42 protein-coding genes and 3 tRNA genes are annotated in these 47,535 nt (G+C 44.4%); 22 read left to right on the top strand and 23 right to left on the bottom strand.

The features are described 5' to 3' along the window. Positions 1-145: 145 nt before the first annotated feature. Both kwaA and acnB read right to left on the bottom strand, forming a co-directional pair. Positions 146-706, bottom strand: a complete 561-nt coding sequence (kwaA, locus tag AAEY83_RS09655; protein WP_198013354.1) for an anti-phage protein KwaA — start codon at positions 704-706, stop codon at positions 146-148. 273 nt (positions 707-979) lie between these two features. Beyond that, the gene (gene acnB, locus AAEY83_RS09650; RefSeq protein ID WP_025646364.1) at positions 980-3,583 is read right to left on the bottom strand and encodes a bifunctional aconitate hydratase 2/2-methylisocitrate dehydratase; all 2,604 of its coding nucleotides are present in this window, start codon (positions 3,581-3,583) and stop codon (positions 980-982) included. Between the two features lie 391 nt (positions 3,584-3,974). Between acnB and AAEY83_RS09645 the strand changes: the two genes are divergently transcribed. The 4 genes from AAEY83_RS09645 to mtnP all read left to right on the top strand — a co-directional run bounded on the left by AAEY83_RS09645 (position 3,975) and on the right by mtnP (position 7,218). Further along, entirely contained in the window at positions 3,975-4,394 is a 420-nt protein-coding gene (locus tag AAEY83_RS09645) for a carboxymuconolactone decarboxylase family protein (protein ID WP_025646365.1), read from the top strand. Positions 4,395-4,511: 117 nt separating this feature from the next. Further along, on the top strand, positions 4,512-5,555 hold the full coding sequence (gene lipA, locus AAEY83_RS09640; protein ID WP_025646366.1) for a lipoyl synthase: 1,044 nt from the start codon (positions 4,512-4,514) through the stop codon (positions 5,553-5,555). A 181-nt stretch (positions 5,556-5,736) separates the two neighbouring features. Further along, a complete protein-coding gene (locus AAEY83_RS09635) occupies positions 5,737-6,210 on the top strand; it encodes a GFA family protein (protein WP_025646367.1) in 474 nt (157 codons plus the stop codon). 111 nt (positions 6,211-6,321) lie between these two features. After that, positions 6,322-7,218: an S-methyl-5'-thioadenosine phosphorylase gene (gene mtnP, locus AAEY83_RS09630; protein WP_025646369.1), complete on the top strand. Its 897-nt coding sequence runs from the start codon at positions 6,322-6,324 to the stop codon at positions 7,216-7,218. 68 nt (positions 7,219-7,286) lie between these two features. On the opposite strand, the gene AAEY83_RS09625 is transcribed toward mtnP, so the two are convergent. The 5 genes from AAEY83_RS09625 to AAEY83_RS09605 all read right to left on the bottom strand — a co-directional run bounded on the left by AAEY83_RS09625 (position 7,287) and on the right by AAEY83_RS09605 (position 12,034). After that, complete coding sequence (locus AAEY83_RS09625; RefSeq protein ID WP_025646370.1) at positions 7,287-7,925, bottom strand: TIGR04282 family arsenosugar biosynthesis glycosyltransferase; 639 nt, start codon at positions 7,923-7,925, stop codon at positions 7,287-7,289. An 84-nt stretch (positions 7,926-8,009) separates the two neighbouring features. Next, positions 8,010-8,720, bottom strand: coding sequence for a TIGR04283 family arsenosugar biosynthesis glycosyltransferase (locus AAEY83_RS09620; RefSeq protein ID WP_025646371.1), 711 nt, complete (start codon positions 8,718-8,720; stop codon positions 8,010-8,012). A gap of 9 nt (positions 8,721-8,729) precedes the next feature. Beyond that, positions 8,730-9,551, bottom strand: a complete 822-nt coding sequence (locus AAEY83_RS09615; protein ID WP_025646372.1) for a DUF547 domain-containing protein — start codon at positions 9,549-9,551, stop codon at positions 8,730-8,732. Positions 9,552-9,608: 57 nt separating this feature from the next. Then, entirely contained in the window at positions 9,609-10,586 is a 978-nt protein-coding gene (gene arsS / locus AAEY83_RS09610) for an arsenosugar biosynthesis radical SAM (seleno)protein ArsS (RefSeq protein ID WP_025646373.1), read from the bottom strand. A 236-nt stretch (positions 10,587-10,822) separates the two neighbouring features. Further along, positions 10,823-12,034, bottom strand: coding sequence for an FAD-dependent oxidoreductase (locus AAEY83_RS09605; protein WP_025646374.1), 1,212 nt, complete (start codon positions 12,032-12,034; stop codon positions 10,823-10,825). 227 nt (positions 12,035-12,261) lie between these two features. On the opposite strand from AAEY83_RS09605, the gene AAEY83_RS09600 reads away from it, so the two are divergent. The 5 genes from AAEY83_RS09600 to AAEY83_RS09580 all read left to right on the top strand — a co-directional run bounded on the left by AAEY83_RS09600 (position 12,262) and on the right by AAEY83_RS09580 (position 17,270). After that, positions 12,262-13,203 (top strand): alpha/beta fold hydrolase, encoded by a 942-nt coding sequence (locus AAEY83_RS09600; RefSeq protein WP_025646375.1) that lies wholly within the window; start codon positions 12,262-12,264, stop codon positions 13,201-13,203. 184 nt (positions 13,204-13,387) lie between these two features. Beyond that, the gene (gene dapD / locus AAEY83_RS09595) at positions 13,388-14,209 is read left to right on the top strand and encodes a 2,3,4,5-tetrahydropyridine-2,6-dicarboxylate N-succinyltransferase (protein ID WP_025646376.1); all 822 of its coding nucleotides are present in this window, start codon (positions 13,388-13,390) and stop codon (positions 14,207-14,209) included. 496 nt (positions 14,210-14,705) lie between these two features. After that, entirely contained in the window at positions 14,706-15,866 is a 1,161-nt protein-coding gene (locus AAEY83_RS09590) for a multidrug resistance efflux transporter family protein (RefSeq protein ID WP_025646377.1), read from the top strand. An 80-nt stretch (positions 15,867-15,946) separates the two neighbouring features. Further along, entirely contained in the window at positions 15,947-16,582 is a 636-nt protein-coding gene (locus AAEY83_RS09585; protein ID WP_025646378.1) for a trimeric intracellular cation channel family protein, read from the top strand. Between the two features lie 25 nt (positions 16,583-16,607). After that, on the top strand, positions 16,608-17,270 hold the full coding sequence (locus AAEY83_RS09580) for a trimeric intracellular cation channel family protein (RefSeq protein WP_025646379.1): 663 nt from the start codon (positions 16,608-16,610) through the stop codon (positions 17,268-17,270). A 4-nt stretch (positions 17,271-17,274) separates the two neighbouring features. Here AAEY83_RS09580 and recJ read toward each other — a convergent pair whose 3' ends face one another. Beyond that, positions 17,275-19,116: a single-stranded-DNA-specific exonuclease RecJ gene (gene recJ, locus AAEY83_RS09575; RefSeq protein WP_025646380.1), complete on the bottom strand. Its 1,842-nt coding sequence runs from the start codon at positions 19,114-19,116 to the stop codon at positions 17,275-17,277. Positions 19,117-19,370: 254 nt separating this feature from the next. Between recJ and AAEY83_RS09570 the strand changes: the two genes are divergently transcribed. The 3 genes from AAEY83_RS09570 (at position 19,371) to AAEY83_RS09560 (ending at position 22,011) form a co-directional block, all read left to right on the top strand. Further along, a complete protein-coding gene (locus AAEY83_RS09570; RefSeq protein ID WP_025646381.1) occupies positions 19,371-19,886 on the top strand; it encodes a hypothetical protein in 516 nt (171 codons plus the stop codon). Positions 19,887-20,047: 161 nt separating this feature from the next. Then, the gene (locus tag AAEY83_RS09565) at positions 20,048-20,434 is read left to right on the top strand and encodes a hypothetical protein (RefSeq protein ID WP_025646382.1); all 387 of its coding nucleotides are present in this window, start codon (positions 20,048-20,050) and stop codon (positions 20,432-20,434) included. Next, the gene (locus AAEY83_RS09560) at positions 20,398-22,011 is read left to right on the top strand and encodes an alkaline phosphatase D family protein (RefSeq protein WP_313781152.1); all 1,614 of its coding nucleotides are present in this window, start codon (positions 20,398-20,400) and stop codon (positions 22,009-22,011) included. The genes AAEY83_RS09565 and AAEY83_RS09560 overlap by 37 nt, the downstream gene beginning before the upstream one ends. A gap of 129 nt (positions 22,012-22,140) precedes the next feature. Here AAEY83_RS09560 and AAEY83_RS09555 read toward each other — a convergent pair whose 3' ends face one another. Both AAEY83_RS09555 and uvrB read right to left on the bottom strand, forming a co-directional pair. Beyond that, positions 22,141-22,521, bottom strand: a complete 381-nt coding sequence (locus AAEY83_RS09555; RefSeq protein ID WP_313781148.1) for a hypothetical protein — start codon at positions 22,519-22,521, stop codon at positions 22,141-22,143. A 222-nt stretch (positions 22,522-22,743) separates the two neighbouring features. After that, complete coding sequence (uvrB, locus tag AAEY83_RS09550) at positions 22,744-24,855, bottom strand: excinuclease ABC subunit UvrB (protein ID WP_025646385.1); 2,112 nt, start codon at positions 24,853-24,855, stop codon at positions 22,744-22,746. Positions 24,856-25,315: 460 nt separating this feature from the next. On the opposite strand from uvrB, the gene dps reads away from it, so the two are divergent. After that, a complete protein-coding gene (dps, locus tag AAEY83_RS09545) occupies positions 25,316-25,798 on the top strand; it encodes a DNA starvation/stationary phase protection protein Dps (RefSeq protein ID WP_025646386.1) in 483 nt (160 codons plus the stop codon). A 103-nt stretch (positions 25,799-25,901) separates the two neighbouring features. On the opposite strand, the gene AAEY83_RS09540 is transcribed toward dps, so the two are convergent. The 8 genes from AAEY83_RS09540 to AAEY83_RS09505 form a co-directional block, all read right to left on the bottom strand. Continuing rightward, entirely contained in the window at positions 25,902-26,408 is a 507-nt protein-coding gene (locus AAEY83_RS09540) for a cation diffusion facilitator family transporter (protein WP_264673185.1), read from the bottom strand. Positions 26,409-26,435: 27 nt separating this feature from the next. After that, positions 26,436-26,969, bottom strand: coding sequence for a cation diffusion facilitator family transporter (locus AAEY83_RS09535; protein ID WP_264673186.1), 534 nt, complete (start codon positions 26,967-26,969; stop codon positions 26,436-26,438). Between the two features lie 149 nt (positions 26,970-27,118). Continuing rightward, the gene (locus AAEY83_RS09530; protein ID WP_025646387.1) at positions 27,119-27,688 is read right to left on the bottom strand and encodes an acyl-CoA thioesterase; all 570 of its coding nucleotides are present in this window, start codon (positions 27,686-27,688) and stop codon (positions 27,119-27,121) included. A gap of 166 nt (positions 27,689-27,854) precedes the next feature. Then, positions 27,855-28,280: a DUF2177 family protein gene (locus AAEY83_RS09525; protein WP_025646388.1), complete on the bottom strand. Its 426-nt coding sequence runs from the start codon at positions 28,278-28,280 to the stop codon at positions 27,855-27,857. A gap of 505 nt (positions 28,281-28,785) precedes the next feature. Beyond that, complete coding sequence (locus AAEY83_RS09520; protein WP_025646389.1) at positions 28,786-30,234, bottom strand: SAM-dependent methyltransferase; 1,449 nt, start codon at positions 30,232-30,234, stop codon at positions 28,786-28,788. A gap of 161 nt (positions 30,235-30,395) precedes the next feature. Further along, on the bottom strand, positions 30,396-31,412 hold the full coding sequence (locus tag AAEY83_RS09515; protein WP_025646390.1) for a DUF1365 domain-containing protein: 1,017 nt from the start codon (positions 31,410-31,412) through the stop codon (positions 30,396-30,398). 11 nt (positions 31,413-31,423) lie between these two features. Beyond that, positions 31,424-33,154 carry an NAD(P)/FAD-dependent oxidoreductase gene (locus AAEY83_RS09510; RefSeq protein WP_025646391.1) on the bottom strand — a complete coding sequence of 577 codons (1,731 nt, stop codon included), beginning with the start codon at positions 33,152-33,154 and terminating at the stop codon, positions 31,424-31,426. A 69-nt stretch (positions 33,155-33,223) separates the two neighbouring features. Then, a complete protein-coding gene (locus tag AAEY83_RS09505; protein WP_037059396.1) occupies positions 33,224-33,964 on the bottom strand; it encodes an SDR family NAD(P)-dependent oxidoreductase in 741 nt (246 codons plus the stop codon). Positions 33,965-34,337: 373 nt separating this feature from the next. On the opposite strand from AAEY83_RS09505, the gene AAEY83_RS09500 reads away from it, so the two are divergent. The 5 genes from AAEY83_RS09500 to AAEY83_RS09480 all read left to right on the top strand — a co-directional run bounded on the left by AAEY83_RS09500 (position 34,338) and on the right by AAEY83_RS09480 (position 38,256). Further along, positions 34,338-35,540, top strand: coding sequence for a pyridoxal phosphate-dependent aminotransferase (locus AAEY83_RS09500; protein ID WP_025646393.1), 1,203 nt, complete (start codon positions 34,338-34,340; stop codon positions 35,538-35,540). A gap of 303 nt (positions 35,541-35,843) precedes the next feature. After that, a tRNA-Asn gene (locus AAEY83_RS09495) sits at positions 35,844-35,919 on the top strand. Positions 35,920-36,241: 322 nt separating this feature from the next. After that, a tRNA-Asn gene (locus AAEY83_RS09490) sits at positions 36,242-36,317 on the top strand. Positions 36,318-36,876: 559 nt separating this feature from the next. Continuing rightward, the gene (locus AAEY83_RS09485; RefSeq protein WP_025646394.1) at positions 36,877-37,209 is read left to right on the top strand and encodes a hypothetical protein; all 333 of its coding nucleotides are present in this window, start codon (positions 36,877-36,879) and stop codon (positions 37,207-37,209) included. Between the two features lie 318 nt (positions 37,210-37,527). Continuing rightward, positions 37,528-38,256: a hypothetical protein gene (locus AAEY83_RS09480; protein WP_025646395.1), complete on the top strand. Its 729-nt coding sequence runs from the start codon at positions 37,528-37,530 to the stop codon at positions 38,254-38,256. A 128-nt stretch (positions 38,257-38,384) separates the two neighbouring features. Here the strand turns inward: AAEY83_RS09480 and AAEY83_RS09475 are convergent. From AAEY83_RS09475 to AAEY83_RS09465, 3 genes are all read right to left on the bottom strand, one after another. Next, positions 38,385-38,475, bottom strand: a tRNA-Ser gene (locus tag AAEY83_RS09475). Positions 38,476-38,537: 62 nt separating this feature from the next. Then, a complete protein-coding gene (locus tag AAEY83_RS09470; protein ID WP_025646396.1) occupies positions 38,538-39,737 on the bottom strand; it encodes a type I glyceraldehyde-3-phosphate dehydrogenase in 1,200 nt (399 codons plus the stop codon). Positions 39,738-39,862: 125 nt separating this feature from the next. After that, the gene (locus AAEY83_RS09465) at positions 39,863-41,806 is read right to left on the bottom strand and encodes a DEAD/DEAH box helicase (protein WP_025646397.1); all 1,944 of its coding nucleotides are present in this window, start codon (positions 41,804-41,806) and stop codon (positions 39,863-39,865) included. A 266-nt stretch (positions 41,807-42,072) separates the two neighbouring features. Between AAEY83_RS09465 and exaC the strand changes: the two genes are divergently transcribed. The 4 genes from exaC (at position 42,073) to AAEY83_RS09445 (ending at position 45,994) form a co-directional block, all read left to right on the top strand. Further along, positions 42,073-43,599, top strand: coding sequence for an acetaldehyde dehydrogenase ExaC (gene exaC, locus AAEY83_RS09460; RefSeq protein ID WP_025646398.1), 1,527 nt, complete (start codon positions 42,073-42,075; stop codon positions 43,597-43,599). 97 nt (positions 43,600-43,696) lie between these two features. Continuing rightward, positions 43,697-44,725 carry an alcohol dehydrogenase AdhP gene (gene adhP, locus AAEY83_RS09455; protein WP_025646399.1) on the top strand — a complete coding sequence of 343 codons (1,029 nt, stop codon included), beginning with the start codon at positions 43,697-43,699 and terminating at the stop codon, positions 44,723-44,725. Positions 44,726-44,907: 182 nt separating this feature from the next. Next, complete coding sequence (locus AAEY83_RS09450) at positions 44,908-45,237, top strand: DUF779 domain-containing protein (protein ID WP_025646400.1); 330 nt, start codon at positions 44,908-44,910, stop codon at positions 45,235-45,237. A 157-nt stretch (positions 45,238-45,394) separates the two neighbouring features. Next, positions 45,395-45,994: a YceI family protein gene (locus tag AAEY83_RS09445; RefSeq protein WP_025646401.1), complete on the top strand. Its 600-nt coding sequence runs from the start codon at positions 45,395-45,397 to the stop codon at positions 45,992-45,994. A 500-nt stretch (positions 45,995-46,494) separates the two neighbouring features. Here AAEY83_RS09445 and AAEY83_RS09440 read toward each other — a convergent pair whose 3' ends face one another. Both AAEY83_RS09440 and AAEY83_RS09435 read right to left on the bottom strand, forming a co-directional pair. Next, positions 46,495-46,815, bottom strand: a complete 321-nt coding sequence (locus tag AAEY83_RS09440; protein ID WP_025646402.1) for a hypothetical protein — start codon at positions 46,813-46,815, stop codon at positions 46,495-46,497. Between the two features lie 519 nt (positions 46,816-47,334). Further along, on the bottom strand, positions 47,335-47,511 hold the full coding sequence (locus AAEY83_RS09435) for a hypothetical protein (protein WP_156923975.1): 177 nt from the start codon (positions 47,509-47,511) through the stop codon (positions 47,335-47,337). Between the last annotated feature and the right edge of the window lie 24 nt (positions 47,512-47,535).

The raw sequence follows: 47,535 nt of genomic DNA, 5'->3' as shown, positions 1-47,535 counted from the left end.
TTTCTTGGTCATGGTAAACTCCGATTAATACGCTTAGTTTACCAAGTTTACCTCTACGGTTTCTTCAGCATAGCTCATTTCATCAGAAAAAATACCATCCAATCTAGTTTGCAAATCCTCTAAAGTGTAGTTATCTTCCATTTAATTATCTCACCTTACCAATATAGACGTTATTACTAATTTTGATATAAGATACCTCATTACCATCAATTATACTATTCTTAGATAGAACAGTTATCGACTTAACATCATTACCTCTAAAACCTGCTTCTATTTTGTAAATAGAATAGCCCAGTATAGCTAACGAAGGATTAGAGAAATACATATCAGTTTTAGCATACATATACCCTATTATGGCTATTAAAGCTACAAAAAGTATTTGGTATCTATAATCATCAAAATCAAACGCAACCAAAGGAATTATATAGGTAACCAAGAAGACCAAGTGTTCATAGCTATCATTGCTTACTGACTTTACACTAAACGGTGTATGGTTATTAGCTCCTAACTTACTTCTCAATTTAAACATCAGTAAAAGAGAATATATGAATAGTAGTAAATTAAATAAGCTAAATAGATAGATAGAAAATAGTTCATTCAATTTGATAGAACTACATTTTTCACCCCAACAAACTGGTACAGTCAAGAAAAACACGAATATAAAAAGCATTGATAGTGAAATTAAATACAACTCATACTTTTTCATTATTCCCTCCACCATGCTATTTTAAATCTATTGTATATAAAAACATCGTTAAAAGGCTGTAAACTTTCAGCGTCAGCGACATCAAATGTCGTATTAAGTGTACTTATATAATATTTTTGTAACAACCTGAAGATCTGAGATCCTTTATTAATTTTTAAGTTTATAAAAACTTAATTATGTTTAACTTTTAAACAATCTTTATCATATAAAAAACCCCGCATCATTTTGATACGGGGTTTCTTTTTATCTTATTAATTAGCTTGAAAGCAAAGATTAAGTCAACTGAGCAACGTTAATTTTATCCGCTTCTTCAGTGTACTCTTCCATACGATCGAAGTTCATGTACTGATACACTTCATCGCCCATGCTGTTGAGCATACCAGCGTACTGCTGATATTCATCATTGGTTGGCAGTTTACCGAGTACTGCAGCGACTGCAGCAAGCTCTGCAGACGCGAGATAAACGTTTGCGCCTTGACCGAGACGGTTCGGGAAGTTACGAGTCGACGTCGAAACGGCAGTAGATTTCGGTGCGATACGCGCTTGGTTACCCATACATAGTGAGCAGCCTGGCATCTCAGTACGAGCGCCGGCTTGTGCGTAGACGTTGTAATAACCTTCTTCCATCAACTGACGGGCATCCATCTTAGTTGGTGGTGCGATCCATAGACGAGTCTTCAGGCTACCCGCTGGGACGTCTTGTAGCAGTTTACCTGCCGCGCGGAAATGACCGATGTTGGTCATGCACGAACCAATAAATACTTCATCAATGGTATCGCCTGCGACGTCAGCCAAAGTCTTGGCATCGTCTGGATCGTTCGGGCAGCATAGGATTGGCTCTTTGATCTCGCTCATGTCGATAGTCATATCGATGGTGTATTCCGCGTCCGCGTCAGCACGCATCAGGCTTGGGTTTGCTAACCAGTCTTGCATTTGCTCGATACGGCGGCTGATGGTACGCGCGTCGCCATAACCTTCTGAGATCATCCATTTAAGCAGCGTGATGTTTGAGTTTAGGTACTCAGTTACCGACTCTTCAGATAAGGTGATAGTACAACCAGCAGCACTACGCTCAGCTGAGGCATCAGATAGCTCAAACGCTTGCTCAGCAGTTAGGTCTTCTAGACCTTCGATCTCAAGAATACGACCGTTGAACTCGTTGATTTTTCCTTTCTTATCGACCGTCAAGTAACCTTCTTTGATGGCTTGGTAAGGAATGGCATGGACGAGGTCACGCAAGGTGATACCAGGCTGACGCTCACCGACGAAGCGCACACGCACAGACTCAGGCATATCAAGTGGCATCACACCAGTCGCGGCTGCGAATGCAACTAGACCAGAACCCGCTGGGAATGAGATGCCCATTGGGAAACGCGTGTGCGAGTCACCACCAGTACCCACAGTATCTGGAAGTAGCATACGGTTCAGCCAGCTGTGAATGATACCATCGCCCGGACGTAAGCTGACGCCGCCGCGGTTCATGATAAAGTCAGGTAGCGTGTGCTGAGTCTCAACGTCGACTGGCTTTGGATAAGCAGCGGTGTGACAGAATGACTGCATGACGAGGTCTGCTTGGAAACCTAGGCACGCCAAGTCTTTTAGCTCATCACGCGTCATCGGACCTGTGGTATCCTGAGAGCCAACGGTAGTCATTTTTGGCTCACAGTACATACCTGGGCGTACGCCTGGTAGACCACACGCTTTGCCGACCATTTTTTGCGCAAGGGTAAAGCCTTTACCCGTATCGGCTGGCTCTTCTGGCTTGGCGAATACGTCTGAATGACCCAGACCCATGTACTCACGAGCACGGTTAGTGAGACCACGACCAACGATCAATGGAATACGGCCACCAGCACGCACTTCGTCAAGTAGCGTTGGCGAGTTTAGTTTGAACTCTGAGATGATCTCGTCTGAGTCATGCTTAGTGATTTTGCCGTCATGTGGGTAGATGTCAAACACATCGCCCATGTTTAGGTTATCGACAGCTACTTTTTCGATTGGCAAGGCGCCAGAATCTTCCATCGTATTAAAGAAGATAGGAGCGATATTGTTACCCAGTACCAGACCGCCGCCGCGTTTGTTTGGTACGTTTGGAATATCTTCGCCCATCAGCCATAGCACTGAGTTGGTCGCAGACTTACGGCTAGAGCCAGTACCGACGACGTCACCAACGTACGCTAGCGGATGGCCTTTTTCTTTTAGCTCATCAATAAGGTTCATTGGACCGCGCACGCCCTCTTCGTCAGCAGTAATGCCGTCACGAGAGTTTTTGTGCATGGCAAGCGAGTGCAGTGGAATATCAGGACGGCTCCACGCGTCTTGCGCAGGAGATAAGTCATCAGTGTTGGTTTCGCCTGTGACTTTAAACGTCGTGTAAGTCGATTTCTTTGGTACCTCGTCACGGTTCAAAAACCACTCAGCGTCAGCCCAAGACTGAATCACTTCTTTTGCGATGTCGTTACCGGCTTCGGCTTTTTCAGTCACGTCATTGAACGCGTCAAATACGAGCAAAGTTTTCTTAAGTGCTTCTGCCGCATCTTGAGCAACTTCTTCATCATCCAATGCTGCCACTAATGGCTGTACGTTGTAGCCGCCTTGCATGGTGCCTAGAATTTCAACCGCTTTTTTCTTATCGATAAGTGGTGAGCTCGCCTCACCTTTAACGATAGCGGCCAAAAATGCAGCTTTTACATAAGCGGCTTGGTCAACGCCAGCTGGAATACGGTTTTCTAGCAGGTTCATTAAGAACGATTCTTCGCCCGCTGGTGGGTTTTTTAGTAGCTCAACCAACTGGGCTACCTGTTTTTCATTTAGTGGAAGCGGTACAGTTCCTAGCTCAGCACGTTCTTCGACATGTTTACGATAAGCTTCTAACACAATAATTGTCCTCGTAGTTGGGCTAGTACATTGCGTGAGTAGTCAGAATGACTGCCTGCGTCGATGCACTATAGGAAATAATTAAGGGAATGTGGTCATTGAAATATTTGTGCTGCAATGATAGCTTAAAACGCTCAAAAAGTTAATGGCTTAGGCTGCAAAAGGCGTAGAATCAAGCCATATTCAATATTTATTATAAAAATAGTAGTAGCTACTAGAGTAAATATTAGACATATAAGTTCAATGCATTGGAAAACTAACGATTCAATATTAACTCATGGTTCGATATTAAACTCATGATTCTATATTAAATAGCATCATGACATTAAATAATATCAAGACCGACTCGGCGAACGGTTCCGATTCAATTTTAAAAGTTAAGGATAGTAAAATGAGCAATAACAATGAGCACTCAAACTATAAAAAAGGGTTAAAAGTGCGCACTGAGGTCATGGGCGAGGCTCACGTTAAGCGCTCACTCGATGCCGCCACAGCCTTTACTCAGCCCTTGCAAGATTGGATCATTGAGCACGCTTGGGGCACCACTTGGCAAGACGATAGCGTCTTACCGCGTAAGTATCGCTCCTTGGTTACCTTAGGATTTTTGATTGCGCAAAAGAGCCCGAATGAGCTAAAAGGTCATATCAGAGGCGCGATTAACAATGGCGCAAGCATTAAGGAGATTCGCGAGGTACTCATGCACAGCCTGCCTTACTGCGGCGCGCCTGCTACCCAAGAGGCTTTTCGCGCGGCTATCGAAGTATTTAATGAAATGGGTATAGATATTGATAACTTAAACAAAAAGCCATAGCACAAAGGGTTGAATAATAAACCCTGAGCGCAATATCTGCTATAATAAAGACACCTATAAAGCATGCTGATAATTCCATAAACCCTTATACTATAAAGGGTTAAGAGATCATTGATTATGACTACTGCCGTACAAACCCATGTTCCTGCGCCAAGAGTAAAACCCAAAAAAGCCATTCAAGGTGAAAAGCTGCGCGGCTACGATAAAGTCGCGCGCATCCCGATTAAAGTAATCCCGACAGTCGAAGCGAAGCAAAAGCCGGATTGGATTCGAGTAAAAATGTCCTCACCTGCTGAGGTGGCGCGTATCAAAGCCAAACTACGCGAACAAAAGCTCTATACTGTTTGTGAAGAAGCCGCTTGCCCGAATCTTGCGCAGTGCTTTGGTGACGGCACCGCCACCTTTATGATTATGGGCGACATCTGTACGCGTCGTTGCCCGTTTTGTGATGTCGGTCATGGTCGCCCAAACGAGCTTGATAAGGATGAGCCGCGTCATACCGCCGAGACTATTCAAGGTCTTGAGCTCAAATATGCAGTGATTACCTCAGTCGATCGCGACGATTTAAAAGATGGCGGCGCGCAGCATTTTGTTGAAGTGCTCAACGAATCACGGGCGCTAAGCCCAAACTGCCTGATCGAAATCTTAGTGCCTGATTTCCGTGGCCGTATGGATATTGCCTTAGACTTACTCACCGAAACAGCTCCTGATGTCTTTAACCATAATATCGAGACGGTTCCGCGCCTGTATAAAGCCTTCCGTCCAGGTTCTGATTATCAGCACTCGCTCGATCTGCTCAAGCTTTATAAAGAGCGTCGCCCTGATATCGCGACCAAATGCGGCTTTATGGTTGGCCTCGGCGAGACCGAAGAAGAGGTATATGCGCTACTTGATGATCTCAAAGCGCATGATGTCGATATGATTACGGTGGGTCAATACTTGCAGCCGAGTAAAAATCACGCCCCTGTCGATCGCTATGTGCATCCGGACGAGTTTCAGCGCTATATGGACTACGGCAAAAAGATTGGCTTCTTTAGCATTTGGGCCGGTCCCATGGTACGCTCAAGCTACTTTGCCGATCGTCAGTATTACGGTGAAGATTGCCCTGCGCCGATTCGTAGTAAAAAGGCGCTTGAGGCGGAAGGTAAGCTTGGCTGTTAAGAATGGATTGATAACAAAAAATGGAGACCCTGCTTGGGTCTCTTTTTTTATGCTAATGATTAGCATAAGTCCTTAGCAACTCTACTTAAAGCCACTACACTGCCGGATACAGAAAATGCTATATTTTGTCTAATGAATTTCATAGATACATACCGCTAATTTTATAAAAAAGGACTACCTTATGAGTGACGACTTCACCCCGCAAGAAGGCTCTTGCTCCTGCTATAGCAATACTTATACCATCAACCATACTCCTATGGCTCGCTTTATTTGTCACTGCACGATTTGTCAGGACTATACCGGTAAAGCCTATAATGATGTGACGGTTTTACTAAAATCAGACCTTAGCGAATTAGAGATTGATAAAACCCGCTTTCGTAGTTGGAAAATGCCGCCTAATATCAGCCGCGGACTGTGTAAGCGTTGTCATAAGCCTAGTATAGAGACGGCGGTAGGCGGCAATCTGGTATTAATCCCTACTGATAATTATCCTGATAAAGCGTCCTTGCCAGAGCCTACTATGCACCTATTTTATAATCGCCGTATCAGAGACGTGGATGATAACTTGCCTAAATACGAAGGCTTTGTACAAAGTCAAAGCATGGTGGTTAAGGAGTTGGCTCAAGGGCTGTATAAAAGAGTTACCAAACGCTAATGGTTATCGTCAACCGCTCGGTTTAGTATTTTAAGCGCTATTTTATCTTAAAAGACAAGCGTTACTGATAATTACAATGACTCGTTTTTAACTCCTCCATCTGGGACTGATATGATTTCAACCTTAGTAGAAGACACCGCTCATTTATCCGCTGACATTGCCATTATCGGCGGTAGCGGCTTATATCAGATGCAAGCGCTAAGCAATAAGCGTCAGGTAAAAATCTCAACGCCTTATGGTAAGCCATCTGATGACATTGTCATGGGTGAGCTAAATGGCGTAACTGTCGCTTTTTTGACCCGCCACGGTCAAGGGCACAGATTTAGCCCGTCAGAAGTTCCCTACCGCGCTAATATTTATGCGCTAAAAACTTTGGGCGTACGCTATGTCATTTCAGTCTCAGCGGTAGGCTCACTACGAGAGCATCTCAAACCTTTAGATATGGTCATTCCAGATCAGATGATCGATATGACCAAACAGCGAGCCAGTACCTTTTTTAGTGAGGGAGCGGTGGCGCATGTAGCAATGGCCGATCCTTTATGTGCGGCGCTTGGTGGGGTGTTAAAGCGCGCTTATAGTCAGGCAAATATTAGCGAAGGCCAATGTCATAGTACCGCGACTTACCTCTGTATCGAAGGGCCGCAATTTTCTACTCGCGCTGAGTCCAATTGGTATCGACAGATGAATGCTGACATCATTGGCATGACCAATATGCCAGAGGCTAAGCTTGCACGTGAAGCGAGCATGGCGTATGCTACGCTTGCGCTAGTGACAGATTTTGATTCATGGCATCCAAGTGAGGAAGATGTCAGCGCTGATTATGCGATTCAAAACCTTATGAAAAACGCCGATAACGCGCAGCAAGTGGTCAAACAAGCCGTGGCTTTACTTGCCAGCGAGCAGCCTGACTCTATTGCTCATACCGCGCTAGCGCAAGCGTTAGTCACCCCTATTGAGGCGATGAGTGAAGAAACGAAGACCAAGCTTAATGCATTATTGCCCAAGTAATATCGACCTCTATCACAAAAAAAAGCCATCAAATAGTTGATGGCTTTTGCATTTGTCATAATCGTAAATTAATAATCCTTAAGCTCATAACCATCAAGCCATCCTGCAGGCAGATATTGTAAATCCTCTGGCTCATCGATATCAGGTAGAGGTTGTAGCGAAGCTAATGACCAATTTAGATCTTTAATACGCTGCTTAGTCACTGCTGCCACATCACTGACGCTCCACGTCATATTGGTAAATAGGTGCGCGTTTATTTGCCTAAAGCCAAGCAGTACGTAACCGCCATCAAAAGCAGGAATCATGACGCTATTTAAGTTGTCTAACTGCTGCGCGGCATCTTGAATCACTGCCGCCGTCAAACTGGGACAATCGCTTCCTATTAACAACACCTTTTTAAACTTTGACAAAGCTTGCGTACTAGCCGTGTACATACGCTCTCCTAAATCACCATCGGCTTGTGCTGACCATGTCAATGACTCTGGTAGATTCAGCGTTTGCCAGCAAGGAGTATTAGGAGGGGGACTGACACATAATTCAACGCTAAAGCCCGTTGCTAACGCTTGCTCTACGCTATGTAGTAATAGCTGCTTTGCCATTTTTGCTGCACCATCACTGCCAAGCGCAGGTTGCAAGCGGGTTTTTGCCATGCCTTTAGCAGGGAATTTAGCGAATAGGATAATGCAGGTATTTTGTTCTTGAGTCATATTAAGAGTTTTCTATATTTAATCCACTATACAACAAACCCAGTGTTAGCATAGCTGTATTATTCTGATTTAGGCTTATCTATATTACTTATAATAACGCGCTTTAATGTTGTCCGCCGAGACGCCGCGCCAATAATCAAAACGCAGCTGCCACATCAGCAGTATCGTGCGGCAAGTGCCATGCTGCTCCCAGCGCCTCGCCGAGGTAATGACTTTAGTCTTTAGACAAGCAGGTTTAGACTTTGCTTTAAGCTGCTTGCATAGTTCAACATCTTCCATCAGCGCTTGCTGAGGATAGCCGCCAACTTGCTCAAAAAGCTTACGGGTAATAAAAATCGCTTGATCACCAGTTGCAATACTCATTAATCGTGAGCGTAAGTTTATCATTTGGCTGACCACCCAAAGCATCGGCTGACGACTATTTAACCTGACATCAAAACGCCCCCACTCTGATTTTTGTATAGCCATTTGGATAACAGAAATAGCTTGAGTTGGCAGCTCAGTATCAGCGTGTAAAAATAGTAGTATGTCGCTTGTTGCTAAGGACGCGCCTTTGTTCATCTGCCGCGCACGACCTGCTTGTGACTTAACCACTTGCCAATTAATAGCTGACTGATTACTGTTATTTAAATCTGCAATAAACTTTTGTGCCCATTCGAAGGAATCATCGTTTGAACCGCCATCAACAAAGATAATTTGCGGCGGTGATGGGTTTAGCCCAGCGATATGAGTAAACAAATGAGGCAGATTATTTGCCTCATTGAGTATAGGAACGATAATAGAAACCGTGGACATGCTATCTCACTACTTCTTGTTCAAATTCCAATTATAATTGGTATAACTGATCTTAGTCTTGCCGCTTTTTAAGTCAGCAATTTGTGATTTATTAAGACCGAGCGGTGAGCTATAACGCGCCAAAAACCCTTCTAAATCTCTGGTGCCGCGCCAATTACTCTCAAAGTCCTCTTTATACCACTTAAATATTGGCGAGATCTCAAGCGTGCTGCCCTTGAGACGGTTACGACTACTATCGGCGAGGAAATTGCGGGTGACTTGCTCTAATTGTTTATCGAGTTTACTGCCTGTGTAAGCATCATCCAACAATGCAGGACAACCAATGCTAGCACAGTTCACCGCAAAGTGAATACGCGGCTCATTATAGCGCCCAGAACCGCGAATCAGGTTGTGCTCGATATCATCAAGCGAGCGCTTTTTACCCAGTACGTTGACAAAGTCTTGTTTCCAAGGCGAGCTAAATATACCGCCGATATCCTTAATCGACTTTATATTAGGGTACTTAGTCAGCACTAAATCCACAGTACCCGCATTATAGACGTTGATTAAAAACGCCAATTGCTCATCTTTGCTCCAGCGGTTAAACTCAGACCGACTGACCGTAGCCGTCGCTGCCAAATAGCCATCAAGCTTGCTTTGGTCCGCTTTCATGCCGTTGTAATTAACGACAGATGCTTTGCCCCCGTTGGTCATAGTGACGTTTTTGTTTAGTAAGCTATCCCAAGTACTGTGGTTAAAATCAGCATAGGCAGCGCTTGATAGCATAAGGCTTGCGGCAATAAGGGCTTTGGTCGTTAAAGCTTTAGAAAATGGAGTTTTAGTTATAAGCATGAGATGAGCTCCGTTAATGCTGATAAGTTTTTTAAATCAAGGTGCTTAGAACTAGCTCTAAGCCACACTTACTTTTTCGTCTTCTAAAGCGCCGCCGCAGCTACTACCTTGCCCTGCTGTGCAGCCGTAACAATGGTCACCGATAGCGATATCGTCACCAGTAGGATTTTGGGTGAGCAGATCGCGCAAATGCTGGCGCGATTTATTGGGTACAGGCATCTCAAGCTGTTGATTAAAGTCACAATCGAACAGCTCGCCGAGCCAATTAACACTAATGGTCGAGCGGCACATCACCTCTTTAAGATTCCCCGCATCATAGTTATCTTTGAGCAAATCCATATAAGGATGGAACTCGTTCTTAGCCAATAGTACCGCACCAAAACGTTGAATCGGCATATTGGTCAACGCAAAAAGCTGATTAAACTCTATATTAAAGTGCTCTTTTAATTCACGTTTATAGTCCGCCTCTAGCATCTGCTGATTGGGTGGTAAGGTCGCGCCTTGTGGGTTATATACTAGATTTAAAGTCAGACCTGTATCTGCACGTCCATAACCCAAAGCATTAAGCTTATGTAGCCCTAAAATACTGTCGTCAAACGCGCCTTTGCCGCGCTGCTTATCGACGTTCTCAAGTGAATAACAAGGCAGTGAGGCGACCACTTCGACGCCATTATCCGCTAAGAACTGCGCCGTATCCTCAAAACCTTCTTCCATCAAGATCGTCAAATTACAGCGATCAATGACTTTAACGCCAAGTTTACGAGCCTCGACGACTAAGTATTTAAAATCGTCATGCATCTCGGGTGCGCCGCCGGTCAAATCAAGTGTATCGATATTTTGCGCTTGCAGTACTTTTAAAATCAGCTCAACCAACTCGCGCGACATCATCTCAGTACGATAAGGGCTTGCTGCCACATGACAATGCACGCAGGACATATTGCACAGGTAACCTAGATTGACTTGCAGCGTGGTTAATTTACGGCGCTTAATAGCAGGAAAATCCGTATGTTCAAGCAATTCAATAGTGGATTTCATAGCGTATGACCTTTGGATGATAATGGTTTTAATCTTTGATATTTACTGAGTATACAAGCAGAATATAGGAAAACTTTAAAGATGAATAGCTTTTTTGAGTGTTAACTCATTTATTATTACACTGTTTAATTATTCTATTGTGACGCGCAGTGGTAGCCAGTGTAACTAAATAATCAATAGTGCTAAGCTATTGTTTTATAAATTAATATCTTTAATGCGGTTCGTGCAGCCTCTACTTATTTTGCGTTGACAAAACGCTTGTCGATATAGCGCTTAAGATACCAAATCCAGCATCCCTGCGCGCTGAAATTGCCCCAACTGCCGATTGCGTACTTGTCACCGCAAGCGAGCAAATACAAAGTGCGGTTTTTGGGTCGATAGCTTTTTAACTTATCTCCTACTAAATAAGCCAGTAAGTTATCCGCTTCCACTTTGCCGCCAAATACTGCATGCACCCCAGAATGTGCCATCTCTCGATCCACGCGTGACGCCACATCGCCTACGGCAAAGACATTATCATGCGAAGTGCTTTGCTGCTTATCATTGACCGCAATAAAGCCCTTATCTACCGTTTCAAGGTTAGTCTGCGCGGCCCACGCCGAACCCATCACCCCAGTAGCCGCAATAGTCGCATCGGCCGCTAGCGTTTGCTTAGAGGTCGCTAATTTACCACCAGCTAAACCTTTGGCGCGCTCGTAGATAATCTCAATATTACGGCGCTGTAATTGCTTGATGACGCGAGAGCGAAAGCCTGCATCAAAGCCTGATAGCAGCTGCTCACCGCAAACCAAATAAGCTTGATGACTAGGATTAATTTGCTGCAAAGCAAACTGCGCGGCCATCACCAGCTCCGTTGCTGCAGCGCCTGCTCCGACTACTGCAACTTTATAATCACTCACTTGCTCAGCTTGCTTAAGGATCTGCTGCCACTGCTCGACGAAATTGAATATGGGCCTTACGGGAATTACGGTATTCTTTAGATTTTTATCTGCCAAATCTTTATCTATTAAGTCTTCATTAACTAGGCCGTCTGTATTAAGCCAAGTCATATCAGTATCTGCGCCTGTATTGAGCGACAGCAGCTCGTAATCAAAACGTTCGTCTTTAGCGTTTTTAGCGTCTTTAGCGTTTTTGACAGTAATAACCGTTTGAGTATCCGCATCGACAGCTATGATAGGTCGCTGTATTAGCGTCACGCCAGCACGTCTGCACAGCGCAGCGATATCGATACTGATCTCACTACGCTTATAATGAGAAGCCATCCAGCCCGGCAACATACCAGAATAAATCGTCTGCGGATGCTCAGTAATCACGCTTACTTCTACCTCCTGAAGATTATCTAAACGCTTACGGGCAAGCCTACGTAGCAAACCTATATGAGCGTGCCCTGCTCCAGCGAGCAGTAGTTTTTTGATAGGGCGCTGTTTTTTAGGGAATAGCTTTTTCATAACTTAGGCTTTTATGGATGATTAGAAAATATCGCTAAGATTAAAACATAAGTTAATATAATTTTAAGTCAGTCTATTGTAGGATGGATAAAATGTTTGGCCATTAATAAGGCCAAACGATATATGATCGCGCTAAGGCCAATGCAAGCGCGCAATAGGCCGTAATATTATAAACAGGCTGTATATTAACTATTCAACTTATCAAGGACCCTTATATGAATACTGCTATGAGCAATACTGAGCAAATTACTTCATCGAATACCAGCCATTATTTGCATCATACTTTCTTTACGCCAAAAGACAGCTCGGTAGATATAACCGCCACCCTACTAATCGTTCATGGCATGGCGGAGCACAGTGGTCGTTATAGCGATTTTGCGCAGTTCTTAGCAGATCACGGTATCGCTGTTGCCACTTATGATCAGCTCGGTCATGGTAAAACGGTCAAGTCAGAGAGTGAGTTTGGCTTCTTTGGTGAAGAGCACCCAGTGCAGTCGTTGCTAAAAGATGTGATTATCATGGCCGATAGCCTAAAAGCGAAGCATCCGGACGTGCCGCACTTTATTATGGGGCATTCAATGGGCTCGTTTATTGTGCGTACGGTGATGAAGCATCATGCGCACAGTTTTGCTGGTGCGATCTTGATGGGTAGCGCTGATACTGATCCTTTAGCCAAGGTTATTTTACCTATCAATAAAGCGCTCGCCAAAATCGCTCCCAAAAAGCCAAATGCCGTGTTTGCTAACATCATGAATAAAATCTTTAATAGTAAGCTGAATAATCGTATTTCTTCTTCACAGTTTGCTTGGCTCACCGAAAACCAAGCCAGTATCGAAGCGTATGAAGCCGATCCTCTAACCGGTTTTGACTTTACTAATAATGGTTACTTAACGCTATTTAACTTAATGGAATCCGGTCTAAACAAAAACTGGGCCGCGACTATTAATAAAGACTTTCCGATGCTGTTTATCAGCGGACAAAATGACCCCGTGGGTAATATGAGCAAAGGCATACGTAAAGTAGTCAACCGCTTAAATGAGCAAAGCTTTAGTGAGGTGGAGGTCAAGCTATATCCGCATATGCGTCACGAGCCACTACACGAACTTGAAAAACAGAGGGTTTATCAAGACATCTTGGACTGGATAAATAGTCATATCAACACTGTATAGCAGCCACTACTCTCAAGCTATAGAGTCACTATGCAATCGAGCGAATCTGTCTGAAGTGTCATTGCCAAATTGAGCTGACTAAAAGCCTGTGATTTGCTAAAACCTATAAAATTGGCGACAATACCAGCAGCAAGTGATAGCTCTGTCTTTATCGTACTTTGAATATTAACTTTTAGGAATTTTTATGTCATTACAACAAACCATCGAACAAGCTTTTGAAAATCGTAACGAGTACAGCCCAGCCAATATGCCACAAGATGTTCGTGAAGCTATCGAGCAAGTGCTTGAGCAATTAGACAATGGCAGCTTGCGCGTTGCGGAAAAAAAGGACGGCGAATGGGTCGTTAATCAGTGGGCGAAAAAGGCCGTCCTACTCTCGTTCCGTCTTAATGACAATTATGTGCAAGCTGCCGGCGAGCATGTGCAGTTCTATGACAAAGTACCGACCAAATTTGCTGATTGGAGTGAGGCGCAGTTTAAAGAAGCAGGCGTACGCGTCGTGCCACCAGCAGTCGCTCGTAAAGGCTCTTATGTCGCAGCAGGCGCGGTACTGATGCCATCATACGTCAACATTGGCGCTTATGTTGATCAAGGCGCGATGGTCGATACGTGGGCGACCGTTGGCTCTTGCGCGCAAATCGGTAAAAACGTCCATCTATCAGGCGGCGTCGGTATCGGCGGTGTGCTTGAGCCGCTACAAGCCAACCCGACTATTATCGAAGACAACTGCTTCATTGGTGCGCGCTCTGAGATCGTCGAAGGCGTTATCGTTGAGGAAGGCGCAGTCATCTCTATGGGCGTCTATATCGGTCAATCTACACGCATTTATGACCGCGAAACGGGCGAGATTCATCGCGGTCGTGTCCCTGCAGGTTCAGTCGTCGTTCCAGGCAGCTTACCTTCTGAAGACGGTACGTACAGTCTATACGCTGCTATCATCGTCAAAAAAGTCGATGCGCAAACGCGTGCAAAAACAGCGGTTAATGAGCTGCTACGCTTAGACTAATCTGCTCGCGTATACGTTGATTTTTGTACCAAACCGTTTTTAGGGCGTGTCCTCAATTCAATCGATAGCCATCTAAATGGGCTAAAAATGGCTAAATCTGGCCAAACGGTGTCAAATAGCTGACTAATATCTCGATATTACTTGCGATATCTTCCTTGTTTGACTGCGATTTATCTCATTTTTATCACCATTTTTAAAATGAGGACACGCCCTAGTAAAATAACTTTATATACAGATGCTGGAGCATGGCTTCAGCATCTTTTTTTATATTTTAATTTTTTATGTATTAGCCGCAGCGTAATATCATTGGTTACGTTATAATTCACCGTGATTTTTTGCGCTATCCTCGCATAAAGCGGCCGCAGCTACGCCCTGACTTTTTGCACAAGCTTATCGCCTCGGCGTTATCATAAACAGCTAAATAGCTGTATCAAGGGCACAAGAAAAACGGTATAAATCGCTCACACGACACGGAAATAAGCATAAGGGCACAAAGATGATCAAGCTAATACTACTGGGCTTATTGGCAGGGGCGTTTTTTAGCTCGACATTTATTTTAAATGAGATGATGAGCGCGGCAGGCGGCCACTGGTTTTGGTCGGCGAGTCTGCGCTATGTCTTTATGTGGCTGATAATCACCGGCATCATCTTGTTTCAGCAAGGGATGGGGCGCCTCAAAGCTTTGACAGCGGTCTTTTGTCAGCACTGGGTTTTTTGGTGCCTCACAGGCAGTATTGGCTTTGGGCTGTTTTATGCAGGTATCTGCTATGCCGCCGATCATGTGGCAGGCTGGGTGGTCGCGGCGACCTTTATGTTTACCGTCGTTACCAGCTTATTGGTGCTGATGGTCTTTGGCCAGCGTTTTGATAAAAAATTCATCCTTTATGCCCTTTTGGTGTTTGTTGGCGTGGTGATGGTCAATGTCAGTGAGGGCTTGCACGCCGCTGCACTTGCCGACACTGATATTGCCCATGCCGTCCCTATAGCACAGATGCTGCTCTATGGCGCACTGCCCGCCCTTATTGCCGCCTTTAGCTATCCGATTGGCAATCAGTTGGTCTGGCAAGTCACTCATAACTCCCGCACGCCAGCGTTACCTGCCGACTTGGCAGATCAGTCGCACGCCGTATCTGGCATTGCCGACACCCTTGACGAGCCACTCACCTCTGAAGCTTATGATCTGCCGCCTACTTTATATGACACTAATACCATCAGCACCGCTCTAAATGCTCTGCCTGCCGCCGCACCTGCGCCGTCACTACTGCAAACTCTGATCCATCGTATCCCCTCGATTGAGACTACCTTACTACACAATGCCTTTAACAAAGTTTGGCTAATGACTCTGGGGAGTTTGCCATTTTGGCTACTTTTGGGCATGATAGTGCGACCCGAGCTGGCCGATAGCACACAAATGTTCAATACATTGCTGGTGGCTTTGTTGGCCGGGGTGGCGGCTACTACTATATTTTTGTACGCGCGCGGTCAGGCGATGACCTCAAGCGAAGTGGCTGGCGTCGATGCCACCCAAGCCAGTGAGGTGATTTTTGCCCTTATCGGTGGGATATTATTACTGGGTAACTCGGTACCTTCAGCGATGGGTTTGCTCGGTATTGGTTTGATCATTATCGGGCTGATATTTTTTGCTAAAGACGGTTAAACACAAAGCAAGCTTTTATTTATTATTGAATATAATTAACTATCTACCATAAAGAGCCGTCAGCATGGAAAAACATAACAATGGTTAATGACTTGATTTTTCCTGATATTTTATTGTATCTGCTAGATATGGTTGGGGTGATTGCTTGCGCTATCGCCGGCACCTTGCTGGCTCAGCATAAAGGCTTTGATATCGCCGGTTGTATCTTAGTCTCTATGGTGAATGCGATTGGCGGCGGAACTTTGCGCGATATGGCTTTGGATCGCCACCCGCTATTTTGGATGACCGATCTCAATTATGTCATCGTCATCACCGCAACCTCCCTTACCCTACAAGTGTTTTTTCATCTGTATCATAAAATCGACAATGCGCTGAGGTTCTTTGATGCAATAGGGCTTGCCGCCTTTAGCGTCATTGGCTTTAAGGTCGCTCTTCATCAAGATATGTCGCCTCTGATTGCCATTATGATGGGCGTTTGGACGGCTATTATTGGCGGCTTACTACGCGATATTATCTGCAATGAGATACCGCTTGTGCTGCAAAGAGAGATCTATATCACCGCGAGTATCGCAGGTTCCGTGACTTATCTATTGCTCGACTATTTAGGCCTAAACCCTGGGCTTAACGAGTTTATTATGCTCGGTGTTATCTTTGCCGTACGTATGTTAGCAGTAAAGTTTGACTGGCATCTGCCTTCCATTCGTCTCGTTGATTGATACTAATAACCACTTAGCCGCGCTTATGTTAAACATTGCTTTAGATACAACCTTAATCACTACTTTTAACCCGCGTTCGTTATTATATTTATTCGATATGATAGGTATCGTTGCGTGCAGTGTTTCTGGAACGATTTTGGCCAAGCACAAAAACTTCGATGTATTTGGCTGTTTATTGGTCTCAATTGTCACAGCGATTGGCGGTGGTACCGTGCGAGATGTGATCTTAGATAGGCATCCACTATTTTGGATGATGGATATGAGCTATCTGACAGTCATTACCATAGCTTCTATAACGACGCAGATATTTTTTCATCCCAACTCAAGGCGGGTTGATAAGTTTTTAAAACTCACTGATACCATTGGGCTATCAGCTTTTACGCTAATCGGTATCAAAGTTGCCGATAGCATGGGCGCTAATGTGCCCGTAGCCTTGCTATTAGGTGTTATTACGATCATTGTCGGTGGCATCATTCGCGATATGATCTGTAATGAGATTCCGCTGGTACTACAACAAGAGATCTATATCAGTGCCGCTTTAGCTGGCGGTATTTTGTACTTCGCTTTGTACAATTTGGGGGTAGCAGTTTGGGTTGCAGATATCTGTACTATGAGTGCTATCTTTAGCATCCGTATGTTGGCTATTCGCTACGATTGGCAGTTCCCATCCTTAGAATGGCGGCGTTAGACTCTTAGTTTACTAAAGCCAAATCTTTGACCATCAGCTGTAAGCTGCGTTTACCATTCCATTCATTGACATCGAGCTCAAAGAGGATATGTACCTTTTCGGCGCGGTAATCCCAGACATCGGTATCAAAATTAAAATAAATAGCATCGATAGGATACTGCACACCAGGATAGCGTAAGGAGAGTTTGAGATGCTTGTCTTTGAGTATCTTGAAGCTTAATACTTCAAAGACGCCATCGAATATTGGCGCGGCAAAGCCATGTCCCCAGATACTCGCGTCGGCCAACTCATCAGCGAACCATAAGCTAAAGTCGCTTGCTTGCAGCTCACCATCGGTGAATTTTTGCTCAGCGAAAACCTCTTGATCCAGCTCCGCCAATACCTCATCAAAAGCGGCGACAAACTCATCAAAATTGCGACGTTTAATCGTCAAGCCAGCGGCCATCGCATGACCACCAAAGTGGGTAATAAGCTCGGGGTTTTGCTCAGCGACTTGCTCAATAGCGTCGCGAATATGCACCCCAGCGATGGAGCGCGCCGAGCCTTTAATTGCGTCGTCGTCTCCCGTACGTTCGGTATCTGCAGGAGCAAAGACAATACTGGGCCGATAGTGACTTTCTTTTAGGCGGCCTGCGACGATACCGATGACGCCTTGATGCCAGTCGTCCTGATAGAGCACTAAGCTGCGCTTGGTAGCAGTGGCTGGCCCAGCACCTACGGTTGGTTTTGTTTTGACTGTAGGGGCGATAATAGTATCATCGCTGCCTTCTAGATCAGTCTCTAGAGTATTGTCAGCTGCGCTATCATTCTCTAAATCCTTAATAATTTGATCAGCCTGCGCCCGCATCTCGCCCTCGACTTGTCGGCGACTGCGATTAAGTCGCTCAAGATCATGTGCTAAGCGCTGGGCTGTCCCCCAGTCATCGGTCAATAAGCACTCAATACCGATGCGCATATTGTCCATACGTCCCGCTGCATTGATCCGTGGCCCCAATACAAAGCCAAAGTCCTGCGCATGCAGCTGCTTAGGGTCACGTCCTGCTTGCTCAAGCAAGGCTAAAATACCGATGCAGCAGCGCCCTTGGCGAATGGCATTTAGCCCATGATGGACAAGGATACGGTTATTTTTATCGAGTACGCCGACATCAGCAATAGTGCCGAGCGCTACTAAGTCTAGATATTGACTGACTTGCACCGCCGGTTTACCCGCTTCACGTCTAAGCTTTGCAAGCCTGCCTAAGACATAAAACGCGACACCGACTCCTACCAAAGCCTTACTATCAAAGCTGCAGTCTAGCTGATTAGGGTTAACCACTGCTTCAGCCGGCGGCGTCGCTTTGGTCGTTAGATGATGATCGGTAATGATAACGGTGATACCGTCCGCTTGCGCGCGGGCAACACCCTCATGACTTGAGATACCATTATCAACGGTAACAATCAAATCAGGCTGATAAGTCTCAATGCCTAATTCGACAATCTCAGGCGTTAGACCATAGCCGTACTTAAAGCGATCGGGCACTAAGAAATCGACTTGCGCGCCCATCTGAGTTAACGCACGCATCATCAGCGCCGTACTCGTTGCACCGTCACAGTCAAAGTCGCCGACGATTAAAATGCGCTTGCCCTCGTCGATAGCTGCATCTAATAAGCGCACTGCTTGTGTGACGCCATGCAAGTCTTCAGCAGGCAGCAAACCTGAAAGCTGAGTCTCAAGCTCTTCAGGCTGCATGATACCTCGGCCGGCATATAACCGAGCCAGGGTGAAAGACTGAGCAGCGAGCGCTTGCAGCGCGATGGGTAGCTCGTCGATACGAGCACCAGTAAAGCGGGGAGTTAAATTTAGCATAGCGGTATTCTACTGGCTTTAGTAGAGGGTCACAATATTAATTTTTATCTTACGACCACTTATCGTTTGAATAATCTGCTGCATAGCTGTTAGAGAAAAACTTATGATAGCAGTTACAAAAACCGTGCATTTTTGCGCTACTTTTCTGCAATTTGCTACAAAGCTATGATTGTACAGTGCAGATATTTCCTTAAACTATAAATTAACTTTTTTGTTTCCACTTTTAACTATTCACCCTATTATAAGGATAATTTATGAAAACGACGCCAAAAGCTGAAAAACTTCCTAACACTATTGATCCCAACTTAGACCTCGAACAAGTCAGAAAAGAGTGCTTAAAATTAGTCAAAAAACGTGCGAAGTTTTCAGCCGGTGTAGCGGTTGTGCCTGTACCGTTTTTTGATGTTGCTGTTGATGCAGGTATGCTCACTCAGCTCATCCCTGAGATTAGTGAGCGTTTTGGCCTCATCGAAGACCGCAAATCAGCCATTGATCTAGAGTCGCGTGAGGTACACTGGAGCGCTATCAGAGATCGGACCGTTGACTTCGCAGGTTTAATGGCCACTCGCGGTATCGTCAAAAAGACCGTTCAAGGCTTCGGCGGCCGTATCGCAGCAAAACAAGTGACGAAGTTTGTACCATTAGGCGGGCAACTCGTTGCAGCGACTATGGGCTACACTATCTTCAAAAAAATTGCCTCTGATCATGTTGAGGATTGCTACAAACTTGCCAAAGAGATTCAGCAAAAACAAAGCAGCAAAAACGTCTAAACCATCAGTTAAATCATTAATGACTAGATACTTGCAACCATATCGCCAGTTAAGCGTCGCTTAGCTGGTTTTTTATATCTCATGTATAAAGCTTGCCACTATTAATTAAAAACCAGTCGTGCTATTTTGCCTATTACAAATTCAGCTTAAAGGACTAAATAATGAAAAAACTTGTACTCTCCACTACTATGCTAGCGGCTCTTGCTCTAACAGGCTGCGCTTCTACTGGCGCTACTAGCAATTCAGGCGATGCTATCGGTACCGCCAATGAGATCGGTATGAATGTCTTCAAAGCCGCTATTGATAACCAATGCCGTAGCCAAATCGAAAACCAAAATGCGTGGCGTATTGCTAGTGCGGCGATGAGTGATGAGCAAGAAGAAGCGGTTAAATCTCGGGTATGTGGCTGCGTCAGTGAGCAAGCACCGCAGCAAGTGACTCTCGTTGAATTAGGTAATGCGGCAATAGATCCAAGCTATCGTACGCAACTGGTCACTCGAGTCGTCGCAAAATCGCTACAAAGCTGCTATGGCAGTATCGTCGGCTAAGCGGTTACAAACCGCGTCATTGTGCAAATAAACTAGATGACTTAGGGTATCAAGGCGCTGCGCCTTTTGTTCATGGTATTGCCAGCGGTGACCCTCTATATGATAAAGTAATATTATGGACACGCATCACCAATGACGGTAGCATCAATGCCACTAGCATCCCTGTTGGCTATGTCGTTGCGACTGATCCAGAGCTACAAAACGTCATAGCTAGAGGTAAAAGCCGAACCACTGCTGAGACTGACTTTACAGTAAAAGTGGATCCTAAACTGCCTGAGCCTAATACCACTTACTACTATCAGTTTGAGGCTTTAGGCTACGCTTCTCCTGTCGGCCGCACCCGCACTATCCCTAATGCTGATCTGCCAGCAAGCGAAGTTGATCGCGTACGCTTGGCAATAGTGTCTTGCTCTAATTATGGCTATGGTTATTTTAACGGTTATGCCGATATCGCTAAGCAAGCGGATATCTCGGCAGTCCTGCATTTGGGCGATTACATTTACGAGTATCCAGAAGGTTTTTATCGCGACAACGATTTGAAAGACGAGCGACCAATTTTCCCTGAGAATGAAATTATAAGCTTAGAAGATTATCGCCTGCGTTACGCTTGTTATCGTACTGACATTGACCTACAAGAGTGTCATCGTCAGCATCCGTTTATCGCAGTTTGGGATGATCACGAAATCGCCGATAACTCATGGAAAGGCGGTGCCAGATTCCATTTTCCTAGTAAAGGCAGCTATATAGAGCGCAAGATGTCAGCGGTGCGCGCGTATCATGAGTGGATGCCGATTCGCGATGATGATAGCAATGAGCTAGATAGTCAACTGCGTATTTATAGACGTTTTGAGTTTGGTAAGCTGTTTGACTTAAATATGTTAGACACTCGTATCTTTGGCCGTGAGAAGCTTGACGCCTCTGCTAGCAATGAGCCTGAGCGTCAACTGCTCGGACTTGAGCAAGAAAACTGGCTCTATCTAAACCTAATGGATGGTAAAAATCGCGGCGCAGCTTGGCAAGTGCTAGGTCAGCAAGTAATTTTAGCGCCATTTATGGGAGCGTCTGCAACCAACTCTGGTGATATTTGGAACGGCTATGCTAGTGCTCGTAATCGTTTATTAGACTTTATTGAAGATAACAATATTGACAATACCGTCGTACTCACTGGCGACTATCATGCCTCATTTGCCTTTGATGTGGCCAAAAACCCTTTTGAGCCTAGCAGCTATAATCCAGGCACTGGAGAAGGCTCGCTGGCGGTAGAGTTCGTCTGTCCGGCTTTAACGTCATTAGCTTTACCTGAGGATAACTCCGGCCCAGAAGCCAATCCGCACCAAAAATTTAATAATCAAGTTGATCATGGCTACATGCTTCTTGATATCACTGAGCAAGCCTTTGGCTGTGAATGGTACTATACCGATACCTTAAAAGAGCGCAACGATAGCACTCGCTTTGCCAAAGGCTTAGTCACGCAAACATCAACGAATCATTTGGTAGATAGCTCACAAGCTCGAGCTATTATGGACTCACCCGCTCTGGCCTCCAAAGACAAAGCTGTCGCAGTAAAAAAGGTTTGATTCGAGTGTATTAAAACCAAGCGACGATCAAGTCACAATAAAAGAGGTGCGCTAAACAATTAGTGCACCTCTTTTTTGTAGACTCTATAGAAACTCTCTAGACAACGCTACTCTAAAACCTTCAAGCGCTTAGAGCTTATCGGCATCAGTAATAACCGTATCAGGACCTACAGCTGCCGCCATCGGTAGTACTTTACTACGGCGGAAATACTTAGAATGCGTATTTATGATCTCATTAACACTATCGATGAGATCTTCAATCACGTCGTCATAAAGACCGTGATGCAGCTCAGTCTCAAAATCAGTAAAGGGATGCTTACGCGCCGCCGCTCTGACATCAGTAATGCCTTGTTTGCTATAAAACACATTGACACTACCGTCACTATTTAGCACACAAATCAGCTCTCCCTCATCAATCATCATATCGAAACGCTGCGGCGTAAAAATATAATCATCGACGTCGAGTAACTCTTTTTCGATTCCTTTTTTAAATAACGCTTTGACGTCCATTATGGTTATACTCCTAGAATAATTTATTGAAAATCTTATTTTTTAGCTAAAGTCTGTATAAGCCGGAGCTTCAGCTACCTTTATCAAACGATACTTTATCAATTTATTCTATAAAATGAACTCGCTATTTTTAAGGTAAAAAATGTAAAACTGCGTTTATAGTTAGTAAGAATAGCCGCTCTTCGTTATATCGAAATATCGGGTTTTCAACTTCGCATACTTCTAAATCAAATGCGCCTTGAGCTCTAGCACTTTATCGCGTGTCTTAGCAGCATCCTCAAACTTGAGGTCACGCGAGAACTGCTTCATTAGCTTCTCAAGACGGTTGATCTCTTTAGCCAGCAGATCAGGGCTTCTGAGTATACTGATATCGACATCCGGCAGATTGCTCTTAACTGGAATCGCTTGATTGTCGTTAGCATCAAGCTCTTCACCGGTATCGATTTTATCAGTGACACTACGGCGCGCACCTTTTGGCGTGATGTTATGCTCCACATTAAAGGCGATTTGCTTTTCGCGGCGGCGATCGGTCTCCTCTATCGCCTTTTCCATACTTGGCGTCATACTATCGGCGTAAAGAATCGCTTTACCGTTTAGGTGGCGAGCAGCGCGGCCAATGGTCTGAATAAGGGAGCGCTCAGAGCGCAAAAAGCCTTCTTTATCGGCATCAAATATCGCCACCAATGACACTTCTGGCATATCGAGCCCTTCACGCAGCAGGTTAATGCCGACGAGTACATCATGGACACCCGTACGCAGCTCATGAATGATTTGCATACGCTCAACGGTATCGATGTCGGAGTGCAAATAGGCCACCTTAATATCGTATTCTTTGAGATAGCTGGTGAGATCCTCCGCCATGCGTTTGGTCAAAGTGGTAATCAATACGCGCTCATCCAGCTCGCGGCGTTTGGTAATCTCTGAGAGCACATCATCGACCTGCGTGAGCACGGGACGAATCTCAATCTCAGGATCAATCAAGCCTGTTGGTCGCACCACTTGCTCGACGACTTGCTCGCTGTGCTCAAGCTCGTATTGCGCCGGGGTCGCACTAACATAAATGGTCTTGGGCTTGATGCGCTCCCACTCTTCAAACTTCATCGGCCGATTATTCATCGCGCTTGGCAGACGAAAGCCGTAATTCACCAAGTTCTCTTTACGCGACCTATCACCTTTATACATCGCGCCGACCTGCGAGACAGTCACATGCGACTCGTCGATAAACAGCAGCGCATCTTCTGGAATATAATCAAACAACGTTGGCGGCGCCTCACCCCAAGGACGACCAGATAGATGCTGCGAGTAGTTCTCAATACCATTACAGTAGCCGAGCTGCTGAATCATCTCTAGATCATACTGCGTGCGCTCTTTGAGGCGCTGCGCTTCAATCAGTTTATTATTATCACGAAAGTACTCAAGACGCGGTTCAAGCTCAGCACGAATGGTCTCGCTGGCGGCCTCAAGGCGATTACGCGGTGTCACATAATGCGACTTGGGATAAATGGTAATCCGTGGCACACTGCGCACGGTTTTGCCTGTCAAAGGATCGAACCAAGTGATTTTTTCGACCTCGTCATCAAACAGGTGAATACGAATCGCCAGCTGCTCAGACTCCGCAGGATAGATGTCAAGTAGCTCCCCGCGCAAGCGATACGTACCACGGCCAAAATCCAGCTCGTTACGCGTATACTGCATCTCAACCAAACGCTTAATCGTCGCGGTGCGATCTATCTTATCGCCGACGACGACGTGCAAGAGCATTTTGAGATAACTCTCCGGATCGCCCAGACCGTAAATACAAGAGACGGATGCGACGATAATAGCATCCCGGCGCTCAAGCAATGCCCGCGTTGCCGACAGACGCATCTGATCAATATGATCATTAATGGCGCTGTCTTTTTCGATAAAGGTATCACTTGCCGCGACATAAGCTTCGGGCTGATAATAGTCATAATAGCTGACAAAATACTCAACAGCGTTATTCGGGAAAAAGGCTTTAAACTCGCCATATAACTGCGCCGCCAAAGTTTTATTATGCGCCATGATAATCGTTGGGCGCTGGCACTCACTAATCACCTTAGCCATGGTATAAGTCTTACCCGAACCCGTCACGCCAAGCAGCAGCTGCTCATCCATATCAGCATTGATACCTTTAACGAGCTTTTCAATCGCCTGCGGTTGATCGCCTGCAGGCTCAAAGTCGGTGACCATCTCAAAGGCGCGGCTCGATATTTGCGTCCCTGACGCATTGACACCACTGATCTCAGCTTCGCCTTGTAGCTGAGTGGCTAATTGATTTAACTGGCGCGACGAGCGCGGTTCGGGCATACGCATATTAGCTTTCTTCTTTTTTAAGTTTACAATTATGTGGGGGCTTTATACCTGTTTTTAAAGGTTATTTGCTGGCCTTGATGCTAGTAATTTGGTGTTAATTACAGACCATAATCACTGACTATCAAAGCTGATATTCAGCTATCAGTTATGAGTGAGTATTGATAAGAAGCTCATTAAGATACTTTGTTAAATCAAAGGCTGCTGCCCCGCTTAGGTAATCAAAGATTATCTATAAGGCTTTTTTAGGCTGTTATATTTACAAAGCTTTTCATGCTTAACAAAGCCATTACATGACCACCTAATAAAGCCTAACGCTCATGGGTTCCATACCTTTAATAAGCTGTTATTATTAGTATCGAAAGTTGATAAGAAAACGCTGACTAAGAGCTTTAAACTAAGAGTCTAAAAATTTAGTCGGTTATTAGATAACAATTAAATATAATCAAAAATGGAGTAATCTATGAGAGAACGTTATGCAAGTGGTATAAATGATGATACTGCCAAAAAAATGGTTGAGCTGTTAAACTCTAATCTAGCCAACTTGATTGATTTGAGTATGGATAGCAAGCAGTGCCATTGGAACTTACAAGGTACTGGATTTATCGGGGTGCATCAGTTATTAGATGAAACTTATGAGCGTCTGACAGAAGCTTTTGATACTGTCGCTGAACGTATTGTCATTTTGGGCGGCAAAGCAAATGGCATCTCTAAGCGTGTCGTTGAAGATTCTATTTTAGAAACTTACCCAACTGACATTACTGAAGTTGAGCAGCATGTTCGTGAGCTGACCAATCGTTATAAGACTATTGCAGCTTCACTACGTGAAGGTATCGATACAGCTGGTGATGCAGGCGACGAAGATACTGCGGATTTATTAACCGAAGTTAGCCGTACTATCGATAAAGATGCTTGGTTCATCGGTGCTAATGCGCCTAAAAAATAGTATTTCTATCACTGTTATTTGCTAAGTTATAGAATACAAAAAAAATCGCCTAGATGGCGGTTTTTTTTGGTTTGATACTTTTTTGGTTTGATACTAGGGTTATTTAGCTTCGCACTGGATCTGGAGAGCTTTTATGGGGCGCTATGGTTTTGGCATTAGGCGCAGATAGCGTCAGGATGGCCTCTTGAAATATCTTATTGGCACGAAACTGGCTCTCGATGCTCTCAAAGATCTGCGCGATACTCTCTTCTCTTTGATTACCTCTGACATCTACAGCCGCTACCATAAATATCTTTTTTGGTCCCACCCATTCTAAATGTAAGTAAGAGACGCTATCGACTCCTTCATGTCTCAAAAGCTCGCTTAATACATAATCATGCGTACTATCTGAAACTTTATACCCCACCAAAAAGTCGCGATTACGACTGATCAAAAATATCGCCACAGCGCCCAATAACACGCCCACGATAATGGAACCTAACGCATCCCAAAAAGCCTGCCCGGTATAGACGTGCATGCCCATTGCCGCTGCCGCGATAACTAGACCAGTAACCGCCGCTAAGTCCTCAAAAAACACCCCGCGCAAAGTGGGGTTAGAAGTCTCAACCACATAACCAATAGCGCTAACCTCGATAGCCTAACCTTGCTTTTTACTTTGCAAATAAGCTTGCACTAACGAGAAGCCCTCAAGTACAAAAGCCACTGCCAAAATAATAAAAGCGATCGTATAATTGGTCTCAGCTTCTGGTGCATTCCATTCGGTAATACCTGTATAAATAGAGACAATGGAGCCTGCCATAAACACGCCAAAAGCCGCTATCATCGACCACACATAAGCTTCTTTACCATAGCCTAACGGATGACTTTTATCCGCAGGTTTGACGGCTTTTTGCTCAGCGACTAATAAAAAAACACCATTGCCCGTATCCGCCCATGAGTGCGCCGCCTCCGCTACCATAGACGCCGAGCCGGTGATAAAAGCGGCAACGGACTTAGCAATAGCGATCAAAAAGTTAGCGCCAATAGCAATCAAAACCGTAATCACCGAGCTAGACTTTTTATCTTTATTATCAGGATCTGGTTCAGGCTTTTGCGCGTTTGGTTTATGACGCGTCAGCTCTGGACCACCTAAGTGTAATTGCGGGTTGGCGACGGAGGGTTTTAGACTCATAAGGAACTCTATAGCATGGGTTAAAAGTTTAAAGGCTGAAAAGATTATTATCTATATTATAGAGACTAAAATAAATTAACCTTTATTCTTTTACAGTAGCTCATCCGTTAACTGATGGTAACTTTTGACGATGTTACTTAGATTCTGGGTTACTTAGATTCTGGGTTGGTCTGCGTATTTTCAGCTGTGCGGGTCAACTCTCCGACTTCTTTACTGATATCGCAACTAGGACGATGTGCGCTTTGCATACGCATCTCTTTTCGCTCTAATGCTGCATCAGCGCGGCATTGTTGGCTCTCGTTTTTGATTTCTAGCGGCGGTACAGGCGTAGGCTTGCCGTTATCGTCGATCGCGACCATGGTAAAGTAGCAGCTATTGGTATGGCGGATCGTCCGCGCGCGTACATCTTCAGCTTCGACTCTGATACCGACCTCCATTGAGGTGGTACCGACGTAATTAACACTAGCGGCAAACGTGACGAGCTCGCCGACATAGATAGGCTCACGGAACATCACCTGATCGACCGATAGCGTGACAACGTAGCTACCACTGTAGCGACTGGCGCAGGCATAAGCGACCTGATCGAGCATTTTGAGCAAGTCACCACCGTGGACATTACCGATGAAGTTGGCCATGTCTGGAGTCATCAGTATCGACATATAAAGTTCGTGGTTTAAAGGGGCTTTTTTGGCGGTGGAGCTGGTGTTGAACTGAGCCATAGTGATCCTTAGTTACTGTGCGGAAGTCATTGTGAAAGTGTCATTGTGGTTTGTTGTGCAAAGTTTATTTGTCATTTATACAGTAGGCGATTATTTAGTGCAAATCGATAAAACCAAAAAAACGGCTTAACCTAAGTTAAACCGCCGTTATTAATCGCTCAAGAAATTAAGCTGTAGCCGCTTTATTTAGCCAGCGAAAACGATATGCTAACCAAGCTGTGCCCGCACTGACTGAACCAGTTAAAAAACCGCCCCAAGTAAAGTCTACCAAGGCAGTATCTAGCGTATAGCCTTTAAATAAGGCCAAACTGGTAAAGTCATAAGTACCGTATGCCATTAAGCCAAGTAAGCCGCCCAATAAGAAAATATGCCCGATAGAAGCTTCTGCTTTTATTTGCGGATAAAGAACAATAATACATAAAGCTAAGATATAGAACATATAGAACACAGCCGCCGCCATCATATTTGGCTCATTCGCTAAAAGATGACCGATACGCTCTTCATAAAACAGCCCTTTCATCGTTGACAGCCAGACAAAATCCACGCCCAAAAACATAGCAACAGCAACGAGATAAACAAACGTATAGCCCATAACAATATCCTTTTATCATACTACACATAGATTTTCACTGCCCCTATGTCTAGCCTATTTTATTTGCGTAATCTATTAGACTTACTACTATGCTTTAACTGTACTTCAATATAACGTCTTTAGGTTTAGTAATCGTTATGGCTTTAAGTGTCTTAATTGTAAAGCATATCAATTGTGAGTGTCTATAATTTATAAAGCTTTTATAACGATAACTATTCTAGGGCGTATTGAACATTCAAATATTAGGACTGCTGATAGATAAAATCGCACCAAACTAGGCGTAAACCGACGATAATGTCGAGGCCTTAGCTAGGTTTACAACACAGTTTGGGGTGATTTTTGCATCAGCCCTTTGGGGCGGGGCTCTTTTTTGCCAATACATGGTGAAATTGTCTATCCTAGAATGACTAGCATTCGAAAATTTCACTGCGTATTGCCTGAAAAATAGCCGCCGCCAGTGCCACATTTGAATGTTCAACACGCCCTAATGTTAGACCTCTTATACTTAAGCAAATGCAGCCGCAATGCTAGAAGCGCTACGCTGATTAATAGTACTGTCCATGGGCTTGTTTATCACATCAGTTACAGGCGAATCAGAGAAATGTAAAATATCGATATTGTCAGGTTTCACCGCAGTCAGTTGGACAACGCCAATGGTGCGCTCCAAAAAGCCGCCTTCGCAGTAACAAAAATAAAACTCCCATAGACGGATAAAGGCTTCGTCATAGCCAAGTGCTTTAATCTCCTCGCGCTGCGACATAAAGGCAATACGCCAATCGCGTAAAGTATGCGCGTAGTCAAAGCCATAGTCATGCAGTTGCTTAATAACCATATCCGTCTGCTGGGTGAACTGGTTATTCAGCTCTTGATTAGAGAGCAGACAGCCGCCTGGGAAGATATGGGTCTGAATAAAATCCACTGAATCAATATAGTCTTGATAGTTTTGATCGTTAAAGGTGATGGCTTGTAGTACCATTAGTCCCGTAGGCTTAAGCAAATCATTGCACTTAGCAAAAAAGGTGGGCAAATACTCATAACCGACTGCCTCTATCATCTCAATGCTGACTAGCTTGTCATACTGTCCTGACAGATTGCGATAGTCCTCTTTGAGTAAAGTTATCTTGTCAGACAGCCCTGCCGCGTCAATGCGCGCCTGTGCTTCATCGAACTGCGCATCGGATATGGTTGTGGTCGTTACATGACAGCCGTAATGACTCGCAGCATAAATGGCAAAACCGCCCCAGCCAGTGCCAATCTCTATTACCTGATCATCGGCAGTCAATTGCAGGCGCTGACAGATAAGCGCAAGCTTATGCTGCTGAGCCTCGCTAAGGGTGGCCTCTGGGTTTTTGTAGACGGCCGAGGAGTACATCATGGTCTCATCTAAAAAACGCTGATACATATCATTGCCCAAGTCATAGTGAGCTAAGATATTGGATTTAGAGCCTGACTGGTCATTACTACGTAGCTGATGATTGGCTCTCTCAAAGGCTTTGCTTATACCGGCAAAGCGGTTCTCAAGCTTATTGAGCACTGCTATATTACGCGCCGCCAAGCGTATCAAGCCTGTCAAATCATCGGTATCCCACTCGCCATTAATGTAGCTATCGGCAAGCGCTATAGAGCCGCCAAAAAGCAGCTGACGATAGACACTGATATCATGAATCGTGAGGGTTACATGTAGAAAATGACGACCGATAGCAGAGCTACTTTTGCTATTGATAGCCTGACTACCAAAGCTATATGCTTGCGTCTGCTGAGCATAATCCTCTATTACTGTGATACCGCCAAACTGTACTCGTTTTAACGCTTGAAATATCGCCTTTCTAGCTAAAGCATTAACGCCGTTACTCACAGGTCGCAAAAGAGCGCTATCATTTAAAGTCTGACTCACACGGGCATTGATTTTCTCTAATCTACTGCTTGGCTGGCGATCGGTTGGTCGGGGTGACATCGCTATGGTATCCTCTTGTCCGTTTAAGAGAGTCGCCTATGGATCAACGCTCAATATTAATATTTTTCTTTACTACTGTTGTTCAAAGCTTTTATGTCGTTAAAAGCTATGGTCTAGATCTGTTACATCAGCTCAGTTTTAGCCGGCTGAGTGATTACTTGTTAATTATTTACTGACTGCTCACTATCTGCTAGCTTCTCATCGTAATTGATATAAGGCACTTTTTTGAATGCATAGAGTTTAAAAGCATGCCAATAGATACGAGTGAGTGAGGTGAAATTCATCAATGGATTTTGTTTTAAGCTTTGGCGGATGCTCTCTTGGGTCATCGGCTCTCCACTCATTTTTATGCCCGTTTTGAGTACTTCACCGCGCTTGTCACTGATATTGATCGCTATCCGAATATCAAAAACATCGTTTTGCTTAGTCTTATCATCAGCCTTATTGCTTTTAGACGGTTGTGGTTTGACGCTGACCTGCCAGCGATAGAGCTGATCGATAGGATTAAAGGGCGAGACATGAAAATCTTTATCATGACAAAGCTCCGTCTCCTCGCCTTTTAATAAAAAACTATAATAGTGACGCTTATCCCACGGTGTATTAGACACTTCTGCTAGTAAATGGGTGGGCGTTTGCTCACTATCAAAACCGATGTAAAAGTTCACTGGGCTAAAATAAACACCAACATTGCGGCACACTATCAAGCCAATAATTTCGCCTGTCGGCGTGCTGCCCGTTTTATCTTTAAAGACAGCATTTAAACGCTGCAACAATCCCTCTATACTTTGAACATTAGCATCAGCACTAGTATCGACATTAGCATCAGTCGCTATTTCTTGATTCGCCTGATCTAATGGCAAACCTTGCAAGTAGTCATCGGCATAAAACTGCTGTAACGCTTTATGTTTCGCTGAAAATATCGGCAAGCCTTTGATAATTGCTGCACCAAAGGGAAGTTTATTGAACAGTTTTGCGCTATGAGTATGGTTATTTTGAAGCTGCATGCTTGCGACTTCTGGTAATCCATCACCTGCTGCCAAAGCGCTAATATTGACGCCCCAATAACGATACGGATAGATAAATTTATGCACACTCGGTAATAGGCGACTGTGCCACGTTGTGCCATGAAACAGCTGATGGGTAAATTGACTATTAGACGAGTGGTCTCTTTTAGGCATTAAGCGCTCTTTCATTTATGTTTACTGCTGTGAAGGACTCTAGCCAACAGACCGTGCTTTTTTGTTTTAGCAGCGGTTAGAACTTTAGGCTTAGCTGCTATCGATGCGATATAAGCAAGCAATTCTTGATTGGTCTCCGCACTAAGCAGTTGGCGATTGTCTAATTTGTGCCTAGATTTATCCGCTCTGACTGGTATGTCTTTATAGACAAAGGGCGTATGCGCCGACTCACCATGTGGCAAATGACTGGCGTCAACCTCGTCTTTGATGTCAATCTGACTACCTAAAGACTGACAAACTCGCAAGCCACTGCGCACGCCATCTTCGTGAAAACCGTTGAACCAATAAGCGCCGCAAAAGTGCGTGTGCAAACCACTACTAGAGATGGTTGACCACTGCTTTTGCGCCTCTATCATCGGCTTGTCAAACACCGGATGGCTATAATCAATTGTCTTGATGATTTGGGCGCTGTCAATCTTGTGATTAAGAGTGACCAGATAATTGTGCTGCTTCGTCAGCCTTTGTAAGATATTCATATGATACGTCAGTACTGGCTTCGCAGAAGTTTGCTCGACTGTGTTATCCGTCTTGCCATCGGCATCAAGCAAGTAGTTCCAACTCGCCCAAGCCAATGGTTTATTGGGCAGGACGCTAGTATCGGTATGCAACACAGCTGTGTTAGAAGTAAAGCGAAAATGACTTAAGACCTCAGTCTCATCGCTAGTCGCATCTTGCAAAATCTTTAAAGCAGTATCGGCGTGACACGCAAAAATCACCTCATCAAAGTCTAAACTTTCTATACTCTTGCCATTACTCATCTTCAAAGTCACTTTAGCGTCAGTACTGTCAGCTTTGTTGTCCTTATTACGAGTGACCGACTGTACGGGAGAGTTGACTCGCACTTGCCCGCCTTTTTTAACAAAGCGCGTCACCAACTTATTAACATATTGCTTAGAGCCGCCTTTAATCGTGAACCACTGCGGGCGATTGACCACGTCTAGCAGACCATGATTATCAAAGAACTGCGCAAAGAAGACTAACGGGAAATCTTGTACGTCTTCTAAGCTCGTTGACCAAATAGCTGACACCATAGGCAGCAGGTAGTTATCAGTAAATAATTTTCCGTAACGTTTACTGGCTAAATACTCGCTCAAGGTTTGCTGAGTGTAGCGAGTGACCGCTTCGCCATTGCTGCGAGCCGCTTCAAAATCCTGACGCAGCTGCTTCATCTGCTTGTTAAATTGCAATGTATCTTGCACAAAGCGCCAAAACTTCGGGCTGATAATATTTTTACGCTGCGATAGCAAGGTATTGATGGTATGACCGTTATACTCAAAGTTGCGGGCAACGTTTTTGACCGAAAAGCTCATATCTGTCGATTGAAACGGCACTTGCAGCTCATGCAACAGACGAAAAAAATTTGGATAAGTGCGCTCATTAAAGACAATAAAACCGGTATCAATCGCACTTTTTTCTGCCTGACTTTTTTTACTAAACCTAGACTTTGACTTTTTGCCGTCTTGTAATGCCACATCGATAGTATTGACGTGACCACCGATATAATCATTAGCTTCAAAGACGGTAACGTCGTGCTCTTCTACTAAATAGTGCGCGCAAGTGAGTCCTGAGACGCCTGAACCGATAATGGCAATATGTTTTTTAGTTTTACCATTCTTTTGGCGATTATCATCGCTAGTACTACTCTGTGCGGCGGTTACAGCGTTACGGCGAAACAACGGCATGCCTATTATCCTTTAGACTTTTTTAATATATTTGACTGTCTTGATGTACGTAGCTCTCTGGCGACTCACTTATGACTTTTTGTACAGCTGCTTACTGACTTGCTGCCACGCCACATCAGGCAGAGTGCCTAAAGTTTTTAGTGGCAAAGTTAGTTTTTTTGGAAACTCAATGACTTCGTGCTCAGCTTCGATACCATCACGAATGGCTTGACTGGCTTGCTGAGGAGTCTGCAAAAACGGCATCGGAAAATCGTTTTGCTCAGTCATCGGCGTATCGACAAACCCTGGCACAACTAAGCTGACCGCGACATCAAATGGTGCAAGACTGATTTGCAACGTTTTCATAAGATAATGAATCGCCGCCTTAGAGCTGCCATAAGCTTCTGCGCGAGCAAAAGGCACATAAGCAGAGGCCGAGCCTAGACCGACTAGGCGACCTTTTGAGGCGATAAGTTTAGGTAGCACGCCTTCGATAGCGTGCGAGAGTGTGCCCATATTGACTGACATCACTTTCATGAAGCTTTCGCTGTCAAAGTTCGGCATATCTAAGTACTCGCAAGCCCCCGCGCAGCAAATTGCTAGGTCAATGGTATCTAGCTTCTCAAAAGCCGCGATGACCGCTTCTCTATCCATCAAGTCCAAATCTATGGGTGTCGCGCCTAAACTTTTGAGTTCCGCTAAAGCCTCATCATCGCGCCCTACCGCGTAGACGTGCTGATCCTTTGCTAAATAGTCTTTTGCAAGTTGCATACCTATACCTGAGGTCGCACCTGTGATTACGATATGCAGTCTTTCAGTCGTTGTTGCCATTACACTAGTCCCTTTTTAATGATGATTGCATTCTCACTATTAACCCATAGTTGTTTTAGCAATAGCTGAGTTTATAATAGCTAAATAATACAAATAAAAGTTATCGTTATTGTTGTAACTTCGCAAACGTAAAATAAAAGTTAGATATGGTTATTCAGAGTCTGACTTTGCCAAAGACCATAAATTTTCTGTTACTAGTGTGGTAGGACAGCCTACCGTCTACATGCTACAATAAAGCCGCTACTCGCGCTTATTGAGGCGCGTGGACACAGCGATAATTCTACTTTTATAGTGACACTTCTAATAACGACCATTTAATAACGGCGTTTCTATCCTATCTCTATTTTCTATTCAGACTTATTAAGGATTTTTTATGAGCGAGCTGCAACTATCTGACCGCGTTAATGGCATCAAACCTTCACCAACTCTTGCTATTACCAACAAAGCCAAAGAGCTAAAAGCGGCTGGTAAAGACATTATCGGTTTGGGTGCAGGCGAGCCAGATTTTGATACCCCAGAGCACGTCAAGCAAGCGGCGATTGAAGCGATTAATAATGGCTTTACTAAATACACTGCCGTTGACGGTACGCCTGAGCTAAAAAAAGCCATCATCGACAAGTTCAAGCGTGATAATGACATCAGCTATGAGCCAAATGAGATCCTAGTATCGGTAGGTGGTAAGCAGTCGTTCTTTAATTTAGCGCAAGCCTTTATTAATCCAGGCGATGAAGTCATTATTCCAGCACCATACTGGGTCAGCTATCCTGACATGGTACTTATCGCTGAAGGTAAGCCGGTCATCGTAGAATGCCCTGCTGAGCAAGATTTCAAGATCACCGCTGAGCAATTAGAAGCTGCCATCACTGACAAAACCAAAATGCTGGTGCTAAACAGCCCCTCTAACCCAACTGGCATGATTTACACTTTAGACGAGTTAAAGGCGCTGGCTGAAGTGCTGAAAAAGCATCCGCAAGTTTATGTGGCCTCAGATGATATGTATGAGCACATTCGCTGGACGGGAGATAAGTTCTATAATATCTTAAACGCCGCTCCTGAATTAAAAGAGCGCGCGATTATCTTAAATGGTGTATCAAAAGCGTATGCCATGACCGGCTGGCGTATCGGTTATGCCGGTGGTCCTGCCAAGCTGATTGGCGCGATGAAAAAAGTACAATCGCAGTCGACCTCTTGCCCAACCTCTATCAGTCAAGTAGCAGCAGCTGCCGCTATTAGCGGCGATCAAAGTGTCCTAACACCTATGGTCGATGCGTTTGAGAAGCGCTGCGACTTAGTTGTCGACGGTCTAAATGCGATTAAGGGTATTACTTGCCTGCGCCCTGACGGTGCCTTCTATGTCTATCCTAATATTAAGCCTTTGATTAAAGCAGCTGGTCTATCTTCGTGCACCGAGTTCTCAGAATGGTTGCTTGAGAAAGTTGGCGTCGCGGTAGTCCCTGGCGATGCATTCGGTTTAGGCGGCTTTATGCGTATCTCTTACGCCACTGATGAAGCGACTTTAAAAGATGCCCTGTCGCGTATTGAATCGGCGGTTGCTGATTTGGATGTTGCAGAGTAATTAGCCAATCTAAACGTGAGCAGCATTGAGCAAATTTGATGATTTAGCAAAAAGACGTCTATTAAAGACGTCTTTTTTGTGGCTACGGCATACTCGCCAATAGTGTCAAGCACTAAGGCGTACCCTAGCTGTCAGAAGAAGAATAAGCCTTAATTTTGCCAATTTAGCTAAAATTTGCATTAAAAAATAAAAAAGGCTTGACGTATTTTTTATCTTTGCTAGAATACGCTCCACTTAGCAGCAACTCATTGTCTAAATAAGTCGTTGTTAAGCTCGTTATGAGCATAAACACTCATAGCTTATTCCTCAATAGCTCAGTTGGTAGAGCGTCGGACTGTTAATCCGTGTGTCCCTGGTTCGAGCCCAGGTTGAGGAGCCAAATTTTTGACTATTAGTCAATCGTTAGCTGGTTATCTACGAATATCTTAATGACCAGCTAATCTGTTTTGTTGAATCACTTTGATTCAATTATGGCATTTGCCAAGACCCTTATCTTTTTGATAAGGGTTTTTTTATGACTGATATCTTACATTTTTGACCCTTTGCACAAATCGCTAGAGACTTTAGACGAGGTTTAAAGAGTTCAAAAATATTGCGCTTAAAGGTTGACAGTCTCAAGTGACTTGGCTAAAATATGCCACACATAACGCGAACTACTTAGCAAACACTGCTAATTTAAGTTTAAAGTTATACCCTTTTATTCCTCAATAGCTCAGTTGGTAGAGCGTCGGACTGTTAATCCGTGTGTCCCTGGTTCGAGCCCAGGTTGAGGAGCCATATTCTATAAAGAGGCCTTCATCATGATGTGATGGGGGCTTTTTTATGTGCGTTATTTTCTGGCTTAGCTATTTTTTTGCGCTATTTTATTGTATGGTAAGACAGATAGCTGGTTTATTTAGATAGCGTGTTTTAGAGAGCTTTTTTGCTAGTGCTGATGACTCCTATATACTGATTACCATTATGAATAGCGCAGCGCACTTATAGCATTGCACACTCTAAAGTCGGCTATCTTTTTTCTTAATATTAGGGCGTGTTGAACATTCACAAATGCGCACTGCTGATCGCTAAAATAGTTCTAGTCTAAGTGAAAATTGCAGGTAATGCTTATTGCATTGGCTAGATTTTCACAACGACTAGGGCGATTTTAGCATCAGCCCTAACTACAACAACAGGGACAGGACTATTTTTTGCCGCTTTATTGATAAAAATAGACGCTTAGAACGACTAAACTTACTATTTTTATCTGCAAATCGACTAAAAAATAGTCTCTGTCAGTGCCATGGTCGAATGTTCAACACGCCCTATTATCCCTACTCACTAAAAGTAATGGTTTATTATGATACCTGTACGCATAAAAAATAAATTCTCTGATCATCCCCAAAAAATCATGCGTCCGATTAGCATTCGCCTCTCTGAGGAAATGATTGAGCTATTACAGTCTACCTCTTCAGAGCTTGGCTTTAAGCGCATTCAGGGGCTGATTCGCTTGTATATACGCCAAGGGTTGGATCGCGACCATCAAGACTATACTTTGGCGCATGATGAGGTGTTTATTGAGTCCTTACGTAAGCGCGGCGTTAGTCAGCGTATTATCGATGAGGCTATTGTGGTGACTCATAATAACAATATCACCCATCCTCTATCTGAGCTACAAGACGATGATAAGTGATGAGGGCGACCTCTATCGTTAGACGATATCGTTAACGCCTACTCAAAGACTCAAAAAAAGCTAAGTTTGCTTAATCGCGCTTAGCTTTTTTTATGTCATATTCTTGATCATTTATCCTTGGACTGACAACTCTTTAGTCTCACCCCCTCTAAACGCTACCCTTTTTTCTAATTTCTCAGACTCTTTATCGCAAAATGCTTTTGATAAACAAAGATAATTAAACCCACAGCGCACATAAACAAGGTATATTAAAGCTAAACAGCCTTCACTGATCTGAAAATAATAACTATCCAACTAAACGCTATAAGGAGAGAGGTGATGAACAAGAGAGAAATAAGGAAGTTAGCCGTTGTACTCTTCACAGTGTCACTAAGCATGCCGGTCATCAATGGCTGCTCAATGCCGCAAAACGATCCAACGAAACAGACTATTCCTACCGACTCTGATCAATGGCAAGAAAAACTAGGCAAAACTTTTGAGCAATTATCTGAAAGCGATAGACAGCTGCTAAGCCGCTATATGCTACGCATGAAACTCAGTGATGCTTATGATTCAGGAGCGATGCCGCGCACGACAATCAGGCAAGCTTTGTTACAACAGCGCGAGTATGAACGCTTGCACCCTAATAACCCAACTGGCGAAAAAAGCCCTGTAGTCGCCACGAATCAGCCCACTGGTATCAACGCCCAGACTTATCCTATAGCGCTATTACCCGTTAAGACCAGCGATAGCGATAGCCTAAACCAGGTCAAGCTACAATTTATGCTCTCCAACCATGGTGATACCCCTATCGAGAGCTTTAAGGGTTCGTTATTGATGAAAGACGCTAAGTTAAAAGAAGGTAAAGCGTTCAATATCCCCTTGACTCAATTCGTCACTCCTATCGAGCCTGAACAGTCAGGCAAGATAATTATCGAAACAAGTATCGAGAATATCAATGTTATGCGCGCGATTAGAAACGCACAAGATGTGACGATAGAGATTAATGAAGGGACTTTGACGCTCACTGATGGACAAATATTCGAATTCGATAAAGCCTTAGAATAGTCATTGTCAAATGCATTGATATTGCAAAAAGACTGAATACGTTTATAAAAATATATTCGTAAAACGTAGCCATAAAAAAAGCCCTTATCCATTCAGATAAGGGCTTTTATGTTCACATAGAACAAATTTGGCGGAGACGGAGAGATTCGAACTCTCGAAGGGCTATGAACCCTTGCCGGTTTTCAAGACCGGTGCATTCAACCGCTCTGCCACGTCTCCATAGGTGCAACATTATAGCGACCTCAAATAAAAATGCAATAGCTGAAGCAAAAAAAACTATATTATTTTAACCATAGGCGTTTCTTGCGCGCGCAGACGTTGGTGTTCGCCAAATGCAGGCACATATCTAGCAGTCTATTGGCATAGCCCCATTCATTATCGTACCAAGCAAACACCTTGTATTGGTCGCCAACTTGCATTAATTGCTGACCATCAATAATCAGTGATTCAGGCTGATGGATAAAATCACTAGAGACTAACGGCTCATCAGTATAAGCCATAATGCCTATTAACGCTCCGTCACTAGCCGTCTGCAGGGCTTCTCTGATCGCATCGATACTGACGTCTGCACTGTCAAAGACAAAGGTGACGTCAATAGCAGCGACATCAATAGTAGGCACGCGAATAGAATGACCATTAATCTTACCAGCCATAGCAGGCAATACGCGCTCAGTGGCGGCGATACTGCTAGAAGTGGTTGGAATAATGTTGTGCCCAGAAGCACGCGCACGTCTCAGATCGCGGTGCGCTTGATCCAGCACGGTCTGATCAGCGGTGACGGCATGTATCTCTGTCATCATTGCAGAGCGCACGCCAAAGGCTTGGTCTAAAGTGTCAATCAAAGGTACTAGCGCCTGAGTGGTACAAGAAACGCTTGAAACAATAGGAAGATCATTGGTTAACTGTTCAGCATTGACGCCCATCACAATGCACGCCTCGACATCATCGAAAGGAGCCGCGCCAATAATGACCTGCTTTGCTCCGGCATCAATGTGCCGGTAAGCCTGCTCATAAGAGCGAAAATGGCCAGTACACTCTAGCACGACATCGATACCTAAGGTCTGCCATAGCAGCTGCTCAGGATTGGCCTCTGAGAGCATACGAATACAGTAAGTCCGAGTGTGTTTTGTGATACAAAGCTGAGTCTCAGTATCGCTGTGTGTGTCAGTATCGCTGTGCCTATCAGTATTGGTTATAATCTCAGCACTAACGCCAAGGGCACTTAAACGTCCATGAGTGCTATCAAATCTAAGTAAGTGCAGCAGCGTATCAGCCGGCGCTAAATCATTAATAGCCACCAAATGGATGGCATTGCCAAGTACCTCAAAGCGCTCTATCAGTGCGCGCAGTACGTTGCGTCCTATACGTCCAAAACCATTAATAGCGACTCTGAGCGGCCGTTTACGCACGCTGGTACCTTCTATTAAGCTCGCCTTGGTCTGCGGCGTTTTGTTTTGGCTTTTAGGCTTTACATCAGACATAAATAATATCGCTATAAATATAGAAGATAGAGTGGCTTTAAACCGTTCGGCTGACGACTGAGTCTAAGTAATAGCTGAGTTGATGACTAGATTTGCGAGGTTTCTAGAGTAGCATCGTATCTAGACTACGGCGTGATAAATATCAGCGCCAAACGTATCGTATTATAGTCTATCGTTTGCTTGAGCTGCTCATAAATAGGCTTAAGCTTGATGCTACCATCATCATTGAAGTCATTAGGATTATTGGCAACTTTTATGGCGACATAGGCATTACCTACGGCGGTCATAACCTCATCATCAGGACGCAGATGATCGCAGGCCAGACTCGGATCTTGCGCTTTAAGCTCGCTAATATGACGCATAATCGTCGATTGTGCTAGCTCTCGCGTCTGCGCAATCTCAATGATAGATAGGCTCTCTTCTAACAGCGCTTTTGTCGCGAGTAAGGTTGCTTCAGACTTATCAGCGACTTGGTTGCCCAGTTTCTGTTTTTTATTTTGCTGGGCTTTATCTTGCTCACGGCGTCTTTTTTGTAGCTTAGCATACGCCTCAATCACTGCTTGACTAGTCGTGCCTCCTGATTTTAGTACAAACTTATCATGACTTTGCTGTAGGCTTTTTTCATCGAGCATAGCATAGTTAGCGTCCGCCTCATTTGAGAGCTCTAAGAAACGCTTATCTGCGCCGCGGGCTAACGGGTCTAGCTGCAAGCTCATAGTATTCATGCCCAGCAGCTTCAGTCCCTCTAAAGACTTCAATCGCGATAAAGCTACATAGCCTTGACCTAACTCAAAAGTGCGCGACAGATCAATCTCTGCGGCATCTAAAGTCATGCCTTGCGATTTATGAATCGTAATCGCCCACGCCAGACACAATGGTACTTGCTCATAGCTAGCGAGCACATCGCCTGTCTCATCTTCAATAATCCACTCTTCTGGTTCAGCGATGACTTCGCGCCCTGAATTCAGCCTAACCACTGGCATTTTTGGCGCGGCTGAGGACTTATCTTTGGTGTTGGCTTTGGCTTTTTTATCTTTATCTGCTGTTTTGCTACTATCTTCATCGTCGATAGCAATCGTGTCATCTTCGGCCATATCCGCTTTGGCATCACTTTTGGCTTTATCTTTAGCCTTGCTGTCATCGACTTTTACCGCCGCAAAGCCAATCAGCTCCCCCATCGTACCGTTTGAGACGCCAAGCTCGTTGTTATTCTTAATGAACATCACTTTCGCGCCAACTTTTAGGATCAGCTCATCTTGCGTGCGTACGGTCTTCTTTAGAGTATCTACCAGCTTACTCTCACCCACAGATGAGGCTTCAAATCGTCTCGTCTCACCCTCTAGTGCCGCAAGCTCCTTGTCATTGATCTTATTGACGTTGAGGTTATGGGTATATAGCCGCGTGCGCTTGATATCGACGTTTTGATCAAAGGTGTTCTCAAGCGCCGCAATCGCTTCAAAGCTGACATCCTGACGGCGGATCTGATTTAAGATATCGTCCAAATCAAGACCACCATCGGCAGCCGCGCGCTCTTGTCTATGCTGCTCAGATAGATAGCAGATGCGAAAGCCTGCATCGAGCCAGGCTTCACTCATAAAAGCGAACTTATCGCGATTACTCTCGCCTTTACTACCTATAGGCGGCAGCTGAAAAAAGTCGCCTGCGACGACGACCTGAATCCCGCCAAAGGGGTTATCATTTTTGCGGACGTGTTTGAGCACTTGATTGACTAGATTGAGCTGCTTGGCATGCAGCATAGATATCTCATCGATGATAAGTACCGCGGTGTCTTTGAGTCTATCGGCCAAAAACTGCTTGCGCGCCAAGTTACTCAAATCCCGCTCCGTCAGCTCATCTTTGATACCGATGCCCGACCAGCTATGAATGGTGGTGCCATTCATATGAGTGGCTGCAATACCTGTACTGGCTGTCACCGCTACAGGTACGCGGCGCGCACGTAAGTAATGAATATATTGGTTAAGCGTATAGGTTTTACCTGAGCCTGCTGAGCCGGTCAAAAACACGTTCTTACCGGTTTTTAGAATATTAAGAGCAGAAGATTGACGCATAAACCTAGACCAATTAACAAAAGATAAAAAAGACTCGATAAGCAGCTTTGGGCCGACAAGGAGCCAAATGTTTGGCAGCAATTATAACAGCTACGCACGCTTTGCAAACTATTTTAACGAGGCAAGCTTAACAAACCAAAAGTTATATGAACGTAAAACCATTATTATTAAAAGTTGCTATCGCTTCTTGTGAAATCTCAGTACGATAGACAGATAGCAATAGCTAAAGTCAGGAAGATTTATTCACTCATAAAAAGGAAAGCTCCATGTTATATGACACCCCTAATACTGAAAATAGCCCAGTTCAATTTCGCGACACATACGATAACTTTATCAATGGCGAATGGGTCGCACCAGTCGATGGCGAATACTTTGATAATCTTAGTCCTATCGATGGTAAAACCATCTGCCAAGTAGCACGCTCAAAAGAAGCCGATATCGAAAAAGCTTTAGATGCTGCACACGCGGCCAAAGACGCTTGGGGCAAAACCAGCGTCACTGAGCGCGCTAATTTACTACTTAAAATCGCCGACAAGATGGAAGAGAACCTTGAGGCCATCGCCATTGCTGAGTGTTATGAGAATGGCAAGGCAGTGCGCGAAACCTTAGCCGCTGATATCCCTCTCGCGATTGATCATTTCCGCTACTTTGCCAGCGCCATTCGCGCGCAAGAAGGCGGTATCAGCCAAATTGATGAAGATACCGTCGCTTACCACTTCCATGAGCCTTTAGGCGTAGTCGGTCAAATTATTCCTTGGAACTTTCCGATTCTAATGGGGGTATGGAAACTGGCTCCGGCTCTCGCTGCGGGTAACTGCATTGTCCTAAAACCTGCCGAGCAAACCCCCGCCTCTATCCTATTTATGCTAGAGACCATTGGCATTGCCGATATCTTGCCAAAAGGCGTCCTCAACGTAGTGAATGGTTTTGGCGTTGAAGCCGGTAAACCGCTGGCTTCCAATCCGCGTATTAATAAAGTCGCCTTTACCGGCGAGACTACCACCGGTCGCCTAATCATGCAGTACGCTAGTGAAAACATCATTCCAGTCACCTTGGAGCTAGGCGGCAAAAGCCCTAATATTTTCTTCGCCGATGTCATGGATGAAGATGATGATTTCTTAGACAAAGCCGTTGAAGGTCTAGTGATGTTTGCGCTCAATCAAGGCGAGGTCTGCACTTGTCCCTCACGCGCGCTGGTGCATGAGAGTATCTATGATGAGTTTATCAAACGCTGTGTTGAGCGCGTCAAAGCCATTAAGATGGGCAACCCACTTGATACCGATACTATGATTGGCGCGCAAGCCAGCTCTGATCAATTAGAGAAAATCTTATCTTACTTAGATATCGGCAAAAAAGAAGGCGCAAAAGTATTGGTCGGCGGCGAGCGTGCCAAACATGACGGCGATCTTGGCGATGGCTACTATGTACAGCCGACTATTTTTGAGGGCACTAACGACATGCGCGTGTTCCAAGAAGAAATCTTCGGTCCCGTACTTGCGGTCACGACTTTTAAAGACGATGAAGAAGCGATGAGTATCGCTAATGATACGTTATATGGCCTTGGCGCTGGCGTTTGGACGCGTAGTGTACACAAAGCTTACCGCTTCGGACGTGGTATTCAAGCTGGACGCGTATGGACCAACTGCTACCACATCTACCCTGCGCATTCTGCATTTGGTGGCTACAAGCAATCGGGTATCGGCCGCGAAAACCATCTAATGATGCTTGATCATTATCAGCAAACCAAAAACATGCTGGTTTCTTATAGTCCCAAAAAGATGGGCTTCTTTTAAGCCTGTCTGTCACGCACTTTATGGCAGCCACCATAAAATAATGAGTTGGTAGATATGATATCTATCAACTCACCATCCACGATAAGGAGAAAGTAACATGGCTAATAAAATGAAAGCAGCTGTCCTACATGAGTTTAATCAACCGCTACAGATTGAAGAAGTAGACATCCCAACCGTAGGTGCCGGTCAGATCTTAGTAAAAATGGAGGCCTCAGGCGTCTGTCACACGGACCTTCATGCCGTTGAAGGAGATTGGCCAGTCAAACCAAGTCCACCATTTATCCCTGGACACGAAGGCGTCGGTATCATCACCTCTGTCGGCGACAACGTCCATCACGTCAAAGAAGGCGACCGAGTCGGTGTGCCCTGGCTCTACTCTGCTTGCGGACACTGTACGCATTGTTTAGGTGGCTGGGAGACGTTGTGCCTAAAGCAAGAAAATTCAGGTTATTCGGTGAATGGTAGCTTTGCAGAGTATGTCCTGGCGGACGCCGACTATGTAGGCATTATCCCAGAAAGCGTCGACTCTGTAGAGATTGCCCCTGTCTTATGCGCAGGTGTCACTGTCTATAAAGGCCTAAAAATGACGGATACCAAGCCTGGTGATTGGGTAGTGATTTCAGGTATCGGCGGCCTCGGTCACATGGCGGTACAGTATGCTGTGGCTATGGGACTTAATGTTGCTGCGGTCGATATTGATGATGAAAAGCTAGCGTTCGCCGAAAAACTCGGCGCTAAAGTCACTGTTAATGCCAAAAACACAGATCCTGGCGAGTACCTACAACAGGAAATCGGCGGCGCGCATGGAGTACTAGTCACAGCGGTATCCTCTACAGCGTTTGAGCAAGCACTGAGCATGTTAAGACGTGGTGGTACTTTGGTCTGTAATGGCCTACCTACAGGCGACTTCCCAGTTTCTATCTTTGATACGGTATTGAACGGTATTACTATTCGCGGCTCAATTGTCGGTACACGCCTTGATCTACAAGAGTCGTTAGATATGGCAGCTAAAGGCAAAGTGAAAGCGACCGTTGCCGCTGAACCACTCGAGAATATCAATGATATCTTCGATCGTATGCGTGATGGCAAAATCGAGGGACGTATTGTGATTGACTATGCCAAGTAATGATTAACAAGTAGCATTGCGATGTTATATCAGTATTGCTATCACTTGTCATTGAAACTCTAAAAAATGGTCGTATTGTTTTTGATGCCATACTATTCATAGTATGACTAAGAACAATGCGACCTTTTATGTTATGACAGGGCAATTTTGGAAAATCTTAACTAAAAGACAAGGAGTACACTATGAAACTTGCAGCGACAGCGTCTTGCGCCGAATTAATCGAGCTTTTAAAGTCCAAGCATGGTGATTTAATGTTCCATCAGTCTGGCGGCTGCTGCGATGGTAGCTCACCGATGTGCTATCCGCTAGGCGAGTTCAAAACTGGCGCGCAAGATGTGCTTGTTGGCGAGCTGGTAGGCTGTCCGTTTTATATGGGTAAAGCACAATTTGAGCTCTGGCAGCATACTGACTTAACTATCGATGTAGTCGATGGTCGCGGCGCAAGTTTTTCGCTTGAGATACCTGAAGGCAAGCGCTTTATCGTGCGCTCTGAGGTTTGCACGGTAGACTAATATGACTACTAATTAATATGAATAATACAAGGTAATCAAATATATAGAGTATGATATCGAATCATTTTTTACTATAAAATCGAGCTAACTTTTGTTAGGCTAACGCCAATGCCCTAACTAGATTTGCTTTTTAAAAACTGTCTGTCGGATCATATGTATGAATACCATCACTACTATTTTGCTCAAGACCACTTTAAGTATTAGCCTGCTACTGCCTTTATCAACGCTAACATCAGCCTCTACTCCGCAAAAATGGAAGTTAGATACCCCAAAAACCAAAGTCGACTTTGAGGTAGCATATTTAGGGAATGGTACGGTTGAAGGCCAGTTTCATAACATGGATGGTTCTATCAATTACGATGTAAAAAACCCAACAAGTACTACCATTAATTTTACTGTAAAAACGAGCAGCATTGATGCTGGTGGCAATTTGCGTAATGCCTTTTTGCGTCGCAAGGAGCTACTCAACACAGCTAAATACCCGACTATGAGATTTGTCTCCAAAAAGGTCAGCATGATCAATGCCAAAGAAGCGCATGTCACAGGCGACTTTACGGTTTTGGGAAAGACCAAACCTTTAACCGTAAAAGTAGTCTTATCTGATGTCAAAAAAGACCCCAAAACCGCGCGTCCGTTTTTAAACTTTCAAGCTATTGGTAAAGTGAATCGCCTCAGTTATGGCGTAACCGCCTTTCCAAATATGGTGGGTACAGTCATTCCGATTAACATCACAGGACAGCTTGTATCGGCAAACTAAAGGGAATACGGCGACTGTAATATTTATGACGCTTTGACTTAAGCATAAAAACCCAGCGCCAAACGTTTGTTATTGACGTTTTACGCCGGATTTTAGTTTGATTGCTAATGAGTATGTATTATCTATACCCTGTTCTAATAACAATAGATAAGTAGGGCGTGTTGAACATTCGACCTTGGCACTGACAGAGACTATTTTTTAGGCGATTTGCAGATAAAAATGGTAAGTTTAGTTGTTCTAAGCGTCTATTTTTATCAATAAAGCGGCAAAAAATAGTCCTGTCCCTGCAGGCTGATGCTAAAATCGCCCTAGTCGTTGCGACTGTTTAAATAAAATCAGCTATCCAATGCAATAAGCATTACCTGCAATTTTAACGACGACTAGAACACAGCTTTGATTAACTAGTAGCGATCAGCAGTGCGCATTTGTGAATGTTCAACACGCCCTAGTAAAAGACCTAACGATTACAGTAATTGTCAGGTCTTTTTAACATTGCCTTGTTAGTACTGCCAAGGCTGATCCTGTTCGATACCGGCTTTATCTATTTTATTTCTTTTTTTCTGAATCTTAGTATCTATTTTTTCTTGCTTTTTTAACGCTTTTTGATTGATATCATCTATCAAGCCTTGGATCTTCTTATCCACTTTGTCTTGCTCTTTTTGACGGACCTTATCAACTTTAGCTAACTCCTTTTGACGCGCTTTATCTATTTTATCTTGCTCTTTTTGACGCAGTTTATTGAGCTTACTCAGCTGCTTTCTTGCCTTTTTACTTAAGGTAATATCATCTTTCGCTTGGTTATTAGCAGATTTATTCGACATAATAGCTCTCCTTTATCAGATTATATAAACTCTCTTTAAACTTGATAATGCTTACATTCGATAGTAAGTCAGTATCCCTGTCTAATCAACGCGTCACTACAAAACAGGTACACGCCCTTAATCTGTCTGTAGATCGGCAAACTTGAGACAACACGAATCATGGTTCACTATAGAACACTACCTTAATCTCAATACACTAAATTAGGGAAAAATAGCCTCTAGATGTGAGCATTTTAATAGTCGTGAAATATGCGAGACATGGCTCAGTTTTCTTTAAAAGCTTATGCGCGCCTCGTCCCTCGGCAGTATGGCAACCTTTTGTTTAGGTTAATACTTTGCTGTCACCGCGCTCAACTTCGTCCAAAGCAAAGCATTACAAACGAGCAGAGTTTATTATTTGTTGTAGGGTGGCGTTAGACTTGTCACACTTTCGAAGAAAATGACAATAAGACGTAACCCATCGACCTGAACTATGAACTCTCGATGTTAAGAAAATGATACCAATTTAATTTGTTACAACTAAACCTCTCTTACCCATTTTGCAACCCACTTTTCAATTGAAGTTTGGGAATTCTGCTCAACAAGCCTTAGCCAATTATCTTTTTCATCTTTCGCCAAAATTGAAGCGGCTCTTAATATAGCTAATAGACCTCTTGCAAAAGTAGCAGAGGGAATTAAAATAAGAAGAACATTCATCGTTGTCTAAGAACCATGCCAAAC

The sequence above is a fragment of the Psychrobacter sp. TB20-MNA-CIBAN-0197 genome (assembly GCF_040309765.1).
In the GTDB taxonomy this organism is placed as follows: Bacteria; Pseudomonadota; Gammaproteobacteria; order Pseudomonadales; family Moraxellaceae; genus Psychrobacter; species Psychrobacter submarinus.
This window is presented reverse-complemented; position numbering and strand designations above follow the sequence as displayed.

Excerpts from the sequence above, each read along its gene's own strand:
- AAEY83_RS09500 (WP_025646393.1), top strand. The coding sequence starts at position 34,338 with ATGAGCGAGCTGCAACTATCTGACCGCGTTAATGGCATCAAACCTTCA.
- uvrB (WP_025646385.1), bottom strand. The coding sequence starts at position 24,855 with ATGCGTATGCCCGAACCGCGCTCGTCGCGCCAGTTAAATCAATTAGCC.
- AAEY83_RS09585 (WP_025646378.1), top strand. The coding sequence starts at position 15,947 with ATGGTTAATGACTTGATTTTTCCTGATATTTTATTGTATCTGCTAGAT.
- AAEY83_RS09505 (WP_037059396.1), bottom strand. The coding sequence starts at position 33,964 with ATGGCAACAACGACTGAAAGACTGCATATCGTAATCACAGGTGCGACC.
- AAEY83_RS09625 (WP_025646370.1), bottom strand. The coding sequence starts at position 7,925 with ATGACTCAAGAACAAAATACCTGCATTATCCTATTCGCTAAATTCCCT.
- AAEY83_RS09520 (WP_025646389.1), bottom strand. The coding sequence starts at position 30,234 with ATGTCACCCCGACCAACCGATCGCCAGCCAAGCAGTAGATTAGAGAAA.
- AAEY83_RS09580 (WP_025646379.1), top strand. The coding sequence starts at position 16,608 with ATGTTAAACATTGCTTTAGATACAACCTTAATCACTACTTTTAACCCG.
- AAEY83_RS09570 (WP_025646381.1), top strand. The coding sequence starts at position 19,371 with ATGAAAACGACGCCAAAAGCTGAAAAACTTCCTAACACTATTGATCCC.
- AAEY83_RS09525 (WP_025646388.1), bottom strand. The coding sequence starts at position 28,280 with ATGGGCTATACGTTTGTTTATCTCGTTGCTGTTGCTATGTTTTTGGGC.
- AAEY83_RS09440 (WP_025646402.1), bottom strand. The coding sequence starts at position 46,815 with ATGTCGAATAAATCTGCTAATAACCAAGCGAAAGATGATATTACCTTA.
- AAEY83_RS09635 (WP_025646367.1), top strand. The coding sequence starts at position 5,737 with ATGAGTGACGACTTCACCCCGCAAGAAGGCTCTTGCTCCTGCTATAGC.
- AAEY83_RS09435 (WP_156923975.1), bottom strand. The coding sequence starts at position 47,511 with ATGAATGTTCTTCTTATTTTAATTCCCTCTGCTACTTTTGCAAGAGGT.
- AAEY83_RS09605 (WP_025646374.1), bottom strand. The coding sequence starts at position 12,034 with ATGAAAAAGCTATTCCCTAAAAAACAGCGCCCTATCAAAAAACTACTG.
- AAEY83_RS09515 (WP_025646390.1), bottom strand. The coding sequence starts at position 31,412 with ATGCCTAAAAGAGACCACTCGTCTAATAGTCAATTTACCCATCAGCTG.
- AAEY83_RS09485 (WP_025646394.1), top strand. The coding sequence starts at position 36,877 with ATGATACCTGTACGCATAAAAAATAAATTCTCTGATCATCCCCAAAAA.
- arsS (WP_025646373.1), bottom strand. The coding sequence starts at position 10,586 with ATGAAATCCACTATTGAATTGCTTGAACATACGGATTTTCCTGCTATT.
- AAEY83_RS09645 (WP_025646365.1), top strand. The coding sequence starts at position 3,975 with ATGAGCAATAACAATGAGCACTCAAACTATAAAAAAGGGTTAAAAGTG.
- lipA (WP_025646366.1), top strand. The coding sequence starts at position 4,512 with ATGACTACTGCCGTACAAACCCATGTTCCTGCGCCAAGAGTAAAACCC.
- AAEY83_RS09565 (WP_025646382.1), top strand. The coding sequence starts at position 20,048 with ATGAAAAAACTTGTACTCTCCACTACTATGCTAGCGGCTCTTGCTCTA.
- AAEY83_RS09590 (WP_025646377.1), top strand. The coding sequence starts at position 14,706 with ATGATCAAGCTAATACTACTGGGCTTATTGGCAGGGGCGTTTTTTAGC.
- AAEY83_RS09555 (WP_313781148.1), bottom strand. The coding sequence starts at position 22,521 with ATGGACGTCAAAGCGTTATTTAAAAAAGGAATCGAAAAAGAGTTACTC.
- AAEY83_RS09530 (WP_025646387.1), bottom strand. The coding sequence starts at position 27,688 with ATGGCTCAGTTCAACACCAGCTCCACCGCCAAAAAAGCCCCTTTAAAC.
- mtnP (WP_025646369.1), top strand. The coding sequence starts at position 6,322 with ATGATTTCAACCTTAGTAGAAGACACCGCTCATTTATCCGCTGACATT.
- AAEY83_RS09615 (WP_025646372.1), bottom strand. The coding sequence starts at position 9,551 with ATGCTTATAACTAAAACTCCATTTTCTAAAGCTTTAACGACCAAAGCC.
- adhP (WP_025646399.1), top strand. The coding sequence starts at position 43,697 with ATGGCTAATAAAATGAAAGCAGCTGTCCTACATGAGTTTAATCAACCG.
- AAEY83_RS09450 (WP_025646400.1), top strand. The coding sequence starts at position 44,908 with ATGAAACTTGCAGCGACAGCGTCTTGCGCCGAATTAATCGAGCTTTTA.
- AAEY83_RS09445 (WP_025646401.1), top strand. The coding sequence starts at position 45,395 with ATGAATACCATCACTACTATTTTGCTCAAGACCACTTTAAGTATTAGC.
- AAEY83_RS09470 (WP_025646396.1), bottom strand. The coding sequence starts at position 39,737 with ATGTCTGATGTAAAGCCTAAAAGCCAAAACAAAACGCCGCAGACCAAG.
- dapD (WP_025646376.1), top strand. The coding sequence starts at position 13,388 with ATGTCATTACAACAAACCATCGAACAAGCTTTTGAAAATCGTAACGAG.
- recJ (WP_025646380.1), bottom strand. The coding sequence starts at position 19,116 with ATGCTAAATTTAACTCCCCGCTTTACTGGTGCTCGTATCGACGAGCTA.
- exaC (WP_025646398.1), top strand. The coding sequence starts at position 42,073 with ATGTTATATGACACCCCTAATACTGAAAATAGCCCAGTTCAATTTCGC.
- AAEY83_RS09510 (WP_025646391.1), bottom strand. The coding sequence starts at position 33,154 with ATGCCGTTGTTTCGCCGTAACGCTGTAACCGCCGCACAGAGTAGTACT.
- AAEY83_RS09535 (WP_264673186.1), bottom strand. The coding sequence starts at position 26,969 with ATGAGTCTAAAACCCTCCGTCGCCAACCCGCAATTACACTTAGGTGGT.
- dps (WP_025646386.1), top strand. The coding sequence starts at position 25,316 with ATGAGAGAACGTTATGCAAGTGGTATAAATGATGATACTGCCAAAAAA.
- AAEY83_RS09620 (WP_025646371.1), bottom strand. The coding sequence starts at position 8,720 with ATGTCCACGGTTTCTATTATCGTTCCTATACTCAATGAGGCAAATAAT.
- AAEY83_RS09465 (WP_025646397.1), bottom strand. The coding sequence starts at position 41,806 with ATGCGTCAATCTTCTGCTCTTAATATTCTAAAAACCGGTAAGAACGTG.
- kwaA (WP_198013354.1), bottom strand. The coding sequence starts at position 706 with ATGAAAAAGTATGAGTTGTATTTAATTTCACTATCAATGCTTTTTATA.
- AAEY83_RS09480 (WP_025646395.1), top strand. The coding sequence starts at position 37,528 with ATGAACAAGAGAGAAATAAGGAAGTTAGCCGTTGTACTCTTCACAGTG.
- AAEY83_RS09600 (WP_025646375.1), top strand. The coding sequence starts at position 12,262 with ATGAGCAATACTGAGCAAATTACTTCATCGAATACCAGCCATTATTTG.